Source organism: Pseudoalteromonas sp. J2K-J599, assembly GCF_059295115.2.
This window is the reverse complement of record NZ_CM200272.1, coordinates 1-57671: the sequence shown is the minus strand read 5'-3', so window position 1 is coordinate 57671 and position 57671 is coordinate 1. Positions and strand designations below refer to the sequence as shown.

The 57671-nt window shown below is 39.4% G+C and carries 42 protein-coding genes (1 of these 42 running past the window's edge); 17 read left to right on the top strand and 25 right to left on the bottom strand.

The features are described from left to right. Positions 1-85, bottom strand: partial view of an exonuclease SbcCD subunit D C-terminal domain-containing protein gene (locus tag AC5NT5_RS17070; protein ID WP_494513600.1) — the 5' portion only. The gene continues 1163 nt to the left of window position 1, outside the view; 85 of the gene's 1248 nt are visible here — the first part of the coding sequence; it begins with the start codon at positions 83-85; its stop codon lies beyond the left edge, outside the window. Between the two features lie 78 nt (positions 86-163). Then, a complete protein-coding gene (locus tag AC5NT5_RS17065) occupies positions 164-400 on the bottom strand; it encodes a hypothetical protein (RefSeq protein WP_024600378.1) in 237 nt (78 codons plus the stop codon). Positions 401-980: 580 nt separating this feature from the next. On the opposite strand from AC5NT5_RS17065, the gene AC5NT5_RS17060 reads away from it, so the two are divergent. The 4 genes from AC5NT5_RS17060 (at position 981) to AC5NT5_RS17045 (ending at position 5732) form a co-directional block, all read left to right on the top strand. After that, positions 981-3428 carry a M1 family metallopeptidase gene (locus AC5NT5_RS17060; protein ID WP_494513599.1) on the top strand — a complete coding sequence of 816 codons (2448 nt, stop codon included), beginning with the start codon at positions 981-983 and terminating at the stop codon, positions 3426-3428. Continuing rightward, on the top strand, positions 3428-3922 hold the full coding sequence (locus tag AC5NT5_RS17055) for a DUF6702 family protein (protein WP_341602689.1): 495 nt from the start codon (positions 3428-3430) through the stop codon (positions 3920-3922). Before AC5NT5_RS17060 ends, AC5NT5_RS17055 begins: the two co-directional genes overlap by 1 nt. A 321-nt stretch (positions 3923-4243) precedes the next feature. Then, on the top strand, positions 4244-4861 hold the full coding sequence (locus tag AC5NT5_RS17050; protein WP_165744007.1) for an HAD family hydrolase: 618 nt from the start codon (positions 4244-4246) through the stop codon (positions 4859-4861). 145 nt (positions 4862-5006) lie between these two features. Next, positions 5007-5732: a YebC/PmpR family DNA-binding transcriptional regulator gene (locus AC5NT5_RS17045; RefSeq protein ID WP_165744008.1), complete on the top strand. Its 726-nt coding sequence runs from the start codon at positions 5007-5009 to the stop codon at positions 5730-5732. Positions 5733-5944: 212 nt separating this feature from the next. On the opposite strand, the gene AC5NT5_RS17040 is transcribed toward AC5NT5_RS17045, so the two are convergent. Continuing rightward, positions 5945-8134 carry a malate synthase G gene (locus AC5NT5_RS17040; RefSeq protein WP_494513598.1) on the bottom strand — a complete coding sequence of 730 codons (2190 nt, stop codon included), beginning with the start codon at positions 8132-8134 and terminating at the stop codon, positions 5945-5947. 401 nt (positions 8135-8535) lie between these two features. Between AC5NT5_RS17040 and AC5NT5_RS17035 the strand changes: the two genes are divergently transcribed. After that, positions 8536-10137, top strand: coding sequence for an isocitrate lyase (locus AC5NT5_RS17035; RefSeq protein ID WP_494513597.1), 1602 nt, complete (start codon positions 8536-8538; stop codon positions 10135-10137). A 726-nt stretch (positions 10138-10863) separates the two neighbouring features. Here AC5NT5_RS17035 and AC5NT5_RS17030 read toward each other — a convergent pair. The 3 genes from AC5NT5_RS17030 to AC5NT5_RS17020 form a co-directional block, all read right to left on the bottom strand. Next, on the bottom strand, positions 10864-12882 hold the full coding sequence (locus AC5NT5_RS17030) for a S9 family peptidase (RefSeq protein ID WP_494513596.1): 2019 nt from the start codon (positions 12880-12882) through the stop codon (positions 10864-10866). Positions 12883-13037: 155 nt separating this feature from the next. Next, positions 13038-13772, bottom strand: coding sequence for a 5-oxoprolinase subunit PxpA (locus AC5NT5_RS17025; protein ID WP_182681904.1), 735 nt, complete (start codon positions 13770-13772; stop codon positions 13038-13040). Between the two features lies 1 nt (position 13773). Further along, positions 13774-15585, bottom strand: coding sequence for a glycoside hydrolase family 3 protein (locus AC5NT5_RS17020; protein WP_494513595.1), 1812 nt, complete (start codon positions 15583-15585; stop codon positions 13774-13776). Positions 15586-15904: 319 nt separating this feature from the next. Between AC5NT5_RS17020 and AC5NT5_RS17015 the strand changes: the two genes are divergently transcribed. Then, entirely contained in the window at positions 15905-17473 is a 1569-nt protein-coding gene (locus tag AC5NT5_RS17015; RefSeq protein ID WP_494513594.1) for a sensor domain-containing diguanylate cyclase, read from the top strand. Here AC5NT5_RS17015 and AC5NT5_RS17010 read toward each other — a convergent pair. Beyond that, positions 17470-17994 (bottom strand): serine protease external chaperone, encoded by a 525-nt coding sequence (locus AC5NT5_RS17010; RefSeq protein WP_024596041.1) that lies wholly within the window; start codon positions 17992-17994, stop codon positions 17470-17472. The genes AC5NT5_RS17015 and AC5NT5_RS17010 overlap by 4 nt on opposite strands. Before the next feature lie 149 nt (positions 17995-18143). On the opposite strand from AC5NT5_RS17010, the gene AC5NT5_RS17005 reads away from it, so the two are divergent. Beyond that, positions 18144-22166, top strand: a complete 4023-nt coding sequence (locus AC5NT5_RS17005; protein WP_494513593.1) for a rhombosortase-dependent M36 family metallopeptidase — start codon at positions 18144-18146, stop codon at positions 22164-22166. Positions 22167-22750: 584 nt separating this feature from the next. On the opposite strand, the gene AC5NT5_RS17000 is transcribed toward AC5NT5_RS17005, so the two are convergent. Beyond that, complete coding sequence (locus AC5NT5_RS17000) at positions 22751-24832, bottom strand: TonB-dependent hemoglobin/transferrin/lactoferrin family receptor (protein WP_494513592.1); 2082 nt, start codon at positions 24830-24832, stop codon at positions 22751-22753. 139 nt (positions 24833-24971) lie between these two features. Here AC5NT5_RS17000 and AC5NT5_RS16995 point away from each other — a divergent pair, with 139 nt between their 5' ends. The 4 genes from AC5NT5_RS16995 to AC5NT5_RS16980 are packed head-to-tail and all read left to right on the top strand — an operon-like array spanning position 24972 to position 28331. Then, a complete protein-coding gene (locus AC5NT5_RS16995; RefSeq protein ID WP_494513591.1) occupies positions 24972-25781 on the top strand; it encodes a heme/hemin ABC transporter substrate-binding protein in 810 nt (269 codons plus the stop codon). Then, a complete protein-coding gene (locus AC5NT5_RS16990) occupies positions 25778-26830 on the top strand; it encodes a FecCD family ABC transporter permease (protein WP_494513590.1) in 1053 nt (350 codons plus the stop codon). The genes AC5NT5_RS16995 and AC5NT5_RS16990 overlap by 4 nt, the downstream gene beginning before the upstream one ends. Further along, positions 26827-27615, top strand: a complete 789-nt coding sequence (locus AC5NT5_RS16985; protein WP_494513589.1) for a heme ABC transporter ATP-binding protein — start codon at positions 26827-26829, stop codon at positions 27613-27615. Before AC5NT5_RS16990 ends, AC5NT5_RS16985 begins: the two co-directional genes overlap by 4 nt. Beyond that, complete coding sequence (locus tag AC5NT5_RS16980; protein ID WP_494513588.1) at positions 27612-28331, top strand: HugZ family pyridoxamine 5'-phosphate oxidase; 720 nt, start codon at positions 27612-27614, stop codon at positions 28329-28331. Before AC5NT5_RS16985 ends, AC5NT5_RS16980 begins: the two co-directional genes overlap by 4 nt. Positions 28332-28397: 66 nt before the next feature. On the opposite strand, the gene AC5NT5_RS16975 is transcribed toward AC5NT5_RS16980, so the two are convergent. Further along, entirely contained in the window at positions 28398-29330 is a 933-nt protein-coding gene (locus AC5NT5_RS16975; RefSeq protein ID WP_494513587.1) for a ChaN family lipoprotein, read from the bottom strand. A 282-nt stretch (positions 29331-29612) separates the two neighbouring features. Here AC5NT5_RS16975 and AC5NT5_RS16970 point away from each other — a divergent pair, with 282 nt between their 5' ends. Both AC5NT5_RS16970 and AC5NT5_RS16965 read left to right on the top strand, forming a co-directional pair. Then, the gene (locus AC5NT5_RS16970; RefSeq protein ID WP_182753146.1) at positions 29613-30413 is read left to right on the top strand and encodes a TIR domain-containing protein; all 801 of its coding nucleotides are present in this window, start codon (positions 29613-29615) and stop codon (positions 30411-30413) included. 56 nt (positions 30414-30469) lie between these two features. Next, entirely contained in the window at positions 30470-30850 is a 381-nt protein-coding gene (locus AC5NT5_RS16965) for a hypothetical protein (RefSeq protein ID WP_494513586.1), read from the top strand. A 242-nt stretch (positions 30851-31092) separates the two neighbouring features. Here the strand turns inward: AC5NT5_RS16965 and AC5NT5_RS16960 are convergent, their stop codons facing one another. After that, entirely contained in the window at positions 31093-31593 is a 501-nt protein-coding gene (locus AC5NT5_RS16960; RefSeq protein WP_002959229.1) for a lactoylglutathione lyase family protein, read from the bottom strand. Positions 31594-31707: 114 nt separating this feature from the next. Here AC5NT5_RS16960 and AC5NT5_RS16955 point away from each other — a divergent pair, with 114 nt between their 5' ends. Next, positions 31708-32574, top strand: coding sequence for a LysR family transcriptional regulator (locus tag AC5NT5_RS16955; RefSeq protein WP_494513585.1), 867 nt, complete (start codon positions 31708-31710; stop codon positions 32572-32574). 37 nt (positions 32575-32611) lie between these two features. Here the strand turns inward: AC5NT5_RS16955 and AC5NT5_RS16950 are convergent, their stop codons facing one another. The 8 genes from AC5NT5_RS16950 to AC5NT5_RS16915 form a co-directional block, all read right to left on the bottom strand. After that, positions 32612-33691 (bottom strand): heparan-alpha-glucosaminide N-acetyltransferase domain-containing protein, encoded by a 1080-nt coding sequence (locus AC5NT5_RS16950; protein WP_494513584.1) that lies wholly within the window; start codon positions 33689-33691, stop codon positions 32612-32614. After that, complete coding sequence (locus AC5NT5_RS16945) at positions 33675-34313, bottom strand: hypothetical protein (RefSeq protein WP_494513583.1); 639 nt, start codon at positions 34311-34313, stop codon at positions 33675-33677. Before AC5NT5_RS16945 ends, AC5NT5_RS16950 begins: the two co-directional genes overlap by 17 nt. Further along, a complete protein-coding gene (locus AC5NT5_RS16940) occupies positions 34306-36654 on the bottom strand; it encodes a GNAT family N-acetyltransferase (protein WP_494513582.1) in 2349 nt (782 codons plus the stop codon). The genes AC5NT5_RS16945 and AC5NT5_RS16940 overlap by 8 nt, the downstream gene beginning before the upstream one ends. 25 nt (positions 36655-36679) lie before the next feature. After that, a complete protein-coding gene (locus AC5NT5_RS16935; RefSeq protein WP_494513581.1) occupies positions 36680-37858 on the bottom strand; it encodes an MFS transporter in 1179 nt (392 codons plus the stop codon). After that, positions 37855-39174: a lysine N(6)-hydroxylase/L-ornithine N(5)-oxygenase family protein gene (locus AC5NT5_RS16930; protein WP_494513580.1), complete on the bottom strand. Its 1320-nt coding sequence runs from the start codon at positions 39172-39174 to the stop codon at positions 37855-37857. The genes AC5NT5_RS16935 and AC5NT5_RS16930 overlap by 4 nt, the downstream gene beginning before the upstream one ends. Continuing rightward, complete coding sequence (locus AC5NT5_RS16925; RefSeq protein ID WP_494513579.1) at positions 39174-40712, bottom strand: pyridoxal phosphate-dependent decarboxylase family protein; 1539 nt, start codon at positions 40710-40712, stop codon at positions 39174-39176. Before AC5NT5_RS16925 ends, AC5NT5_RS16930 begins: the two co-directional genes overlap by 1 nt. Before the next feature lie 346 nt (positions 40713-41058). Beyond that, positions 41059-41736 (bottom strand): haloacid dehalogenase type II, encoded by a 678-nt coding sequence (locus tag AC5NT5_RS16920; protein WP_494513578.1) that lies wholly within the window; start codon positions 41734-41736, stop codon positions 41059-41061. 80 nt (positions 41737-41816) lie between these two features. Next, positions 41817-42593 carry a DODA-type extradiol aromatic ring-opening family dioxygenase gene (locus AC5NT5_RS16915; RefSeq protein WP_494513577.1) on the bottom strand — a complete coding sequence of 259 codons (777 nt, stop codon included), beginning with the start codon at positions 42591-42593 and terminating at the stop codon, positions 41817-41819. A gap of 105 nt (positions 42594-42698) precedes the next feature. Here AC5NT5_RS16915 and AC5NT5_RS16910 point away from each other — a divergent pair, with 105 nt between their 5' ends. Then, a complete protein-coding gene (locus tag AC5NT5_RS16910) occupies positions 42699-43601 on the top strand; it encodes a LysR family transcriptional regulator (RefSeq protein WP_494513576.1) in 903 nt (300 codons plus the stop codon). Positions 43602-43637: 36 nt separating this feature from the next. On the opposite strand, the gene AC5NT5_RS16905 is transcribed toward AC5NT5_RS16910, so the two are convergent. Next, positions 43638-44519: a LysR family transcriptional regulator gene (locus AC5NT5_RS16905; RefSeq protein WP_182672991.1), complete on the bottom strand. Its 882-nt coding sequence runs from the start codon at positions 44517-44519 to the stop codon at positions 43638-43640. Between the two features lie 90 nt (positions 44520-44609). Here AC5NT5_RS16905 and AC5NT5_RS16900 point away from each other — a divergent pair, with 90 nt between their 5' ends. Beyond that, positions 44610-45029: a PACE efflux transporter gene (locus tag AC5NT5_RS16900; RefSeq protein WP_182672990.1), complete on the top strand. Its 420-nt coding sequence runs from the start codon at positions 44610-44612 to the stop codon at positions 45027-45029. A gap of 468 nt (positions 45030-45497) precedes the next feature. On the opposite strand, the gene AC5NT5_RS16895 is transcribed toward AC5NT5_RS16900, so the two are convergent. From AC5NT5_RS16895 to AC5NT5_RS16870, 6 genes are all read right to left on the bottom strand, one after another. After that, positions 45498-46664, bottom strand: a complete 1167-nt coding sequence (locus tag AC5NT5_RS16895) for an aldo/keto reductase (RefSeq protein WP_494513575.1) — start codon at positions 46662-46664, stop codon at positions 45498-45500. A gap of 628 nt (positions 46665-47292) precedes the next feature. Further along, on the bottom strand, positions 47293-47484 hold the full coding sequence (locus tag AC5NT5_RS16890; protein ID WP_024596528.1) for a DUF3185 family protein: 192 nt from the start codon (positions 47482-47484) through the stop codon (positions 47293-47295). Positions 47485-47535: 51 nt separating this feature from the next. Then, complete coding sequence (locus AC5NT5_RS16885; RefSeq protein WP_494513574.1) at positions 47536-49002, bottom strand: DNA recombination protein RmuC; 1467 nt, start codon at positions 49000-49002, stop codon at positions 47536-47538. Between the two features lie 876 nt (positions 49003-49878). Then, positions 49879-53025, bottom strand: a complete 3147-nt coding sequence (locus AC5NT5_RS16880; protein ID WP_182768666.1) for a DEAD/DEAH box helicase — start codon at positions 53023-53025, stop codon at positions 49879-49881. A gap of 406 nt (positions 53026-53431) precedes the next feature. Beyond that, positions 53432-54394: a transcriptional regulator gene (locus AC5NT5_RS16875; protein ID WP_494513573.1), complete on the bottom strand. Its 963-nt coding sequence runs from the start codon at positions 54392-54394 to the stop codon at positions 53432-53434. A 15-nt stretch (positions 54395-54409) separates the two neighbouring features. Beyond that, positions 54410-55648: an AAA family ATPase gene (locus AC5NT5_RS16870; RefSeq protein ID WP_494513572.1), complete on the bottom strand. Its 1239-nt coding sequence runs from the start codon at positions 55646-55648 to the stop codon at positions 54410-54412. A 773-nt stretch (positions 55649-56421) separates the two neighbouring features. Between AC5NT5_RS16870 and AC5NT5_RS16865 the strand changes: the two genes are divergently transcribed. Then, the gene (locus tag AC5NT5_RS16865) at positions 56422-57636 is read left to right on the top strand and encodes a hypothetical protein (RefSeq protein WP_024596523.1); all 1215 of its coding nucleotides are present in this window, start codon (positions 56422-56424) and stop codon (positions 57634-57636) included. Positions 57637-57671: the final 35 nt, after the last annotated feature.

Genomic DNA, 57671 nt, shown 5'->3' with positions numbered 1-57671 from the left:
TAAAAAAAGCTTGATGTTCAACACGGCGGTCGTGTTCGTAGAATTGTTGGCCAAGGTGCCAATCTGAGGTGTGGAGGACTTTCATGTCGCGCTCTTAATTAAACCGTAAGAGCGCCAATATACCCAAGGCAGTTAAAGATGCAAGCCTAAGCCGTGCATTACCTTAGGTTAAACTGTACCAAGCTGAAAAAACAACCGGTAATGCTAAAAGTGCCATTAATAATGGAATTTTTAACGTTTTAGTTTGCTTTGCGTGTAGCGCCTTTAATGCATTGGTTTCGTTGCACGCTGCTACTTTATCGATATAAAAATAACCCGAATCGAGATACTGCTTACAGTTATTCTCACTTGCTGGAACCGCAATTAGTTCTTGTTGTTTTTTTAGGATGTAAAAATCCATAAGCCCACCGCATTTCTTGCTAGTAATCGATATTAATTTGAGGATAAATGTGACGAATTTATTTGCCTCAAATAAAAAGGTTGGCGATTTTAAATATAAACTACACTAAAGATCAACCTAAAATTACACTATTTATCATTTATCGTAAAAATAGCGCATATTAAGGAAGTTCGGCAATATTTGAGCCAATAATTCAGCTGTTTTCACTGTGTTTTTGTTCAGTAGAGGGGGCTTTTAGCCCATTTTTCTTGTTGCAAATTAGAAATATTTATACGTAGTATTATTGGTTTACCTGATAATGCTAAAGCAATACTTTTTTAGCAAAGTAACTAAAGTTAATGTGTTTTTTTCAAGCTCTATAGCTTTGTATCTATTTGCTCAAAACCATTATTAAAACCCGCTTTTGTAAACCCCCTTTACAATATTTATTTAGTCGTATTTTGTTACAAAATAATTGTACTTTTTAATCTAAAAAACTAAGTGAATATCACCCTAAAAATACGGTACTTGGTCGCTAATTTATTGAAGCTAACTGGCATATTTGTCAAAGTATGCTCACAAAATTATATTAGGACTAACAATGAAAAAAATAGGTCTTACGCTAAGTGCTTTTGTATTGCCTTTGGCAATATCTAGTGCGGCTATGGCGTCTTCAGTTGAGCAAACAAAAGGTACTTTTGTTGATAAATTTCGTCAATTAGACGAAGCGCTTCCTACACCCAATGTTTATCGTAGTGCCGCTGGCGAACCAGGTGAAAAATACTGGCAGCAACGTGTAAACTACGATATTGATGTAAAGCTAGATGAAAAAAAGCACCGTATTACCGGTAGCCAAAGCATTGAATATAAAAATAACTCTCCGCATACACTTAAATATTTATGGTTACAGTTAGATCAAAATATTTTTAAAAGTGATTCTATTGCCGAAACAACTAAAACGTTTAAAAGCACTTTAGAAAGCCTACCAGCTCAAAAGCCTGCTAAATTAAGTTTAGGTGACTTACGCCGTCAGCAATTTATGAGCGACAACGAACTGGGTTATACAATCAGTGGCGTAAAGGATGACGATGGTAAAGAGCTACGCGTAACTGTAGTTGATACTTTAATGCGCATTGATTTAAACGAGCCATTAAAACCTGGTAAAGAAGTAGAATTTAGCATGAACTTTGCCTTCAACATTGTTGAAGAAGATGCTGTAGGTGCACGTTCTGGTTACGAGCACTTTGAAGAAGATGGCAACGACATATTCTTAATTGCTCAGTGGTTCCCTCGCTTAGCGGCTTATACCGATTACGAAGCATGGACAAACAAGCCATTTTTAGGCTCTGGTGAGTTTACGCTTGAGTTTGGTGATTACGATGTTGAGATTACTGTTCCGGCAGATCACATTGTATCGGCAACAGGTAAACTTGATAACGCGAGTAAAGTACTTACAAGTACTCAGCGCAAACGTTTAAAGCAAGCTGAAACATCTAAGCGTCCTGTGTTTATTGTTAACGCAGAAGAAGCGCTAGAAAACGAAAAAGAAGGCACCGACAAAACTAAAACGTGGCACTTTAAAGCAGAAAATGTTCGTGACTTTGCTTGGGCGTCGTCTCGTAAGTTTATGTGGGATGCAAAAGGTTATCAACAAGGTGGTGACGTTCAGCCTTTAGTTATGGCAATGTCGTTCTTCCCTAAAGAAGGTGGTGACTTATGGAAAAAGTACTCAACTGAAGCGGTAGTACACACAATGGAAGTGTACTCTAAGTATTCTTTTGATTACCCATACCCAACCGCACAGTCGGTTAATGGACCAGTTGGTGGTATGGAATACCCAATGATCACCTTTAACGGCCCGCGTACTAAGTTGCAAGATGATGGTACTCGTACTTATTCTCAGGCTGAAAAGCGCTTTTTACTTGGCGTAGTTATTCATGAAGTGGGTCATATTTACTTTCCGATGATTGTGAACTCAGATGAGCGCCAATGGACGTGGATGGATGAAGGCTTAAACAGCTTTTTAGATGGTGTTGCTGGTCGTGAATGGGATCCTACTATTCCTTGGGGTGTTGAGCCTCGCGATATAGTGAGCTATATGAAGTCAGAAGTCCAAGTACCAATTATGACTCAGTCAGACAGCGTATTACGTTTAGGCCCAAATGCTTATACTAAGCCTGCCGCAGCACTTAATATTTTACGTGAAGTAATTTTAGGCCGTGACTTATTCGACTTTGCATTTAAAGAGTATGCTCAGCGCTGGAAATACAAGCGCCCTACCCCAGCTGATTTTTTCCGTACAATGGAAGAAGCCTCTGGTGTTGATTTAGATTGGTTTTGGCGTGGCTGGTTTTACACCACAGATCATGTTGATATCTCTTTAGATAAAGTGTATCAACTTCGTTTAGACACTAAAAACCCTGATATTGATTACAGCCGTTTACGTGATATTGAGGCAGACAAGCCTACGTCCTTATTTGTTGAGCGTAACCGCGCCGAAGGTAAAAAAACATGGGTTGAGCAAAATCCTGATGTTACCGATTTTTATGACGAAAACGACCGCTTTACTGTAACCAATAAAGAACGTAACTCGTACAATAAGTTTTTAAAAGGCTTAGAGCCGTGGGAGCGTAAAACGCTTGAACGTGCTTTAGAAGAAGATAAAAACTACTACGTTATGGAATTTTCAAACCTTGGTGGTTTGGTAATGCCTATATTGCTTGAGCTAACATATGAAGATGGCACAACCGAAGAGCGTTATATCCCTGCTGAAATTTGGCGTCGTAATTATAAAAATGTTCAAAAGCTAATTGTGACCGATAAAAACAAACCGCTTGTATCAGTTACTGTAGATCCAGGCTGGGAAACAGCTGACGTAGATGTTGAAAACAATAACTACCCTCGTCGTATTATTCCTTCACGTATTGAAGTGTTTAAAAAGGAAAAGAGTAAAGCTAAAGTAAGTCGCGATATCATGCAAGATATTAAAACTGAGCTTAAAACTGATGAGAAGAAAGACGAAAAAGATGACGGTGGGGAGCCGCAATAATGCGCTTTTTGCTTATTATTGTTTGCCTTTTAGTTGCTGCGCCAAGTATGGCGCATCAACTAAAGTCGTCAGTTACAACTGTGCTTTTTAATAAACGAACGCATAATGTTGAGTTAATGCATCGCTTTTATTTACATGATACCGAACACGCCGTAGGAACATTATTTGAAGGCAAAATCGATATTATTAGTAATAAAGCCGACCAACAGCGTTTTGCTAAATATGTTGAATCGCACGTTGCTCTACAAACGCTAAGTGGTGAGCCTTTACCACTTAGCTTTGTAGGGGCGCAAGTAGATGGTAAGTTTTTTTGGGTTTACCAAGAAGCACCAATTCCTGAAAACATTGAAGGAATTAAAATGAGCAATGGCGCACTTCGTGATTTATGGCCATCTCAGGTAAATATGGTAAACGTTGAGGGCAAAGGTAAGATTAAAACCTTAAACTTTGCACAAGATGATACTTGGCTCGAAGCCCGCTTTGAGTCAAATTAATAGTTAAAACTTCCCCAACCAACGCGCACTGCAGTTAATGTGCGCGTTTTCTTCAAACGTTTAAACTGCGTTCATTTTTGATCTGGTATAAGTAAATTTACGTAAAAATTGGTAGTTCAATTTGTATATTTACCATTTTTTGCGCATGCTACAATTACCAATTATATTTACTGTATTATCAATAGATTGATAGCAGTGCAAATAAATAATTTAAATATAGTTAGTTTCATTTATCCCTTTAGCTGTAACTAGCTAGGGCATAAGCAGTAGAGAATTTTATGTTTAAATTTTATTTAGTAATAACTAAATTCAGGGAATGATATGACGACTCAGATTGAGGCTATTTTTGGAGTGATTTTTGATTTGGATGGAACATTGGTTTCATCAGAATTAGACTTTGCATTAATAAAGGCCCAAATAGGTTGCCCTTGCGAGCAAGACTTACTTGATTACATTGCTAAGTTGCCCTCACCGTATATGCGTGAAGAGGCAATGAATATAGTTCACCAACACGAATTAATAGACGCACAACATGCCAGTATATTACCTGGGGTGAGTGAAGCTATTAATGCTTTAAAGTCTAAAAATATACCGATGGCAATTGTCACTCGCAATTTTGATAAAGCGGCTGCAATTAAATTACAAAATAACCCACTTCCTATTAGTACAGTTTTAACAAGAAGCGATGCTCCTGCAAAACCAGATCCTAGTGCTTTGAATGCTATTGCTACACTTTGGAACATTAATGCTAGAAATTTACTTTATGTAGGCGATTACCTTTACGATATTCAAGCTGCGCATAATGCAAATATGCGCGCATGTTTATACGCTCCAGAGTTGACGCCAGCCTACGCCGATCAGGCAGATTACGTTTTGCATGACTTTGCGGAATTAGTAACATTAGTTGAGAGTTATTCTGAAAAAATAGAGTTATGTTAAATAGCGTGCCATTTGATTTATTCTGACATAAGTTTGTAGTTATAAAAGTTTTTATTAATCAAGTTTTGCCCATTGCGGAGCTAGCCCAATACGTTTTGAATTGGTAAAATACCGCAAAACGTAACGTATTCATTAGGGGCACAAAATGGGCAGAGCATTTGTAGTTCGTCAAAGTTCTATGATCAAAACAGCCAATGCAAAAACAAAAGTAAACTCAAAGTACGGCAAAGAGATTTACGTTGCAGCAAAAAGTGGTGATCCCGATCCCGAAGTAAACCAAACACTTCGCCGTCTAATCGAAAAAGCTAAAAAAGACCAAGTACCCGCACACGTTATCGAAAAAGCAATTGAAAAAGCAGCCGGTGGCACAGGAGAAGATTACTCTGTTGCCCGTTATGAAGGCTATGGCCCTGGTAACTGCATGGTTATTGTTGACTGTTTAACTGATAATCCAAACCGTACTATCAAAGATGTACGTTTACCATTTACTAAAACAGACTCAAAAATTGGTACTCCTGGCTGTGTAGCGCATATGTTTGATCATTATGCGGTACTTGGCTTTGCAGGCGATGACGATGAAGTCGTATTAGAAGCATTAATGATGGCTGATGTTGATGTAAGCGATGTTGAAGCCGAGGACGGTAAAATATCGGTATTTGCACCGCCAACAGAATACTTTAAAGCTAAAACTGCCCTTGAAGACGCATTTGAAGGCATTAACTTTGAAGTAGATGAAATTACGTTTATTCCTCAAGTTAATATTGAAATTGAAGACGAAGAAGTTATTGCTAACTTTGATAAGTTTATAAATATGCTTGAAGATTGTGACGATGTACAAAATATTTATCACAATGCCATTGTAAAAAATTAAATGTAAACGGTTAAAAGCTTTAAAAAGCGTGTTTTGTGTATGCAAAACACGCTTTTTTACGTTTGAATAAATGTTAGATATTCATGTGTATTATGCTTATTTGAATATATATTTTTAAAATGCCTTAAAAGTGCTGTTATTCTAATTTTAGGCGATAAAAAAACCAGCTTAAAAGCTGGTTTAGTACTTAATTTTAACTTTGATTAAGCAGGTTAAAGCGTATTCGACTTTTGTGCTTTATATTTTATACGGTAGCTATGTAGTAGTGGTTCAGTGTAACCACTAGGTTGCGTTACGCCCTCTAAAACCAGTGCAAGTGCAGCTTGATAGGCAATGCTGTTATTAAGGGTTTCTTCATTTGTTGCCATGGGTGTATACGCAGTGTCATGCTCGTTTTGTCCATCAACCACTTTGGCCATTTTAGCCATTGTTGATTTTATTTGCGCTTGTGAGCACACGCCATTTAGCAACCAATTAGCCATATGCTGGCTTGAAATACGCAGTGTGGCTCTGTCTTCCATTAAACCGATATGGTTAATGTCGGGTACTTTTGAGCAGCCTACGCCTTGATCAATCCAACGTACAACGTAACCTAAAATACCTTGTGCGTTATTTTCTAGCTCACTTTGAATATCTTCTTTTGAAAGCGTTTTAGGGTCTGTCATTAGCGGCGGTGTAAGCAGGTCATTAAGGCTAGCAATAGTACGTTTGGCAATACTTTGCTGCTCAGTAAATACGTATATATCGTGATAATGCATTGCATGCAGGGTAGCGGCTGTAGGGGAGGGCACCCATGCTGTATTAGCGCCTGATTTAGGGTGAGCTTGTTTTTGCTCCATCATTAATGCCATTTTATCTGGCATTGGCCACATGCCTTTACCTATTTGGGCCTTATGGCTTAAGCCACAAGCAAGGCCAATATCGACATTGCGATCCTCATAAGCTTGTATCCACGGTTGCTGTTTAATCTGTGCTTTTGGAAGCACAACACCCGCTTGCATAGAGGTATGAATTTCATCGCCTGTGCGGTCTAAAAACCCAGTATTTATAAATACAACACGCTCTTTAGCTGCATAAATACAGGCTTTTAGGTTTACAGAAGTACGGCGTTCCTCATCCATAATCCCCATTTTAAGGGTGTTTTTAGGTAAGCTTAACGCTTCCTCTACTAAGCTAAATAAAGTGTTAGTAAACGCCACCTCTTCAGGGCCATGCATTTTTGGTTTTACTATATTAATACTTTGCGCGCTTGAGTTTTTTATACCTGTTTTTTTATTTAGGTCGTGCAGGGCAGCGGTGGCTGTAAACATCGCATCCATAATGCCTTCAAATACCGGTTGATTAAACACATCGGTAATAGCAGGGTTCGTCATTAAATGGCCAACGTTTCTTACAAACATCATGCTTCGGCCTTTTAAAGTAACGGTGCCGCCGTCAAGAGCAGTGTATGTTTTATCACTTTGCAGGGTACGCTCAACAGTTTTATCGCCTTTTTTAAACGATTCAACTAAGTTACCTTGCATCAACCCAAGCCAATTTTTATAAACTTGTACTTTGTCTTCTGCATCTACCGCAGCTACTGAATCTTCACAATCCATAATGGTGGTAAGCGCGGCCTCTAGCACTACATCTTTTAAGCCTGCTTTATCTGCTTGGCCAATAATGTGGTGGTGATCGATATGTAACTCTATATGTAGGTCATTATTTTTTAATAACACTACAGTTGGGTTTTGTGCTTCTCCTTGATAACCAATAAGCTGAGATGGGTTAGCTAATGTGGTTTGAGAGCTGTCACGCAAGGTAATTAAAAGTGCGCCATCTACTACTGAGTAATTCGTGCTTTCTATATGGGAGCCATTGGTCAGCGGCAATGCTTTATCTAAAAACTGGCGAGCGTAGGCCATTACCTTAAAACCACGAACAGGGTTGTAGGTATTACCTTTTTCAGCCCCGTCATCTTCGCTTAACACATCAGTACCATATAAGGCGTCGTATAACGAGCCCCAGCGAGCGTTAGCGGCATTAAGAGCAAAGCGTGCATTACTTACAGGCACAACCAACTGAGGGCCTGCTGTAAGGGCCACTTCGGGCTCTACATTTTGGGTTTCAATTTCAAAGTTGGCAGGCTCTTTAACTAAATAGCCAATATCTTGCAAAAAGGCTTGGTATTTAGCGCTATCCCAGGTTTTATTAGCAAGATGGTAGTCGTCTATTTGCTGTTGAAGCAGCTCTCGCTTTTCAAGCAGTGCCTTATTTATAGGGGTAAGTGTTTGAACGATATGTGCAAAACTTTGCCAAAATTGTGACTCACTTAAGTGAGTGCCAGGGAGTAATTGATTTTTAACGAAATCAGCGAGTTGTGTGTCTACGCTGAGTCCTGAATGTGTGAGAGTGTGGGACATAGTTGCCTTCCTTTAAACGGTCGCGATGTTGTTGTGTGCTTGTGCGTAAGGCAACAATAACTCAAAAAGGCAATGTTGAGTGCTTTTTAGCCATTCACAAAATGTATAGCCACAATAACAACTATAAATTTACTAAATCTAGAAAAGGAGCCTAATGTTGAATTAAGCGCTACGGAACACACTCCTAGCCACTCTCACAACATTAAAATAATTTATACCAATCTGCTTATATATGGGGTCTATTTAACGTTAAGAAAATTACGCTAGAGCTAGGCAAAAATTTTTGTATCTAGTTATTCTAAATAAAAAATTTTTAACGACGTTATAGTGCAATTTAATTCGTTAAATTGATCAAAGATTTATGCAGGTTGGTATTACACACTCGTTCGAAGGATTTTATTATGACAACATATCAACGCGAAACAGACACACTCTCTACTCTTTGCCAATCACAAGGCAGCGCGTGGGGTGCTATTAACCCTGAATACGCAAGCCGTATGCGTTTACAAAACCGTTTTCGTACAGGGATTGAAATTGCGCAATACACAGCAGACGTAATGCGTGAAGATATGGCTGCATATGACGCCGACACAAGCCAGTACACGCAATCTTTAGGCTGTTGGCATGGCTTTACTGCCCAACAAATGATGATGGCTATTAAGCGCCATCAAAAAACAACTAAACGCAGCTATGTATACTTAAGTGGCTGGATGGTTGCAGCGCTTCGCTCTGCATTTGGTCCGCTGCCAGATCAAAGCATGCATGAAAAAACATCGGTACCTGCGCTAATTGAAGAAATTTACACGTTTTTAAAGCAAGCTGATGCACGTGAACTAGATCACTTGTTTAACGACCTAGATGAAGCAAAAGCGAACGGCGGCGATGTTCAAGCTGTTATTGATAAAATAGACAACTTTGAAACCCATGTTGTGCCAATTATTGCTGATATTGATGCCGGTTTTGGTAACGAAGAAGCAACTTACTTACTGGCTAAAAAAATGATTGAAGCCGGTGCGTGTGCCATTCAAATAGAAAACCAAGTATCTGACGCCAAACAATGTGGTCACCAAGCGGGTAAAGTGACCGTTCCACACGAAGACTTTTTAGCAAAAATTAACGCAGTACGTTACGCCTTTTTAGAGCTAGGTATTGATAACGGCATTATTGTGGCACGTACAGATTCATTAGGCGCCAGCCTTACTCAAAAAGTACCTGTGTCGCAAACACCAGGTGACTTAGCAAGCCAATACAATGCATTTTTAGAAACTACGCCAATTAACGGTGTTGATGATTTAAATGAAGGCGATACGGCAATGAAAATTAATGGCCAGTTATGTAAACCAACTCGCCTAGATAACGGTTTATACCAGTTCCGCGAAGGCACTGAAAAAGACCGCGTAGTATTAGATTGTATTACTAGCTTGCAGTCGGGCGCTGATTTACTGTGGATTGAAACAGAAAAACCACATGTTAAACAAATTGCAGAACTGGTAAATCGTGTAAAAGAACACGTGCCAAATGCAAAACTGGTATACAACAACTCGCCTTCGTTTAACTGGACGCTTAAGTTTCGTGAGCAAGTGTACCAAGAGTGGGAAGAAGCAGGCCGTGACCTTAGTGCTTACCCAAGCCTTGGCGATAATAAAGGCCTTATGGCACCAGAAATGGATGCAACAGAACTTGCACAAGCAGCCGATTTACTAGTGCAAAACTTCCAGCGCGATGGCGCACGTGAAGCAGGTATTTTCCATCACTTAATTACTCTGCCTACGTACCATACGGCTGCGCTAAGCACTGATATTTTATCAGAAGGTTACTTTGGCGATATGGGTATGCTGGCTTACGTGCGTGATGTACAACGCCAAGAAATTCGCCGTGAGCAAGCTTCTGTTAAACACCAAGACCTAGCAGGGTCTAACATGGGCGATACACACAAAGAATACTTCTCTGGTGATAACGCGCTAAAAGCCGGTGGTGAAGATAACACCATGAACCAGTTTTAATTCCTAACTAGATAGTGTTACTCAAGGGCCAATAGGCCCTTTTTTATTGTTTTAATTTTTATTTAGATCAGATTTTAACTAACCTGAGCTCTGGTTAAGAGATTTACTAACGTATTGAATCATGGTGATATTTAAATTTTTTCTCTAGCCAGAGATTTTCAGTCAAAACAAGGCGAATTTACGCGTCAATAGCTAGCCTATTGCAAGTAAATTCAACGCAGTTAGGGCTGAAAATAGCTGCTCGAGATAGATTTATTATCCAGAGTTCAGGTTAACCAAATCATGTTGGATCACTATTTAACTACCTGAGTGAATTTACAGATCAGAGTTTAACTAACCTTTCATAAAACGGCATATTTGGGGTTATTTTGCTGTAAAAAGCGTTTACAACAACTTTAAAAGGCAGGTAAGTGACTGATTTTTGCTTTAATAGACAAACTTAGCGAATTTATAAACCGATTTTTTACTAACTTCTCCGTGCGATAAAACAAAATTTTACTAACTGAGAGGCTATAAACAGTGACTCAAACCGATTTTTTACCAACTCAAGTTACAAAAAATGCTATAAACCGAAATTTTACTAACTGAAGTTTTAGCTAAGTCCGATATTTAACTGTCACAGAAGTGTAAAGGGGGTTTACAGTTTGAATACTACGGCGATAAATACAAAAGCCACTTATTTAAAGTGGCTTTTATTTGAGCTATAAATGTTATACTAATTTTAGGTTATTTAGTGTGTTTATCAAACCACCATTGAATATAAGCAACTTTGGTCATTAAGTTTGATGGGCGAGCTGTAATACCATGCGATGCATCAGGAATTCGCACCATTGCAGTATCAACGCCTTGTAGTTTTAATGCTTGATAAAACTGTTCAGTTTCTGAAATTGGTGTACGGTAGTCAGATTCACCAGTGAGCAACATAGTAGGAGTTTTAACGTTTCCAACATAGCTGATAGGCGAGCGTTTCATGTAGTGCTCAATGTGATCCCATGGTTTACCTGGGAACCAATAATCAGCAAAAAACGGGTAAAAATCTGCTGTTAGTACAAAACTGATCCAATTGATAACAGGCTTAGCAACTACAGCTGCAGCAAAGCGATCTGTATGACCCACAATCCATGCAGTTAATACACCGCCACCAGAGCCACCGGTTACAAACAATTTAGACTCGTCAATAAAGCCTTTCGCTATTAGCGCATCAACACCTGTCATTAAGTCGTCAAAATCGTTACTTGGGTAATTGTGATGAATAGTTTGTGCAAACTCTTTACCGTATGAATCACTACCACGTGGGTTCATGTATAAAACGACATTACCTTTGGCTGCAAACAGTTGAATTTCAGCGCTAAAGTGCGGGCCATAATTAGCGACAGGACCGCCGTGTATTTCTAGTATTAGCGGATATTTTTTACTGCTATCAAATTCAGGAGGGTAAGCAACCCAACCTTGGATTGGTAGCTCATCGTGACTTGATTTAATCCAAATTTCTTCCACTTTAGCCAAAGCTTTGTCGCCCAGTGCATCTGCATTAAGGGTAGTTAAACGCTGCGCTTTACCGCGTTTAATTGTTGCTATATCAGCAGGGCGCTGAGTATCGGCAAGGGTAAAGGCTACTTCGCCATCTTCACTTACATCAAAGTCGCCACCAGAATAAGGGCGTCCAAAGGCAACGCTGCCAATTTGGGTTGTTATTATTTTACGCTTGCCACTGCGTGGTTGATAGGCGAGGGCGGTTTGACCTTTATCGGCGTAACTAAAGTACACACCTTTTGAATTGGCACTCCATTTTATTTGACCTACGCTTCTATCAAAATTTGGCGTTAAGCTAGTTGTGTTACCTGTTTTTAAATCACGAATGTAAAGTTGAGCATTTTCGTAGTTAGTGCGTTTATCATCGTAACCTGTGTACGCTAAGTAACGACCATCGGGCGATACTTTAGGCTGCTCATCAGGACCATTTCGATCAGTAATTTCAGTTATATTTTGCGAGGCCAAATCGAGTTTATAAATTTCACTATTTGTGGGTTTTAGCTGGTTGTTTGTGTGCCTGTTCGCAGAAAAATAAAGTGATTTACCGTCTTTACTAAAACTTACATCGCCCGCGTTATCAAATTCATCATCAGTGAGTTGGTTAGCATTACCTCCGTTAGCATCTATGGAAAATAATTGGCTAAAACCTTTTTGTGTGTAACCGCCACCATCTGAACGGTAATAAACATCATCAATAAATTTGGCGGGCTCTGCCCAGGTTGCGCCTTTTGGTTTACCTGGTAAGCTCACTGGCGCTGAATTAGCGCTTGGGACAAACATGCTAAATATTAATTGGTTAGAATCAGGGCTCCATGTAATCGAACGTGGACCACTCGTTAAGTTACTAATTTTTGCCATAGCACCTGTTTTAAGCCATTTAATATATATTTGGCTGCTGCCATCGCGGGTTGATATAAACGCAAGGCGTTGACCATCAGGAGAGAGTGCTGGCGAATAATCCATATGCACGCCAGAGGTTAGCGGCTGCATTTGTTTGGTTTTGTAATCAACAGACCAAATATTACCAACTTTGCGATCTGTTTTTATATCCATTCGGTTACGCACAAAATAAACAGTTTTACCGTCTTCGGTTATATCTATTTGATTAGCATATTCTAAATTAAACACGTCTTGCAGTTGTAGTGTATTTGTTTCAGCGTAGGCTAAATTGCTACAGCCTAAAATGAGGCTAAGTGTTAAAAGCTTTTTCATTTTTATCCCTGTTGTTACTTTTTTTAATTTGCTAAGTAGTTATATGTTAGGGATTATTAAATTAACAGTAGGATGCGATGAAGCTCTTATTTAAATCTATGAGTTAAAGCTGTAAAGGGGGTTTACAGCTTCTATTTGTGGTTGTGTAAAAGTGTTTAGTTAGCTGAGTTACACAGGGCTTTTATGTCTTTTATAAGCGCTATGCCATCAGCGTTGTCGCCATGTACGCATAAGCTATGGGCGTTGAGCGTTAGTTTTTTTCCAGTTTGTGTTGTCACGCTGCCATCGGATAAAAGCTGAGTTACTTGTTTTAGTAATGCAGCTTTGTTGTGAACGCTACCCTCAAGTGTTCGTGACACTAAATGCCCGTCGTCGGTGTACTGCCTATCGGCAAATGCCTCAAGTATTAGATCAACTCCTGAATCTTTAGCTATTTGAATGTGCTTATTGGCATTTTTAGTCGCTAAAATCATTAGCTTTAAATCTATTGGGTAGCTGGCGATTGCATTTATAACGGTTTGTAATATTTGATCATTTGCCATCATGTCGTTATAAAGTGCGCCGTGGGGTTTTACATAGCTAAGTGTTAAACCTTGTACTTTTGCCATCCCCTCAATAGCGGCTATTTGATAGTGCAGGCAATTTGTAAGCTCTTTTTCGCTAAGTACCATTGAGCGTCTACCAAAGCCCTGCTTGTCTGGGTAGCTTGGGTGAGCACCAATTTGTACGTTATGTTGTTTGGCAAGTACAAGAGTGTTTGCCATTACGTCGGCGTCACCTGCATGAAACCCACACGCAATGTTAGCCATATCAATATGCGGCATAACGTCATCGTCTAGCCCCATTTTCCACGCGCCAAAGCTTTCGCCTAAGTCACAATTGAGCTTCATATTAGTGTACCTTTTGCGGTTTTATTGTGACAGGTAATACGCCGTTAGCCGGTGCTTCTCCTAGTAACACTTTTGCAAGTGCGGTAAAAGCAGGACCAGACACAATATCGTTTTTATCTACATCAATATTATATGCATACGATGCAAGTACGGCATTTGCATAATCGCCAAATTTAGCAATGTCATAAGGTGCTCTTAGGCTTATAAATACAGTGCTTTTATTACTCTGCTTTGCCACTTTTAATAATGACTCAAGTGCTTTTGGCTGCTCTGCATTATTAAGTGCAAAATTTGAATCATCTATTAAATCATCCATACCGCCAATTTCGACCGCACTTTGATTAGGCGTTGCATTACCGGCGATAACTACATCAGCAGCCTGTATTTGTGCTTTTGCATGTGCTGGATTAAACCCTTGTAAACTACTACAGCTATAGTTAAGTTTTTGCTGGCTGATAGCTTCAATTGCTTGCTGCATTGCCATACATTTACGCGTGTCGGGCATAATAATATGAATATTACTTCCTGCTTTTAAATTAAGCGGCAAAGTACTGTTATTATTTTTAACCTGCGTTATTGCCTCTACAGCAAGCTGCGCTTCTATTTCGCGATGTGCTGCACTGCCAATTGTTTGCTTTGCATTTATGAGCGCGGTAATAGGGTCAAAATTAGTGCTTAATCTAAATTTATTTTTAAGTGTAATTATACGCTGTGCCGATTGTGCTATTTCTTGCTCATCAAGTTGATTTGATTTAACCGCTGCAACAAGATCTTTAATAAGATCATCGAGTTTATTTAAATCATCTGGTGTTCTAATTTCAATAGGCATTAGGGCAATGTCAGCTCCAGCGGCAAATGTATTTATTACCGCTTGAGTTGGCGTGAAGAAGTTACTAATACCAGCCATATCAAGCGCATCAGTTACTACAACTCCTTGGTAATTAAGCTCGCCACGTAAAATGTCAGTAATGATTGCGCGCGACATTGTTGCCGGTTTTATCATCGTTTTGCCATTAACACTTATAAACGTTGTGCTATCGAGCGCTGGGTATTGAATATGCGCCGTCATTATCATACCTGGGTTTTGCTTGGCGATAATGTGTTTAAACGGTGCTAGGTCTTGCTCGTAAATAACTTCTTTTGCATGGTTTACTTTAGGCAAACCTGTATGGCTATCTACGTTTGTATCGCCGTGACCCGGAAAGTGCTTTAACGAGGTAATAACGCCATTGCTTTCAAATCCTGCAACCTGTGCGGCGCCCAATTTACTCACTAATGCAGGGTTTTCACCAAACGAGCGTACGTTAATAACTGGGTTGTCGGGATTCATGTTTACATCAACCGTGGGCGCGTAGTTTACATTTATACCCAGCGAATTTAGCTCTTTAGCGATAACAGTTGCTGTTTTTGTCGCAAAGCTTGTACCGTGTTTTTTGTAGGTTGCGCCAATCGACATATTACCGGTAAATGAGGTGGCAACATCGCGTGGTAAACGCGCTACACGTCCGCCTTCTTGATCTATTGATATAAATAGCGGCAGCTTACTACTAGACTTACTTGCTGCCGACTGCAATTGGCTATTAAGCGTAATTGTTTGCTCTATCGATTGAGTGTTTTCAGAAAATAAAATTACCCCACCAATATCGTATTTTGCAATAGCGGTAGCGAGTTCATTAGGTAACTCGGTCATTGGAGTTCGGCATTTATTACTTACTCCTTGCTGGCAGAAGTAACGAAAGTCGAGTATTAGCTTTTGCCCAAGTTGTTGTTCAAGAGAAAGCACGGGTTTAGCAAGCGAGGATTGTAATGGCATTAAGCACCCAGATAAAAAAACTATAGACGATACAATACACTTATTTAGCAAAACACACTCCAAAGCTAAAAAGTAGATAAGTGTAAGCAGCTTAACTACTTTTTGAGGTAACTGCAAAAGAAGGATTTTTTGCAGAGGAACCAATAACGTATTGTAAAAGTTAAAGAAAATTTATAATTTTGCTATTAGCGAAAAGTTATATTTAGTTATATTTTTTGTGGCTTTGTTAATATTAGATAATAAATTTTCAAGAGGGTATAATTGCGGGCTTTATATACAATTATAGGTTCGGGTACTGAATACCTGTACTTAGGATGGCATGCGTTTGCGAAAAAAATTATTAACGGCCTTAAATCTTCGATTTCTTATTTTGCTTTTAGCGATTACGGCTTCCATTAGTACTTTAGTAAGTAGCTTTTATTCTACCTACCAAGTACAAAAAGAGCAGTTAACAGCTTACACGCTAAAAAGTAACTATGCTTATGCCAATAAACTGGCATCAGCAACAGATAATTTTTTAGAATCCGCAATGCAACAACTGGCCTATTCAGCTAAAAAAATAGAGCAAAGAGTTGATGATGAAGATTTATTAAACCAAGAATCGGCCCGCTTACACTTACAAACGAATAGCTTTAACTCAGTTGTAATTAATAAGCATAGTGTTGTTGTCGCAACCTCTCCTAAATTTCCGCAACTTATTGGTGAATCAATCCACTCACCCGGCGCTGTACAAGCGCTACAAGAAAAAAGACCATTAATCAGCGCGCCTTATATGTCGGCTGCTGGGAACTTTATTGTTTTTATTTCTCATCCTTTGTTTGATCAAAGTGGAGATTACCTTGGTTATATTGGTGGCTCCCTTTATCTAAAGGAGCGTAATATTTTAAATAGCTTGTTAGAGCAGCATTATTATGAGGGTGGAACATATATTTATGTGGTCGATGCCAGTAGGCGAATTCTCTATCACCCAGATCAGGCACTAATAGGGACAGTCGTCACAAATAATTCAATCACTAATAATATGATTACAGGCCAAAGCGGTACTTCTATTGTTAAAAATAGCCAAGAGATAGAAATGCTAGCAGGCTTTTCCTCCGTGCCTAAAGCAAAATGGGTAATTGTCGCTCAGCGCCCTGTAAGAGCAACGCTTTCGTCACTTGATTTACTCATAACTGAAGTAATAAAACGTACATTACCGATGGCTGTTATTACGTTTCTTTTAATCGGTTTTTTTGCTCACTTTATTTCCAGGCCTTTAAAACAACTAGCAGACAAAGCAAATACACTTGACGATCCAACAAGTATTGAAGAGCTAAAAAGTGTTAAATCTTGGTACTTTGAAAGCCAAAGACTAAAAATTGCAATGCTCAATGGAGTTAATACTTTGCAAATGCAGATAGGTCAGCTTCGTCATGATGCGCAAACAGATCCCCTAACTGATACTCATAACCGTAGGAGTTTAAACGGTTTATTAAACCAATTGATGTTTAAGCAAACTCCATTTGCTATTTTAGAGATAGACATCGATTTCTTTAAGCGAGTTAACGATACCTTTGGCCATGATAAAGGAGATGAAGCTCTTAAATCGCTTACTGATATTATCAAAAAATTATCTCGAAAAGACGATATCGTAGCACGTATAGGTGGTGAAGAATTTGTACTTGTCTTGCCTAATGAAAACAGCCAAAGTGCGCTCAAAATAGCAGAGCGACTACGTAAAACTGTTGAGTCTACAAATATGGAAACTATCGGCTTTATAACAATTTCTATTGGTATTGCAACTTGGCCTGATCACAGCAACGACATAGACCAAGTTTACAAATGTGCAGACAAAGCACTTTACCATGCGAAAGAAAATGGCCGAAATCAGTGCATTGTTGCTGATTAATAGTGTGTTTCGATAGGTGAATAGTTAATTGCAATTTCTACATTGCTCACTGAGCTATAGCTGTTTAGAGCACTAGACAATTGTGCAATATCAACATCCTTTTCAACAAGTAATGTGTAATTGTGAGCTGTTGACTTGACTAACTCATAATTATTTTTTAACTCATCAGGCACAGAATCGGTATTTAATGTAATTGTAAGAGTACCTGTTACTACCCCTTTTTGTTTTAAGTTCTGATTATAAATAACGTCGCCTTTAAATAACTGCTCAGAGTTAAAGATAAGTTTATCACCCGATGAATTTATGCTTTTAGATGCATTTTTAATAACACCTTGACTACTTTCTTTTTTAGGGAAAATAGTGTCACTTTTCTGGTTCTTAGATGATTCTTTTATAATGATTTCTGCTGTTTTAGGTTGTGCCTGAGAGTTGTTAACCTCTGTTTTTTCACTGTTATTACATGCAGATAGTAATAAAACTGCAATTATTGGCACTGCACTTGTAAAAATTATTTTTTGCATTCGTTTACCTTTGTTTACTTTTCTTTAAATTTAAAGCTATTCAGCCTTATTCAAGTCTGTATATTAACAACTTAACTAGGCGTTTACATAAAATAATCAATTTAAAAACATTAAGTGTTTAAACATAATAAACACAAACAGGTGGATACATGTCTCAATTTAAGTTAACAACTATTGCCATGGTTGTAGCATCAACATTAGCAGCAGGTGAGCTAACGGCCGCTGAACAAACTCGATTTTATGATGTAAGTGCTACAAATGCAGTTACTCAGGGTACTTCTTTAGCTGCTGTTCAGCAGAGAACCTTAGCGGAACGCGCCACTGTATCGGGTCAAAAATCTATTTACGATGCACAAATGGGTAAAGCAACATTTTTATGGCAAGCAATAGGTCAGCGTAAGCCTGACATGGATTTAATCGCACCTGATAACCGTAATCAATATGCTGCTGACTTTTATATTGAAACTTTAACAGGTATTAGTAATCGTAAAGCAACAGCATCTTCTGCTGTTATGGTTGATTTATCAGAGCAAAAACGCGGTTCTATTAGTGCAAAATACAAACAACAAGTAAACGGTGTTGAAGTTTTTAACCGCGAATACAACTTGTTAATGGATAAAGAGTACAACCTAGTAGCAAGTTCGGGTTATTTTGCTGATACGTCGTCATCTAAAAATAAACTTGCTGCGTTAACTGGTTTTGTAAGCTCTGAGCAAAGTATAAGAAAAGCATTTAGTGAATTAGCAAATATTGATGTCTCACTTCGTAAAATTGGTAACGAAGGTGGATATGCAAAATATGAGGCTAAATCATTAGATGATTCTAAGATTGTTTTAGGTACACCACGTGCAAAAGAAGTGTTTTTTGAAGTTGCAGGCGAGCTTAAATCAGCTTACTACATTGAAGTAGAAGTAGCAGAAGCAGGCTCTTTAGAAAGTGACTACTTTAGCTACGTAGTAGATTCAAATAACAGCAAAGTATATTTTGCGAAAGATTTGAAATCTCATGCAGCTGACTTTAATTACCGTGTTTACGCTAACCAAGATGGCTACCCAATGGAAAGCCCGCACGGTGATGTAATTCCTGCAGATGGCCCAGGACAAGTAGACGAGACTGAGATTTTAGACGCGCCAATGGTATCTCTATCTTACTACAGCAAACTAAGCACAATGGACCCATGGTTAGCTGATGACGCAACAACAACATCAGGTAATAACGTATTTGCTTACGCAGATGTGGTTGCACCTCAAGACTTTAGTGAAGGTGACTTTACCGCTGAAACAACAGCAGATTTCACATTTGACTACCCTTATCGAGTAGATGAAGTCGCAAATAGCTACGCAAACCGTAAAGCGGCTATTGTTAACTTGTTTTACATGAATAACTTTTTACATGATTTTTTCTATGACCATGGCTTTGATGAAACGTCAAATGTAGCGCAGGTATCTAACTTTGGTCGTGGCGGCGTAGAAGGTGACCCGATTGAAGCACAGGCTCAAGATAACTCAGGTCGTAATAACGCAAATATGTCTACGCCAGCTGATGGTGCTAGCCCACGTATGCAAATGTACTTGTACAACAGTAAAGATGCCACTGTTGGTGTAGATTTTGGTATTACAGTAACTTCACATGACTCTTTAGGCCTTTTAGCTTCAACAAAAGAATCTGGCTTTGGTAAATACCAATTCAGTGATGTGGCTGCAGAAGTTGTTCGTTTAGATGATGGAAATACAGTAGATTCAACAAGTATTAATGATGGTTGTGAGCCTGCTATAAATGCTGCTGAACTAGCAGGGAAAATTGCAATTGTAGACCGTGGATCATGCTCATTTACAATTAAAGTAAAAAATGCACAAGATGCAGGTGCAATAGCAACTATCGTTGTTAATAATGACCCAGATACGTCAGAACCGGCACCAATGGGCGGTGAAGACGATACTGTAACCATTCCAAATATGGGTTTAAATTACGCTGATGGTAATGCAATGTATGACCTAATTGATGCTGGTGAAGTTGTTACTGTAGACATGTTTACCAAAGCAACATTAAAAGATGGTACGTTTGATAATGGTATTATTGCTCATGAATGGGGTCACTACATTAGTAACCGCTTAGTCGGTAATTCATCAGGCCTTATTAACTTCCAAGGCCGCGCAATGGGCGAAGGCTGGGGCGATTTCCACTCATTAATGTTTATCGCTAAAGAAAGCGATATAAATATTACAGGTAACGATAAGTTCCAAAAAGCATATGGTAGCGGCACATTTGTAGAAGACTTCTACTTCGGTATTCGTCGTCTTCCTTATTCAACTGATACAGATGTAAATGCATTGTCGTTCCGCCATATTACTGAAAATGCTGGTGCTGATATTGGTATATCACCAACAAGCGTGGCTTCTCCTCATGCTGCCGGCGAAATTTGGGCAACTGTATTATGGGAAAACTACGTAGCGCTTATCAACGAGCATGGCTTTAATGAAGCACAAACTCGAATGGCAGATTACTTAGTTGCAGGTTACAAATTAACACCTATAGCACCAACCTACACTGAAGCACGTGATGCTATTTTAGCTGCTGCCTATGCAGTAGACCCTGCTGATTACAAGTTAATGGTAGGTGCATTTGCTAAACGTGGTATGGGTCTTGGCGCAGTATCGCCAGATCGTTTCAGTAATGACCTTACTGGTGTGGTTGAATCAGATAAAACACAGCTTTCTAGCTATGCATTTGCAAGTGCTGACTTAAACAACATGTACAATGGTACAGAGCTTGGTTTTTGTACTAACGACAATATTTTAGATAAAGGCGAAACGAGTACGGTTAGCGTAACAATTACTAACCGTGGTAGTGAAATACTTAGTGGTACAACAGCGCAACTGACAGTTATAAGCGATCATGATGTAACATTTGAAAATGATGGTTTACTTACTTTTGGTGAAGTTCAACCGTACGAAGCAATAACTAGTAACGATATTAAAGTTACTTTGAACGAAGCGGGTACAGCTGAAACACTAGAAATTGAAGTCACATTCCCTGAAATTGAAACGGACGATGATATCGTTGAAGCACTTGATCAAACACTTACGTTTGAAGTAAATATGGGCTTTAAGTCAGAAATGCCTGTTGGAGCTGTAGTTTCAGATGATATGGAAGTAGCAAGTTCATCACTATTAGATTTAAAAGAAAACGTAATGTTTGGCGGTGACTTAGCTGTTGGCACTCAGGTTATGGATAATAGTGGTAATATTGCCTTCTTTGAACAAGGTGGGTTTGAGCTAGGCACACAGGCAATGCGCCTTGTAAATAATGGCTTCCAATCAGATGTAGCAATAGAGAGTAAGCCATTCGAAGTTGGTTACTCAGGCGACTTTGAAATCTCGTTTTGGCATTTCTATAGTATTGAGCAAAACTGGGATGGTGGTGTTGTAGAAGTTAGTGTTAATGGCGGTGACTGGGTTGATGCCACTGAAATTGGCGGCACATTTGATGTTGGCTATGACGCTGTTCTAATCGAAAACGATTCTCAAGAGCTTCAAGAACGTGAAACATACACAGGTAATAACGTACAAGATAGTGGCGCGTATGGTAATTATGAAACTATCAATTTTGGTGATGCTCTAAACGGCAACTTAGTAAAAGTACGCTTTAGAATCTCATCAGATGGCGCAGTTGATGATTTAGGTTGGTGGATTGATAACCTAACTATGTCTAACGTTTTATCTCCTGTATTTTCTGAGCTTGTCGCGGGTGATTCACTAGCATGTGATAACGCAGCTCCACTTGTTTTAATCGAAAGTGTATCAGCGGAAATTACTGAATCTGCTACAGGAACAATTACAGCAACAGCGTCAGATCGCAATGGTCAAACACTAACTTATGCTTGGACTCAGGTTAGCGGTAGTGCTGCTACGCTCACAGGTACTGATACAGCAACTTTGAGCTTCACACCTGCAGCTATTACTGCAGATGAAGAGCTTGTTTTTGAAGTTGCCGTAAGTGATGGTGTAACAACTGTGACTCAACAAAGTACTGTAATGGTAAAAAATGAAGCGGTAGCAACTGTGCCTGTAACAGAATCAAAATCTAGCGGTGGTGGTAGTTTTGGCTTTATAGCTTTATTACTTACTCCATTAGTATGGTTTAATAGACGTCGCAAAAACGTTAGTAAATAAGTTTAAATAACATCCGTCAACTCTAAGCACATGACGGTTTTAATGAAAGGCCAGTAGCGTTCGCATCTGGCCTTTTTTATACACTTAGTTTGATGTTTTTAGTCCTGAGTACAGTAAATACATAGACCAAGTTTACAAATGTGCTGGTAAAGCACTTTACCATGCAAAAGAACATGGCCGTAATCAGTGCATTGTTGCTGATATTAGCTAAGCATAGCTTAGCTAAGTAATATTTTGCATTGAACTTAAATTGATAAATTCTCTATAAAGAGTGCATGAGTTTATTAAGCCAGCCATCAGCTTTTGATGGTTTGTAAATCATTACTATGTCTTCGCTGTAGTGACTGTTAACCCCCTTTACAGTAAATTTTTTAAGCCCTAAATCATCAATCACAAAGTTTGGTAAATATGCCAACGCCAAGCCACTTTGTATCACCTCTATTAATGCACTTCCAATTAGAATCTAGGCAACTCGCTTTACTAAAAAATTAATATGGGTGTCATTTATAAATATCAAAAAATAAACTCAACAAACGCTGCAGCTTCATGCAGCGTTTGTTGCTATTTAATTTTCTAGGAGCTAATTAAAACTCATAGCTTATTTTGGCTGAAAAGTTACGCCCAGGTTGGGTGTATTGGCTAAAATCAGCAGCTTGTGATTGACCTGCAATCAACTCAAAAGGTACATATTCTTTATCGAGCAAGTTAAGTACACCTACATTTAGCTGCCACGCTTGCCATTCGTAGTTTGCGTATAAATCAACAACGCCGTAGCCATGTCCTTGCGTAGTTTTATTACCGTTTGTATCAAGTACTACATCCGATTGCGATTTAGCCAAACGCAACGCGGCGGTCCAGTTAATATTACCCTGTTCTGTACTTAACAATACTGAGCCATTTAACGGGCTAATGCTGGTAAGTGGCTGATCGGTTTCTTTATTTTCACCATCAACGTAAGCCACGTTTGCCTCTAGTAGTATATTTTCAGCTACATACATGGCAATTCCTGCTTCAACACCGCTTATTTGTGTTTCGCTAATATTTTGGTACTGATACAGCGTTTTGTTTACGCCAGGAATGTACGTTGGCTCAACACCTACTACGGCGGTTTCTATAAAGTCATCGTATGCTGCATAAAAAGCACTTAAATTTACGCTAATATCGCTGCTGGCGTATCTTAGCCCAAGCTCAAACGAATCACTGCTTTCAGGGTCTAAATCGGCGTTTGGTAATATTTGATAAAACGGTTCAACGCCGTGGCTTTGATAGGCTTGGTCGTGTGGTGGTATTTTAAAGCCTCGTACGTATTGCCCGTACAACGACAAGTTATCATCCACTTGGTATATAGCACCTAGCTTAGGCGAAAAAGCAGATTCGGTAATATCACCAAGCTGCGCATCGGCGTATAGCTCATCATTTTTAGCCTCTAGGGTGTAGTAATCATATCGCATACCTGCAATAACCGACCACGCGCTGTTATTAAACGAAATACTGTCTTGTACATAAGCGCCAATTAAAGAGGTATCAGCCCCCGGGAATGCTTTTTGTTTTTGGTCTGTAAAATCAACAGTGCCATCGGCTAAAATACGGGTTTTAAAACGTGGGCGGGTGGTGTCGTATAAGTCTATATCAATCCCGTATACCACTTCATGATCGGCATTCCCTGCGTTAAACCCTTTATTAAATACCGCTTTTAAACCTAAAATATTTTGCTCAAAACGATAGTCGTTATAATCGGTGTAGGTGCTTGCGCCACTAATTTGATCGCTTTGTTGCTCGTAACTACTGTAAGACACTTGCCCATACCATTTATCAAACGCGGCGGTTGCTACTTCTGAATGGTAATCGAGCGCCAGTGACCAACTCGTGTCATCTTCTTCGGTTTCTTGAACAGCGGGGGTTATTACTTGCTCAGTCGTTTGATTAAAGTAATCAAGGGTGTATTTAAGTGTGCGTTTTTCATCAAGCTGTTGCTCAAATTTAACTAATAAAGCATCCGACTTAGCATCATAACCGGGTAAGTTTTCGTCATAGTTTTGTACTTCTTCGCTATCACGGTGGCTATACACGGCGCTTACTGCAAAGTCGCCTAAGTCTTTTGCCGCAGTAATATCGGCGGCAACTTGATTACTTTGACCTTGATACCCAAGCGCCATTTTTACAAAGCTGCTGTTATTTTTTAAATAATCACTAGGATCTTTAGTGGTTATAACCACAATGCCACCAAGTGCATCAGAGCCATATAATGACGATGCAGCACCTTTGGCTACTTCTACTTGTTTTACACCTGCTACGTCAAAATAATTACGGCCAACTAAATAGCCCCCTCCACCTGCATAACCATCGTTGGTGCGTCGGCCATCTTTTATAAATACAACCCGGTTACCACCAACACCACGTACTGTAAGTGTTTGCGCGCCTGCGCCACTGCCTGTCGTTGCAATGCTTGGGTCGTACTTAAACATGGTTTGTAAATCTACAGCTAGCTGACGCTCTATGTCTTGCTCGGTAATAACAGTAACTGAGCCTGTTACATCTTTAAGTTTTTGCTCAAAGCGCGAACCACTTACAACAATATGATCGTCAATTATGTTTTCGGCAATGGCAGTGCCCGAGCCAAGTAGTAAGGTTGCTATAGCAGTAACTCTAAACGCAGAGGGATTCATTTCAACTCCAAATGATAATAGTTATTATTTATGGCGAAGATGTTACAACTAAGTCAAAATAAGATCAATTAATTATGATAATCATTTTCATTTAGATTTAACTGGTTATAATAGCCAAAAAATAAAACCGGAGTGTGTAATGAAATACCTATTTATATTGTTTGCTTTAATGGCCCAATCTGCACTTGCACAAGAGCGCGTTATTAGCGCTGGCGGCACCCTTACTGAAATAATTTATGCGCTAGGCAAACAAAATACCCTTGTAGCTGTTGATCAATCGAGCATGTACCCGCACCAAGCCACGCAATTACCGCAAGTGGGCTATTATCGCGATTTAGCTGCAGAAGGCGTACTTTCAATGCGTCCAACCAGCTTGTTAGCGCTTGAAGGCGCAGGGCGAAGCCAAGCACTTAAGCAAATTGAGGCAACAGGAGTTAAGCTAATTCATTATAAAAAGCCGACCTCAGTTAACGAGTTACTTGAGCTAATAAAACGCTTAGGTGACGATTTAAACGCTAAGCAAAAAGCACAAACACTTATTACGCACATTACAAGATCGTTACCTGAAAAAGCAAAAGCGCAAACACACAGCGCGCTATTTTTACTCTCAGCTAATGAGCGCGGGCTTGTTGCCGCCGGGCAAGAAACCGTCCCTAATTTATTATTTAGCTATGCAGGCATTACTAATATAGGCGCTACGCATTCAGGCTTTAAAGCAGTAAATAGTGAAGTACTGGCTATAAATCAGCCCGACTTTTTAGTAGCCCCAGCCCACGTTGTACAAAGCCTTCGCGGTAAGCAGGCTTTTTGTGAGCAACCTACACTACACTTATTAAAAGCGGCGCAAACCTGTAACTTACTTGTAATGGATAGCCTACTTTCGCTTGGCATGTCGCCGCGTATAGCCACAGCAATTAATGAGCTTGACGAGTATAAAACCCGCTTATGAACACCCTAACATTGAGCCGTTTTAAGCCTGTAACACTTAGCCAAACCCATAAATGGATGCTATTAGCCTCTGTGTGTATTTTTGCTTTGGCGCTACTTAGCATAGGGTACGGGCCAGCAGGGTGGGATTGGCGTTTAGCCATTGCTTGGCTTGCGCCCGAGCTCTTTAATCAGTTTGATACGCTGCAAATTAATGTCGTAATGCAAATACGTTTGCCACGCTTTGTGCTTGCAGTGCTTGTAGGGTTGGTGCTTGCCCAAACTGGCGCGTCAACGCAAGCGCTGTGCCGCAACCCATTGGCCGACCCATCTATTATAGGCATTAGTGCGGGTGCGGCTATGGTTGCTGTGGCGTTTATAGCACTTAGCGCGAAGTTTAATTTTAACGCGCAGTTGTATTTACCTTATGCGTCGTTTTTAGGGGCGCTTGGTGTGACCTCGCTGGTATATTTTATTGCCAAGCAGCAAGGGCAAATTAATATCACCACACTTATATTGGTGGGGGTTGCTATTAACGCATTAGCCTTTGCGGTTATTGGGCTACTGAGCTTTTTTGCCGATGACAGTGCATTACGATTAATAAATTACTGGACCATGGGCTCATTAGGCGGAGCAAGCTGGAGCACGATTATTCAAGCTGCGCCGTTACTGTTTATCAGCCTAATTGGCCTGTGGCGGTTAAAAGAGCCCATGAACTTACTCCTTATTGGCGAGCCACAAGCTCAGTACCTAGGGGTAGACACCAACAAGCTCAAACTATATGTAATTATACTTGTTGCACTAGGAGTAGGGGCGGTTGTGGCACTTACCGGCTTAATAGGGTTTGTTGGATTGGTAGTCCCGCATATTGCCCGCTTAATGGTGGGGCCGCATTTACGTAATATGCTGCCGCTTTGTATGCTAACTGGCGTAGTGGTATTGCTACTTTCTGACTGGCTAGCACGCATTGTGATCATGCCATCAGAGCTACCCATTGGCATTATTACTGCATTATTGGGTGCGCCATTGTTTATTTATTTAATAGTGAAAAATAAGCGAGGTTGGTCATGATCACGTTTAACAACCTAAGCGTTGGCTTTGATAATCATAGCGTTTTAAACGCTATTGATGGCAGCGCTAAACAAGGGCAACTTGTAGCACTACTTGGTGAAAATGGCGCAGGTAAATCTACCTTGCTGCATACCTTAGCAGGTATGCATGCCTTTACAGGCAGTGTACTTTTTAATGCTAAGCCGCTGGCCTCTCACGCTAAAAAGCGCCTTGCCACACAGCGCGCAGTGATGATGCAAGCTAACCACGTAGGGTTTGATTTTACTGTATTTGAGCTTATTGCAATGGGCCGTTACCAGTATGTAGAGTCATTAAAAATGCAAAGCGAAAAAGTAAATAAATACGCCGCTATTATGGATTTAAGCCATTATTTAACTCGCCGCGTAAGTGCGCTTTCGGGCGGAGAGCAACAACGCGTGCATATGGCGCGTACTTTAGCGCAGCTAAACGCTTTTACACAATCAGCCGAGCCAAAACTAATGCTGCTCGACGAACCTACATCAGCACTTGATATGCACCATCAACATGCTTTGCTCAGCTGCGTCAAAGCGTTTGTAGGGCAGGGTAACAGCGCCATTATTGCAATACACGATCTAAATTTGGCCAGCCTTTATGCAACCGACGCTATTTTACTGCACAACAAAAAAGTGCTGCAAAGTGGGCCTATAAACACCGTATTAACTGAACAAAATTTACAACAAATGTACGCCATGAAACTGCACGTAAACCCTCATCCTTATAACGATGCACCCATGGTTTTTTCTCAACGTCAGGAGTTTTTATGAGAGAGCAAGCATTAAACGATGCACGCACCTTGGTTTACAAAACCAATGCCGGTGTTATGTCGACTATTTCTAATAATTTACGCGGCTACCCATTTGGCTCAGTAACCCCCTATATGTGCGACGAACAAGGCCGTGTTTACTTTTTTATTAGCGATATAGCCCAGCACACTAAAAATCTAAAGCACGACTCTCGTATGAGCCTAACTGTATATGATGCCGCCGACTACGGCGATCAAAACGAGCACGGCCGCGTAACACTCGTAGGCGATGGCTCTATTGTGCCAAGTGAGCAAGCACACACTTTACTTGATAACTATATTGCCCTATACCCAGAAGCTGCTAGCTATCGCAATGCGCACGACTTTCAGTTATGGCAATTAGACGTAGTGCGAGTGCGTTACATTGGCGGGTTTGGCAAAATATTTTGGCTTGAACAAATCGAGTGGCAGGGCGAGGCAAAAAACTGGGATGAAAGCCAACAGCAAAGCATGATTAACCATATGAATGAAGATCACCAAGATGCTATGTCGCTCATATTAATGCAGCACTACGGCGTAGCCGATAACACCCCAATAATGAGCGGCCTATTACCCACTGGTTTTTATATACAAAACCAAAAGCGTAATTACTTTATTAACTTTAAAACCCAGTGCAACAGACCGTTAGAGGTACGTAAAGCGCTGGTTGAGCTAACCAACCAAGCCCGAAATAACTAAACTAAATACATGACGACATAGTTAACCTGAGCCCTGGTTAAGAGATTCACTAACTATGTCGTTATTTTATAAGCAAGCTGTTTGCTCGCCTCGCTTGCCTAACGCTTTAAAAGCGGCTTGCTGATGTTCTTTTTGTACATAACGGGTTGGCAAAGGGTTAACCTGCAACTGATACCCACTTTGATTAGCTTGCACATTCGTTACCGGCGATATCCACACAACATTTAGCTCTGGCGCTAAACGCTTAATAACGCGCGCTATACCTTCGCCATTTTTTACATGAAAATCGCCCGCTATATGCATTACTTGCGCATCTTTATGATTATTTAAATAGTTAACGATAGACTCCCCCATGGTTTCATCCCAGGTAACTTGCGCAGCATAATAATTCTCGTTTTGACTCGGCAAGCCGTGGTGCATTGAGGTCATAAAACGTTGTTTATAATCACTGGGGGACGTATCAATAGCGGCTGCAATATAGCTCTGCTGTGTTTCATCAAGTTTATTTAGGTAGCTTATGCCTTGCCTGCCAATACAGGTGACTATATTTTTAGGGGCATTGGCAGCGATTACATCGCTATTGTTCGCTTTAGCCAGCTCTACCAACGCACGGTAATCACTTTTGTAGTTAGGCCACGCTTGGGTGTTATCAATTAAGTATTGCTCACCAATTTCACCTTTAACATACTGGTTTAAAATAGGCTGATCGGCGCGGCTAAACTGCTCAAGCGACAGGGCAGTGCGTTTATTGACTCTACTTAATTGCTCAAATAACTCAGCCTGAAATAAATGCACACCCGGGTGCGTATGCCATTCACCTACTAAAACCACATCGGCATTTAATAGCGTGGGCTCTAATAATACAGAGCTAACAGGCTTTGCTTGTGCATTATAAAGCGCAGTGTAATAAAGCGATGAGCTTTTATCAGGCGGCACAGTTGTTGTGCTACAACCACTCAAACTCGTAACTAACGCCAGAGTTAACATAGACTTTTTCATACACACCTTTCAAAACTCGTTAATACAAATAATTATCAATATCATATACTTGTAATACCTATTAAGCCAGCCAACCTGCTGCTTACTTACATAATCAAGGAAATGAGCGAAGTACGCATTTATATGCCTTAACTTTGCTTGTAGATATTAAATAGCTTTTGATAGCAATATCTTAGGTAATTTGTTAAAACTGTGTAAAGTAGAAAATGAGCGTGACAACCGCAGGAATATACGCAAAATTGTTGTGCTTTTAAGTTCTAGATTGAATTATAGGAGATCTAATTGAGTATTGAATTTTTAGAAACGGATTTCGATAAGGTTAGCTACCTTTTGAATTTGCTCACTGCAAGAGCAACTGGACTTGCATCTGACTCAGGTGAATTTGAAGCATTACGCTCTGAATTGCTGAGTAGTTCTAATCTAGCACCAATGCTTCCTCAGTGGTTACGACAGCACCGTAATTTAGATTCATTTTGGGGGTTTATTCAGCCAAAATTTAGTAGTTACGCCGAAAGACGTACGTATTTATCTGGTGAGTTCACACCAATATTAGATCAATTGGAGTTCGGGCAACCAACTCAGGGAATAATGCCAACTACTACAAATACACCAGTGCCTCCAGCTAAAGAAGTTCCTCGTAACAAACGGAAAGTGTTTATTGTTCATGGACATAACAACGAAGTAAAACAAGAAGTAAGTCGCTTTGTCGAGCAACTTGGTTTAGAAGCTATTATCCTGCATGAGCAAGCTAACGCAGGAATGACAATTATTGAAAAAATTGAACATTATTCAAATGATGCTGATTTTGCTCTTGTTTTATATACTCCATGTGATTTAGGGAGAGCTATAACAGAGCCAAACCCTCCAAAAAATAGAGCACGACAAAATGTAGTGTTTGAACATGGTTACCTTATTGCGAAGCTTGGTCGAGAAAATGTCTGCCCTTTAGTTAAAGGGGCTCTTGAAACTCCAAATGATATAAGTGGTGTTTTGTATGTCACTATTGATGATCCTGGTGCATGGAAAAACCAAGTAGCAAAAGAGTTAGTTCAATGTGGCTACACTTTAAAATCATTTTTCTAATAAGTATCAAAGACTAACGCTTACACAGCCGCTAGGCACTGGAGAAGGTTTAATAGATGGAACCAAATTATTCAGAATATTCTATTGCTGAATTGCAAGAAGCTATCAAGTCTATTGATAGGGCTTTGTACCCTGAACGCTTTGAGCTATTAAAAGCCGAACTATTAAATAGAGAAGAGGAAGAGCATAATGCTTCTCAATTAGTAAGTCTTTCATCAAAGGACTTACTTATTAAGCTCAGCAATGCATTTTTTGTAATTCCGTTGATGATCTATATAGGAATAGATGCACTTAATAGCGGTGAAATACTCCTTAAAGGAGGAGCTATATCAAAAAATGAAAACTTTATATTATTTACATTAAGCGTAATATTTTGTTTTTTAATCTCAGCGGTACTGACATGTAGCTTGTTTGTGGATAAGAGAAAAATTTCCTGATATATGTGTTATGTCGTTCATAAATTTACTAGGACACAGTTCGATTGGTAGTGCTTTTCTGGAGGTTGATAATATTTTCAACTCAGGGCAAAACATGCTGCACAAGCTAAGCAAAAACAAGTTATAGAGAATAAGAAGACGGTGAAGTGTATTTAAAAACTCTTTAACTGAAACAACAAGGCCGTAGTAATAAATACTGCGGCCTTTGTTTTTAGCTAAATGCTTTTTTAAGCTAAGTGCTTTTAGTAAGCCCCTGCGCTGTAAATAAGCTCGTAGCTGTGGCTGTAAATCTCAAGGATGTTACCAAACGGGTCTTCCATGTAGATCATGCGGTACGGCTTTTCACCCGGGTAGTAATAACGAGGGGCTTCCATACGTTTTTTACCGCCAGCTTCTACAATACGCTCAGCTAAACCTTCTACATCAGGGTCTTGAACACAAAAATGAAATATACCTGTTTTCCAGTATTCAAAATTGTCTTTTGGGTTTTCTTGGTTTTTAAATTCGAAAATTTCGACGCCAATACGATCCCCTGTAGATAGGTGCGCTATTTTGAATTTTTCCCACTTTTCGCCAAATACTTCTGTGCACATTTCGCCAATTGGGCTTTTGTCTTCGGTAATTAAAGTCGGTTCCATTATGGTGTACCAACCCATAACTTTAGTGTAAAACTCGACTGCTTTTTCAACGTCGGGAACCGAAATACCAATGTGCGAAAAACTACGTGGATATGTATGACTCATAATGCTTCCTCTTTAAGTTGTGACTTATCTTGTGACTAGTTGATAGAGTTAGTTTACGAATTGAACAATATTAAGTAAAATTATCATTAATCATCATTTTGAGTACGTTTTGTAATGATAAATCCAACATGGTTAAATACGTTTTGTACTTTGGTTGAGGTAAATCATTTTACTCAAACCGCCGAGCGCCTTTTTATGACCCAATCTGGTGTAAGCCAGCACATTAAAAAGCTAGAGCAGCAAGTAAACTGTGCGCTATTGGAGCGCCACGGCAAACAATTTACCCTTACCGTACGTGGGCAAAATTTGTATCAACAAGGCAGCTTGTTATTAAAGGAATGGCAATTTTTAGAACAACAATTAAAAGATGACTCGCCTTACAGCGGCTTGGTAAAAATACAATCGCCTGGTAGTTGTGGGCTACAATTTTATAGCCAATTATTAGCGCTGCAGGCAAAGCATACCGAGCTTAATATTGATTATCGCTTTGCACCCAATACAAGTGTAGAGCAAGCTGTGGCAAACCACAGTGCCGACATAGGCTTTTTAACTCAAGCTCCGACGCTTAGCGAAGTTACCAGCCACAAAATTGGTAAAGAAGCCTTATTACTTGTCACCCCCGCACATATTAAAAACCCAACGTGGGAGGTCTTATGTGAGCTTGGCTTTATTGGCCACCCTGATGCAAAACACCACGCACAGCTCTTACTAAGCGAAAACTACAGTGAGTTTGAACATGTTGATCAAATTAAACGCACGGGGTTTTCTAACCAGATAAGTTTAATACTGGAGCCAGTAAGTTTAGGGCTAGGTTTTACCGTTTTACCTGCGTATGCCGTTAGCGCATTTAATAAACCTGCGCTTATTAAAACGCACCACTTAGCTAATCCGATTAGCGAAAATATTTATGTGTGCCATCACCGAAATAGGCCAATGACAAAGCGCATGAATACAGTAATTGAAGCAATAAAGGCAGGCTAGGGCGCCTGTAACTGCGCCCGTAAAGCCCCTTTACAGTTTATGCTGCACGTTTAGGTTTTTGCTTAAAACCATGTAGGGTGAGCTTTATTTGCAAATACATTTTGTGTACTGCAAAAGTGAGTAAACTCATAAGCGCCATTAGGCACAACGTTGGTACAAGCGACTGCGTATGATAACCAAACACACCCATAAGCCAGCAAATTAGCACCCATTGAATAACATACAAAGCAGTTACATGTTTGCTCGCATACAAAAGAGCGCGGGTAATAGGGCCATTAAATTTATTAGCGATGGTGTATTCTATAAAAGCTAAAGCACATAAATTTATACCAACTAAATAAATAATACCGCCGCCATTTAAATGGAAAAAATTACCAAACTGCCCCTTAAAATCAGCAATAAGCCACGCTGTACCAATAATCAATAATGCAGCACCTAACTTTGCACACACACTAAATAAGTATGCTGCATTATGCTGGCTATTTATATACAAACGACCAAGCACGTAGCCGGTTAATATAGCGCTTATCCACGGAAATACCGGAAAATAAACTTGGTAGTTATTAGCAAAAAACAAATCACTAATATACGGCGAAAGCGCAAACTGTTGCCCCCTTACAAACTGGCTTATAAGTGCAATAGCAATGGCTAAGCATGCAATCCATGCGGTTTTCCAACGGGCAATATTAAGCGCCCCAAATAGCACTAAGCTAACCCCGGCAAGTTGTAAAATATCACCTGTAAGCACCATAAATTGTAATTGCCCCGCACTGAGCGGACTTTGCCAGCCGTACGCATTTATAAATGCCTCGGGCATGGTGTTAAATACCTCAATGGGTAGCCAAAACTTTGCCGCATTCATTAGATACGCAAGTAGTAAAAGCTGTATGCCACGCTTAATTAATAACATGGGTGTTTGCCTACGCGAAAGTGCCATAGATAACCCCATTGCCACCAAAAACGAGGCTGTGCCTTTGCCAAGTATATGAATAACAGCGCCAAATAAGCTTTCACTTTGAAGCTCTGTGCTCGAGTACATCCATAAAGTGTGGACTAAAATCATAATAAAAACGCTCGCACCTCGGGCAAGGTCAATCGTTTTAAGGCGTGTGTTCATTGGTTTTAATATCCTTTTTTGGGCAGGTTTGGCATTTGCTATAACCTGCTAAATAATAACGACAGCACGTTAAGCGATCGGCCGTTAATTTAAATGGAGTGTTTAAATTAAAGTGATTGCTGATTAAATTGTGTAGCTGTTGATGGCAATGTGTAGTGTGATCAGCGCTTGCTAAATTTAAGCTATGAGCGCGCTTAAATGCGCTGTTAAGCGTGTCGGTTAACAACCGGCCTTGCTCTTTTTTACCCAGCGCATAATCGTTATTTATCCACTTACCTACACTGCTTACAAATTCAATAAGTGCATTATTTTGCTCAGCTTTACTTAATAAAGGCGCGCCTGTAAGGCTAAACCCTCGGCTATACGCGCCGCTCATTTTTAACTGTAACTGCATTGGATTGTGCGCATTGTGTTTGCACGTATGCCAATAACAATAGGCATAAATAGCTTGCCAACAAAGCTGCAAATATAAATGCCGGCTAATAAATTGCGTAGGCGCATGGGGGTAATGCGCCTTGCAATGAACCGCTAATTTGCGCACTAAATCTAAGCTTGGATGAGCCGCAGCAACCGGCTCATTTGGGCAAAACAAAAAGTGCGAAAGGGTGTGAGGCTTAGCCATACAGCTTTGCCGATACCGGGTTATTTAAACTTCCGGCAAACTTTAAGCTGCCTGCGGGGTCGGTTAAATCAACCATTTGTTTATTATTGCCAAGCTGTAAGCGGTTTAAGCAAGAGTGTGCAAATTCATCACTAAAAAAGTCATACTCTTTAAAGCGCTCATTTAAGGCCGGGTTTGCTTGTTGATACGCGTTTACACTTTGCGCAACGCCGTGCCAAAAATCGTGTTCGGTAATGCGCGCTTCTCTTACTAAAATAGCGACTAGGTATCTAAAAAAGCAGTCGAATACATCGGTAAATATACTTAGTAATTCAAGCTCTTTAGGCATAGCAATATGAATACGCGACACTTCCTCAGGCAAAGACTCAGTGCTATTAAGCAGCGCGACTTCTTCGCCTATGTCTTTCATGTAAGCGCCTACGGGTACTGAATTTTTAAGTTTTAAAATGAGGTTTTCGCCGTGGGGCATAAACACTAATTTATGGGCATAAAAACAATGCACTAACGGGATAAGATAGGCGTTAAAATAGCTTTGCAGCCAAGCATGTGTGCTTAAACCGCTTTGATCTATTAATACACCTGCCATACTTTTACCGTTGTTATCTAGGTGCAGCAATGCGGCCATGGTGGTGAGCTGCTCATTATTTTGTAAATTATGGTTTGGGTTTTCGCGCCATAAACACGCAAACATTTTACGGTACGGCGTATCACCGAGTGCGCTTTGCTCAAAGGTGTGATGCGCATACCCTAACGTGGCGTACTCTCTAAGTGCAGTAAAATTGCACGCGCTAAGTGTTGGGTCGTGGTTTACTTTATTAAACACCCAATCATTTATGGCCGGGGTTACCGCCATATAAGCGCGCGAAAGCCCACGCATAAAGCCCATATTTAAAATAGACAGCGCCACTTTTAAATACGGTTTATGCGGGTGCGAGCAGTTATATAATGTACGAATAGATTGCTGCGCTTGATATAAATCGTCGCCTTCACCTAAATACACTAAGCGGTTATTGGCAAACTCATTGGCAAATACCACACTTAATTTATGTTGGTACTGCCAAGGGTGGGCCGGCATAAATAGGTAGTCGTCAGGGTTTAGGTTTTGCGCTTTTAGCGCTTTGTTAAACGCATCACGGGTGGTTAAATCAAGCTCGCCACTAATATGGCTTGAGTAGTCACTAAAGTATTCACTGTGAGCAAAATCACATACTGTTTTGTGCGCCGCTAACCACAGCACTTTAAACGGTTTACCCACTTCTGGCGCATAGCGTAAAAAGTCGTTTTTGCTAAAGCCAATTCGACCATTATTAGCCACAAACGCAGGGTGGCCTTCGCTCATTGCAGCTTCTATTTGTTGCAGCCCTAATTTCGCAAGTTCGGCTGCGCTAAGCGTGTTGTTTTCGCGTTTATAACAGGCACTGGCAAGGGTGGCGTTAAGCTCTTCAAGGTAGGTGGCTAAACGCTCGCCAGTTAAACCCAGTGCAGGGCCTTGCACACTAAAAAAGTGCAGTACATCAAGCGCTACTTGCTCATTGTTAAGGTTATAAAAACATAAGCTTGGCTCGTCTATATCTATGTGGTTAAGCGCCATAGCGCGGCCATTAAATAAAAAGTAACCCCCTTCAATATTGACTTTAAAACCTTGCGGGGTTTGCTCTGCAACCAATAAGCGCTCGTGTACAAGCTCGCTAATGGCTTTACATTGTAAGTGCCTGTTTGTCCACTGCCAGTGATCAAACTTTACATAGTCAGAACTTATATGCGCTTGGGTTTTGTGATGTAAATTTACATGCGTTTCAAATGCGGCTTTATTACAAAACCCAAGGTAGGCGTTTTTATCACCAAGGGTTATTTGCTTAGTATGCACAAAGCCTAAACGCTTATTTAAGGTATGAATTTTACTATTGGCAATATCGGGCTCTACCACTACCCGCGCATTATCGTTATGGGTAAAAATACTGTGCAATACGCACTGCATTATTTCAAAGCTAAAATGGCGTTTGGGCTGTGTATTTGGGGCAAGTAAAATATGCATGCCGGTATCGTTTGGGATTACCTCATAGGCAGCTGCGAGAAGTTTGTCGTGCTTTGGGCTGTAAAGCTCAACAAGGGCAAGTAGCTCATTATTTTGCTCAATAACATAGGCATGATGATGCGGGTTGTTTATTATATCTTGGTAGGCGCTGCACATTTGCTCGGGTGTGTGTTTACTCATACCCCAAAAATGGGCATAAGGCAGGGTAAGCCACTGACAAATAATAGGCATGTCGCTTTGCTGTAGTAACCGCATAGTCACATTACCTGTGTGTTGTAACGTGGTTACAAAAGATGAAAAATACATAAAAACTCCTAAATCTTTTTAATTATTAAGTGGCTGTGTGTGCAGTGCGGCCAACAAATTTTACCCGCCATAGCAAAATAGCGCCAAGGCTTGCAAAACCAATAGCAGCAAAGTAAAAAGGCACGGTGGTATTAAAATATTCCACACTCATACCCACCAATAACGACGCTAAAATAACGCCAATATTTTGCGCAACATGCACTTTGGCAAAATCACTGCCGTAGTGAGCAGGCTCACTTTTAGCAAATAACATAACCTCTAATAAAACCATTACTTGAAACAGCGCTATACCGTATAAAACGCGAGAGCCGACAACTAACCACACCGACTCTTGCGCCTGTAAATAAAGCCCAATAGCGCCAAAAATAAGCGCGCACAATAATGTGCTTGTGCGGCTAAGCGTAGGAACAGGTAAGTGCTGCCTAAAGTGGTTAAACAACAGCATTAGTAGGGCTGAAAAAGCAGGAATGGCGTACACAAGCGCACTTACAAACGCACTGCTTTGCGCGCTCATTCCTTGCCAATGGGTCGTAAAAAATGGCCTAATTAAAAACGCGCTAAAATAAACCACCACGCTTATAAAGCAAAATTGCCATATTAAGTACGGTGTGCGAGTACGCGGTTTTTCGCTTTCAATAGCGTGCTGATAAATACCTAGCTTTAAGCTCACCATTAAATAGGCACATAGCAACACTTGTATTACATCGCCCGCAGCACTTAATAACAGTGCATAACGCGGTTCGTTTAGACTAAAAAAGTAACCACCCACTAACGCGCCACCAATAGCCCCAAAGTGCATAAGTACCGAAAACAAGCCAATAATAGAAAGGTGCTTACTTTGCTGCTCTAAACGCAGTGCAAACGGGTAAATAAGCAAGTAACTGGCTTTAAGCACCAACATAAGCTGGTAATAAAACCAAAATTCCCACACATTAGTTGCAAAATAACAAAGCAAACCAAAGCAGGCGGCAATCACTTGCGTTACAAGCCAAAGAGCCAGTTCGTGATATTTTTTGGCAACCTTTGCCCACAGGGGCAGCGCGAGCATAACGGTAATACAACAGTTAGCTACAAACACACCAATTAGTGTGGGGTTACTTACAGAAAATTCGCTGGCAAAAAATTGCGGATAAAACGGCAGTAATAAGGTGTCGCACACCACCGAAATAACCGTAAGCAAAATAAGTGCTAAACGTAAACTCATGCGGCGTTACTCTTTTGCTGTGAATGGGTCTCTACATCACTTAAATCAAAACACTGAAAAGCAATTTTTTGCTCAACCTGATACGGCGCATAACCGAGTATTTCGCGCAAAATTATACTGTTGCGATAACACGCCATGCCTAAATCGGGGGTTACAAAACCATGGGTGTGCTGCTCTGCATTTTGTACAAATATACGTTTTTGGTTGCTATCTACCGCATACTCGCGGCTAACTAAATAGCGGCCTTGTTCATCTTCTGGGAGCTGCTGCGCAATAGGGTTTAAAAAAGCGGGGCGCTTGTATTTAAAGCCAGTGGCACAAATTAAGTAATCGGTTTTTATTTCAAAGGCTTCATTTAGCTCTTGATGATAAAACTCAGTGACTAAGCGCCCAGCACTTTTACGTGTATTAGTAAGCTTGCTGTTAGTTTTAAATGTGGTAGAAATAGGCCCATCTAAGCTTTGCGCGTAAAGGGTGTCAAAAATGTCATTAATTAAATCGCCATTTATGCCTTTAAATAAGTTTTTTTGATTTTGGTTAAGCCAATCTCGTTGCTCAGTTTTTAAGTTATAAAAGTAATCAACATATTCAGGTGAGGTCATCTCAAGGGTGAGTTTAGTGTATTCCAGCGGAAAATAACGCGGCGATCGCGCAATCCAATCTAGTTGCAAACCTAGTGGCACGGCTTGTTGTAATAAGGTGTGATAAATTTCAGCAGCACTTTGTCCTGCTCCCACAACTGTTACGCGCTTAGCAGATTTTAGCTCATCAAGGCGATGGCAAAAGTCGCTACTGTGCATTACGTTATTAGAATTACTTTGCACTGCACAATCAGGAATATATGGGGCAGGGCCGGTGCCAAGCACTATGTGGCGCGTAACATAGTGTTGCTCCCCATTTGGGGTATTACAGGTAACGGTATAGCACTGAGTTTGCTGGCAAAATTCAACCTTAGTTACACTTTGCTCAAAGCTTACGTTACTCAACTGCGAGCACACCCATTGGCAATATAGGTTGTATTCTTTACGCAGTAAAAAAAAGCTCTCGCGAATATAAAATGGGTATAAGCGATTATTAAGCTTGGCATAATTTAAAAAACTGTACTGGCTAGTAGGATCTGCAAGGGTCACCAAGTCAGACATAAACGGCGTTTGCAAAGTAACACCTTCTAGCATCATGCCTGGGTGCCAATCAAATTGGCTACGTTGCTCTAAAAATAAGCTTTTAACGCCTTCTAGTGGTTCACTTAAACACGCTAACGATAAATTAAACGGGCCAAGGCCAATGGCTATAAAGTCATAAGGTTGGTTGCTCATTATTGTTGCTCCTTATACGTTTGCCACGCAATAGTGCTAATTTGCTCAAGCACTGCGCGCACATCGCTCAATTGGCACTGGGCATTAAGTAACGTAAATTTAAGATAATGACGGCCGTTAATTTTGGTGCGCGCAATCATGGCATCACCGGTTTTTAAAAATGTTTGGCGTACGTGCAGGTTTAGGGTGTCGAGTAAATCGGGATTATGTTTTAGCGCCTCTGGCGCAAAGCGAAATACCAGCGCGCTAAGCTCTGGGTAATTTATAACGTCAAAATCAGGGTGCTCGTTAAGCACTATATGGGTTTGACGAGCAAGGCCAATTACTTTATCAAACGCTCGGCCAAGTGGCGCCTCGCCCATAGTACGCAGTGTTAACCAAAGTTTTAAGGCATCAAAACGGCGTGTGGTTTGTAAGCTTTTATCAACTAAATTTGGCGTGCCATTGCTGGCCTCAGCAAGCGGGTTTAGATAGTCGGCGTAAAGGGTTATATGGCTAAAATGGCGTTTGTCACTTAATAAAAAAGCACTGCAGCTAACCGGCTGCATAAATGATTTATGGTAATCAATGGTAATTGAATCTACTTTTTCTATGCCGTTTAAAGCACTTCGGTGATGCTCGCTTACTAGTAACCCGCCGCCGTATGCGCCATCAACATGGCACCAAAGCTGCTCTTTTTTAGCAAGTTTTGCTATCTCTTCAATCGGGTCAATTGAGCCGAAATCGGTTGTACCTGCGGTAATTACCACAGCGATAGGTAAATCGCCCTTAGCTTTAGAATCCGCAATTGCGTGGTTAAGTGCGTCCATATCCATTTGCATTTTATTGTTTGTAGCCACGGGCACTACCGCGTTATAACCAAGGCCCAGTAATGCCGCTGCCTTTTGAATACTAAAATGCGCCACCTCAGAGCAATAAATACGAAATCGCGAGGCTACATCCGGCAAACCTTGCAGTTTTACTTCATGATTTGGTGCATAACGGCTTACAGCAACTTCGCGTGCAACTAGCATCGCCATTAAGTTCGATTGTGTACCACCACTAGTAAAAACGCCATCGGCAGTGCTCGGTAGCTTTGCTTTTTCACAGCTCCAATCAATTAGTTTTTGTTCAATAAGGGTCGCGCCAGCGCTTTGATCCCAGGTATCTACCGAGGTATTAATTGCGCCAATTATGTGTTCAGCCACAACCGCAGGGTATGTAACAGGGCAATTTAAATGCGCCATATAACGCGGGTGATGAAAATATACAGCGTGATCTAAATACACACTTTTAAGCTCGTTTAATACCGCAGGAAAATCAGCAAGAGGTTTGGCTAAATCTACATCATTAACAGTGGCGGCAAGCGTATTAACCGACACACCAGAAAACGGCTTTTGCGCTTTAGCCATGGCTTGTTGTACAGCCGAAAGCCCCTGCAGCGACGCTATTTGATAATTAATAAACTGATCGAGATTAAATTGCGGCGGTAGGCCATTTTGCTCAAATAAAGATTGGTTTTGGATAGGGCTGAGCTGTGCAGTTTGTAATTGTGACATATTTCGCTCCTTGGTGCTTATTTGGGTTCAAGGATCTTAATGGTAATAATTTGCATTATCAATAATGATTAAGGACTAAATATAGGGTTATTATCGTACTTAAGGGAAAGTAATTAGTTATAAGGAATTACTTTTAAAACTACCGAAGTATATAAAATGAGTTATGCAAATATTTAAAGCGCATACTATTTAATTAGGTTTTTAATAATGCGATATTTAAAAAAGTGAGGAGAGGTAAGTTACAACAGGCATATTATAAGTGGCTAACAAATTTAAAAAGTGGACCCCATTTACAGCTAGGTTTACACCTAAAACTGTAAACGGGATATAAAAGTAAAAGTACGGCTTAGTTAACGCTTTCTAATTTTGCTTTTAAATCGAGTAAATCGGTTGCGATTCTATTTGGCTGTATTTCCCACGGATCAAAAATAGATTCTTTAGATCGTTGAATCCACGCCGCGCGCATACCGTGCGATATAGCACCGGTTACATCAAACGGGTTACTTGATACAAGCCACGTGTTTGCTCCTGTTGAATTAGTTTCGCGTAAAAAGTGGCTATAAACGCCTGGGTTTGGTTTAAAGGTTTTAACGTCGTCGGCACTTACTACCCCTTCAAAAAGCTCACTAATGCCAGCGGTTTCTAATAAAGTATGAACTGCGTCGGCAGCGCCGTTTGAAAATGCAAACAAACGGTAATCCTTCGCTTTTAATTGCTCAAGGCCTGCTTTTACATCATCGAACGCAGGAAGCGTTTTATAAAGCTCTAGCAGTTGCTCCTTTTGCTCTTCACTTAGCTCGGTTTTGTGCGCTAAGCAGGCGTAATCGAGTGCGTGTTTTGTACATAGCGAGAAAGGAATATAATTTTGCATTAATCCACGTCTAAATGAATACTCTAATTGCTTTTCGCGCCATGTATTTGAAAATGCTTGGGCGTTATCGCCAATCATGTCGTCGAGTAAGGACAGTACGCCGTGAGTATTTATTAGCGTACCGTATACGTCAAATGCAAGTGTAGTTGCCATGTTTGCTCCGCAATAAAATAAATTAAGTTGGTTTTAAAGTACTTGCTTACAGCTTAACTTGATTTGAACGAACGCTCAAATTAATAAAACTTGTATGCATCAAGCGCTAAAATATCCATTTCTATACCTTCATGTATTTTTTCGGCTTTACCGTCACCACTACCAAGCGCTGCAAAAAGAGGTAAAAAGTGCTCCTGGGTAGGGTGATTAAATAAAGCATGGGGTGCTTCATCTAAATAGTTAAGTAACGCTTGGGTGTTTTGCGCTATTAATTTTTGCTCAACCCAATGGATAAACTCATTAACCATTTGAACACGGTTAGGTGTAGCAGGGCTTTTAAATATTTCACGTAGATTGTGACTAATACCGCCTGAGCCAATAATTAATACGTTATCGCTGCGCAATGGTGCAAGTAACTGCCCGTACTTATACATCGCCTGCGCGCCCAAACGCGTGTTAATAGACACCTGAACAATGGGAATATTAGCTGCTGGATACATTAAGCGCAGCGGGATCCACACACCATGATCCCACCCTTGATCTGCACTTTGCACCGTTTTAATACCCGCTTTGTAAAAGTACTCACTAATAGTATTAGCTAGCTTAGGGTCTCCTGGTGCTGGGTATTGAATTTCATACAGGGGCTTGGGGAAGTTATAAAAGTCGTGAATAGTATGCGGCGCATCTCCTGATGTAATAACTATATCGTGCGCTTCATCAAAGTGGGCAGAAAACACCACAATAGCTCGTGGTTTACTAAGCGTTTGACCTATTGATGCAAGAAAATCTGACGTAGCCGATTGCTGTACAGCCATCATTGGCGAACCGTGAGATATAAATAAAGCAGGCTGAGTCATACTAAAACCTTAAACAAATAGACGTGTTATAAACACTATATAAGTTTCTAATTTGACGATAAATATGATACTTATTTATACATTATCAACAAAGTATTGTTAAAGATGGATAAACTCACCACCATGAAGACCTTTTTAGCCGTCGTGCAAGAAGGATCATTTTCAAAAGCGGCCGATAAACTCGATATTTCGCCGCAGTTAGTCAGCAAATATATTTCTGCGCTGGAAGATAATCTACGCACGCGTTTATTACACCGTACAACGCGAAAAGTAAGTGTTACAGAGGCTGGAAATCAATATTATCAGCGTTGTCAGCAAGTGATTATTGATATTGAAGACATGGAAAACTCACTAAACAACTTAAGCGAAAGTGTATCGGGTGTGCTTAGTATTAGTACGCCTATGTCGTTTGGTACTAAGCATTTAGCAGGTTTGTTGGTTGATTTTCAAAAGCAGTATCCAAATTTAAAGTTAGATTTACGGCTCACCGACCAATATGTAGATATAGTAGAGCAGGGTATTGATATTGCTCTACGTATTGGCGTATTAAAAAACTCAACGCTCATAGCTAAAAAAATTGCCCCTATACGTTTAGCTGTATTTGCGTCACCCGACTATTTAGAACGCCATGGCACGCCACAAACGCTTTTAGATTTACAGTCACATAATTATTTACGCTATTCCCACAGCGAACCCACAAAGCGATTATTTGGGGTTAATGAGTTAAAAAGCGAGCTAAAGCTTGAAAGTAACTTTGTGGCTAACAATGGTGATTTGCTACTAAATACAGCCATTGCGGGTGGTGGTATTGCTATGCAGCCCACATTTATAGCAGGGGAAGCACTGGCTCAAAGTAAAGTAGTGCGCATTTTAAATGACTACGAACCCGAGCCAATGGGGCTTTACATGGTGTATGCAAACAGACAGTTTTTACCCAGTAAAGTACGTGCGTTTGTTGATTTTGCAAGTGGCTATTATGGCGATACACCTTACTGGGATTTAGCGTAATAAAAAGTAAACCGCCTAACAGGCATTATATAAAAGCTAAGTTTTTAAAAAATTCCGTAGTAAATTTCTTAGTACTTTAAACACCTCTTGATTACTGTGTTGCTGATGCTGTAATACATCAACATTAGCCAACCAACCCATTTCTTCAAACTCAAGAGGAAGTTTAACCAGCTCACCACTTTGTACTGCATCTACAGCTACATGGTTTGGTAATAAGCACCACCCGTTACCTTGTATTGCTAGCTCGAGTAATACAAAGTAATTATCGGCATACCAAATCTCTGGGCTAATTTTTAGCTGAAAGCTACTTGTTTGCGTATTGCGAGAACGAAGAAGAAGTTGTCGATGTAGCCGAAGGCCATCCATATTTTCACATCTGATCCCCGCTAAAGGGTGCGATTTAGCAACATATAAATCAAATTTTACCGATCCAATACATTCATAGTCCAAGTAGCTCGGTATATTTAATTCACTAAAAATAATACCCGTTATAGGCTTTTCGCTGTTTAGCATGTCAATTATGTCATGGCTGGATGCACTTAAAAACTCAAGCGATACGTAAGGATACTTACTTTGCAGCTTGCTAATAATACTTGCGATAGTTTTAAACGGGATCCCTTCGTCAAGTGCGATAGTGATTTCGGTTGGTGTTTTTTCGTTTAGTGCTAATGCAGAGTTTGTTAATCGCTGGTGTTGATTAAGCACGGCCTTAGCCTGGGGTAGTAACTGTTTACCGGCTTCGGTTAATTGTGGATAGCGCCCTGTGCGCTCAAATAATGTCGCATTACAGTCTATTTCTAAATTAATAATATGCTGGCTTATTACCGACTGCGCTTTACTTAAACCGCGCGCAGCAGCTGAAAACGATCCAGCTTCAACGGTAGCCACAAATGCTTGAAGCTGCTCAATACTAAACATATCGCTTTTCCCGATACTAAGTAACTAACACATATCTTTATAATGAATGAAAATACAGCCATCGTCATCAACTTAAGAAGTTATTTATATATGAACACAGCAGAACGTATTTTTCAGGCGCTAATATTTGAGATGATAGCATTATCTTTTGTTGTACCTGCATCATCTTATTTTGGTGGGTTTGCAACAGGAAAAATGGCAATAGTAGGTGTTGGTTTATCAATCTTCGCCATGCTTTGGAATTACATTTACAACATAGTGTTTGATAAAATAGTTGGGCATAACCGAATAGAGCGAGGTTTGGTAACCCGCATTACGCATGCATGTGGCTTTGAGCTGGGTATGTTAGTAATAACGCTGCCAATACTTGCTTGGTATTTAAATATTACATGGCTAGCCGCTACAGCATTAGAAGCTGGCTTTTTAGTGTTTATACTCATATACACGTATATTTTTAATGTGTTGTACGATAAGTACCAACCTTACAAAAAATGGGTTAATAAATCATAATGTGCTTGATGTTTTTAAGTTTATAAAAGCGAAGTTGTGAGGTATTGAGATCGTTTTGACAAAAGCGCAATGGCAATAAATAACGGTAAATGTGGCTTTTAATTAAACCAATTAGCACTGCTCAATTGACTAAGTAGTGCTAATTTACTATTTGCACAATTTACCGGCTAACTGTAATGGGGGTTTACAGTAACTTTTTGCTTTATATATTTAGCCCTTTCAATATATTCCATACGCTCTCACCACTAGGATGAAGTGCAGCATGATACCGATATGTGTTATATGTAATATTTTACTGCTTGAGGTAGTGTAATCGGTAGATTTTTCCTGCCTATTAGCTCTGCGCCTTGTGTCTATTATTTATCGAGACACAAGATGTATAGCTTGCTCACGCGAGAAGCGTTGCTTAAAAATAAACCATATATTAGCTATGAATAAGTGTGCCAAGCAAATGGCACACCTATTGTGTTATGCCGGTATGGGGGCGTTTTGGGCAATAAGCTGTTTAGATTTCAACTCACTCCAAAATTCGCTTGGTATGGTAACTTTCATTGAGGCTACATTAGCTTTAATTTGCTCCTCCGTGCGTGCCCCAGGAATAATTGAGGATACCGTTGAAGGCGCTTCTGCAAACTGCAGTGCAGCTGTTTTAATATCAATCCCATGTTTAGATGCAATGTCGCTTATTGCATTAAACTTTTGCTGCATAGGCCCTGGAATTTTAGGAGAATAATTAAAGCGGTTACGACCGGCTAAAAAACCACCATTAAGCGGCGCACCAATGACTGCTGAAATACCTCGTTTATCAAGCATAGGAAAGGTTTTATCAAGTGCCTGCTTGTGATCTAAAATTGAATATTGCAGCGCTAGTAAGCAAATATCTGGGTCTGACATATCAAGCGCTTTATAAACAGCATGAGGTGTATTTACTCCAAAACCCCAGCCTTTAATTATTCCTTCATCACGCATTTTAGTCAGCTCAGGAATAGCACCTTTAGCCGCTTGATCAAAATACTTAAGCCAGTCATCTCCCATATCGCTGTTTTGTGGTGATAAATCGTGAATATAGACAATATCGAGTGAGGCGACACCAATACGATGCAAAGTATCTTCTATTGAACGGCGCGTGCCTGAGGCTGAATAATCATACTTATAATGAAACGGTGAGTGATCAGCCCAATGCCAACTATTTTCTAAAGGCTCTGCTGAAGGGGTAAGAAGGCGACCTACTTTTGAGGATAAAACATAATCTTCACGCTTTTTGTTTCGAAGTAAATCACCGAAGCGCCTTTCGCTTAAACTCAAACCGTAAAAAGGTGATGTATCAAAATGACGAATACCAGAATCCCATGCTGCATTTAGCATTGTTAAAATTTCTGTATCGCTTGATATAGTATTAAAGCCATTCCCGGCGGCAAGGCCGCCCAAGCCCATTCTTGATTCCGGCCGGTAATGCTTAGCGTTAGTAACATCGTTTGTGGGTAGAGCAGCGCTTTTATTTATTGATCCTTTAGTTTGCATAACACTGCCGTTAGACATTTTTACCTTTAGTTGCTCAGCCAAAGCTGAAGCACTAAAAATAGAGCCTAAACTTAAAGCAGCCCCTGCTTTAATAAAATTTCTGCGAGATACCATGTGACTATTCTCCTTGAGTAGGTTAAATATCTACGCTCTAAGCTAGTATAAATAACAACCAAACTCAAGCAAGGAGAATACAATAAATGACAATACTATCAATAAGATATATAAATTAACAAACACTGAACAGACGTTTGAATTAACATTTAAAACTGATTATTTTCTTTACTCGTATGGTCCTTTTAAATGCACAAAACAGTGCACTTTAATAGCTTGATAAAAAAGCATACTTCCAAATTGGTGCACGCTTTAATACTCATTTATACAACATAAAATGGTTACATTTATTAGATATGTACAAATTAGTAGACAAAACCGTAATAAATTTAAGATGCACAAATAATCTCACTAGCAAAGCAATTGCAGCAACACTTAGCTAATTTAACCGAGCGTAGTTGAAATAATTGGGGTAAATATTACAAAAACGTTTATTATTAAAGGCTTGCCTTGCAATACACGGCGTATTTTACTCTTTCACAATGCAATTGCTGGCAAGCCCTGTAAGAGTTTTATCTTGCCAAGTAACACTGTGCAGTGCAGCAAATTGCAACTAAATTCAACGTAGTTAGCGCTGAAAATAGCTGCTTAAATAGCTGTTTAAATAGATCTATTATTCAAGTTCAGGTTACTTGAGCTTTTTAATACCAATTAACACACAGATGGCACCGCCAATAATACCCGCCCATGCTTCTATTGGCGTGTCGCCACTAAATGCACGGCTAAGCTGCGAAGCCGCCGCATCATACACGTCGTATCCCCACATAATTAAAGCGATACCTATAACGATTAAAACAATTCCTACAATCTTATTATTCATAAATACCCTTAAGGTTTAACTTACATAAACTAAATAAAAAATAAATCAGGGTTAATCTAACTCTAATTGGGCACGTTCTACGCTCTCACTGGGTAGCTCTTTTTGTACCGACACACCTAGCTCTTTAAACTCTGATGCTTGTTTAATTAAATTACCTTTACCACGGTATAGCTGCGAAAATGCTTTATCATAACTTTCTTTCGCTTTATCAAGCTGCTTACCTACGCCTTCCATACTCAATAAAAAACCATTGAGCTTGTTATAAAAACGTTCCGCTCGACTTGCCAGCTCTTTTGAATATTTGGTTTGCTCTTCAAAACGCCAAAGCTGTTTAACAATATTTAAACTAGTAAGCAGGGTGGTGGGTGTAGCTACCAGTATATTTTTTTCGATTGCTTGTTGGTAAATATCGCTTTGATATTTGAGTGCTTCTACAAAAGCTGATTCTATTGGTACAAACATAACCACTACTTCTGGCGAGTTAATACCTGGTAAGCGGTCGTACGATTTACTCGCAAGTTCATTAATACGCGCTGTAACGGCGTTTACATGCTCTTTAATTGCTTGATTAGCATCTAGATCATTTTCAGCGTTCACGTAGCGTGTATAGGCATTTAATGAAGTTTTAGCATCAATAACTAAGTGGCGACCCTGTGGTAAGTACACAACTACATCAGGGCGCAAGCGGCCATCTTCAGTGTTAAACGACACTTCGCGCTTATAATCAACGCCTGCACGTAAGCCAGCACTATCTAATACGTTTTCGAGCATAAGCTCGCCCCAATTACCTTGGGTTTTCTTTTGCCCTTGTAGGGCGTTACTGAGCTTGTCGGCTTGATCTGTTATAGCTTGGCTTTTAGCTTGCAAATGCAGTAGCTCGGTTTTAAGTGCAGTCCGTTGTTTTATGTCTTCAACGTGCATTGATTCCATTTTTTCTCTAAAGCCTTTTAGCTCGCCTTGAACTGGTTTTAATAATTGCTCAATGCTTTCTTGATTTAAGGTTTTAAAGCTTTGTGATTTTTCTTCTAGAATTTTATTGGCTAGGTTTTCAAACTCTTTTTTAAGCGTATTTTTACTTTGCTCAATTTGCGCGAGTTGCTCGCTAAAGTTTTGCTGTTTTTGCTCAAGGGTAGTGCGCATATTATTATATTCAACATCGCGCTGATTATATTGCTCACGAAGCGCTGCCAGCTCGCCTTCGGCTTTACGCCAAAAGTGATTGTATTGAATGCTTTGTTTTTCTTGTTCGCTAAAACGCGTTTTAAAATGCTGGGCTTCATCGCGCTGCTCTTGGTGAGTATGTTCTAGCAGTTCATGATCTTCTAGCAAGGCGCTGTATTGCAAATCTTTATTATCAAATTGGTTTTGTAACAGGGAAAGCTGTTGCTGCTGTTCGCTTATTTGTAGATGTAGCTTTTTGCGAAGCCGTGTTGATACAGCGCTGTAAAATAGGGCGCCTAACGCAACACCAGCACCGGCGCTTAGCCAATCAATATTAGTGAGTACTTGAGTGAGCATAAAATAAACTTATAAAATTTAGAGACATGCCATCATAACCAATAACCATCAACAGAAGTAGGGGAGCAAAGAAATTACAGACATAAAAAAACCAGCTTAAAATAAGCTGGTCAAATATTACTAAGTTAAGTAATCAAAGGGATAATCAACATGTGCCCGAGCAAGCTGCAACTTAAATACATAATCACCAAAATAACTAATATTATTAGGTGAGGCTATATAACAACAGACATTAGAGTAGACCGGATAACAAAATAATTAATTCAAATTAATTTGCGGAAGATCATTTATTTTTATTCGGGTTGATTTAAACAAATCAAATTATGGGCATAAAAAAAGCCAGTTCAAAATGAACTGGCTCAATCATTACTAAAATTAGTAACTAAATAGGGGGAATCAACATGAAAACTTGTATTAACTGCAATTAATCAACAAGCATAATAGTAGACGCGTCTTTTTTAATTAAGTTCAAAAAAATAAAAAACTTTTAAAATAAGTGCTGAACGCTAAATTTTAGATATAAAAAAAGCCAACTCAAAATGGGCTGGCTCAATCATTACTAAAATTAGTAACTAAATAGGGAATCAACATGAAAACTTGTATTAACTGCAATTAATCAACAAGCATAATAGTAGACGCGTCTTTTTGAATTAAGTTCATAAAAAAATAAAAACTTTTAAAATAAGTGCTGCACGCTAAATTTTAGACATAAAAAAAGCCAACTCAAAATGGGCTGGCTCAATCATTACTAAAATTAGTAACTAAATGGGAAATCAACATGATGCTTGTGTTAACTGCAATTAATCAACAAGCATAATGATAGACGTCCGCTTTTTAATTAAGTTCATAAAAAGATCAAAACTTTTTAGATCTTTTTTAGTTTTTAATTAATGACAACATTTGCTGCTCATCAAACTTTGTAAAGCTCATTGATTTATCGGTAAATAATGCATCAACAAGGGCTTGCTTGTCTTGCTGCATTTTAAATACTTTTTGCTCTATTGAGTTACTCATTATGAGCTTATAAACAAATACAGGATTAGTTTGACCAATACGGTAGGCTCTATCAGTCGCTTGCTTTTCTACTGCGGGATTCCACCATGGATCAAAATGAATAACAGTATCTGCTTGTGTTAAGTTAAGGCCTGTTCCACCGGCTTTTAAACTAATTAAAAACACGGAAGTTTTCCCACTGGTAAACTCGTCGATTACTTTATCTCGTTGACGCGTTTGCCCTGTAAGCATACTAAAGTTAATGTTTATTTCTTCAAGGCGTTGGGCTATTAAATCGAGTGCCGATGTAAACTGACTAAATATAATAATCTTACGACCTAGGCTTAGCATAAGCGGTAAGTGTGTTGTTAACCATTCAAGCTTAGCGGAGCCTGCTTGAGTATCTGGATCTATTAATTTAGGGTGGCAACAAATTTGCCTTAACTTTAAAAGCGCCTCTAAAAATGCAAGCTTACTTTTTTGTGCGCCTTGTTCGGCAAATAAGTCTATTAGCTTCTCTTCTAATGAACGTGTAATGCCTTGGTACATTTCTTTTTGCTTAGGCTCAAACTCAAACTCTTTTGTTAGCTCTGTTTTTTCAGGTAACTCTTGCGCTACTTGTGCTTTAGTGCGGCGCATTATAAAGGGCATAATTAACGCTTTTAACTGCTCAGCCCTCTGCATATCAGCTTCACGCTCAATAGGTGTTTGAAAGTGCTGCTTAAAGTGGGCTTGAGACCCAAGTAACGATGGCATAGCAAAATCGAGTAACGATTTAAGCTCAAGTAAATTATTCTCGATTGGAGTACCACTTAAACAAAGTTTAAAGTCGGCATTTAAGCGTTTAACTAATCGTGAGACCTGTGCGGTATCGTTTTTAATGTATTGTGCTTCATCGAGGATTATATTTTCAAAATATAATGGTGAATAATATGCAATATCACGCTTTAAAAGCGGGTATGTAGTAAGAATGCATTGCGCTTGTGCTAAGTGTTGTAAAGGATCGTTACGGTTTGATCCAAAAATAGTGGTTACTTTTAAACTTTTAGCAAACTTAGTGATTTCGTTTTTCCAATTACTCACCAAGCTAGTTGGGCACACTATAAGTGTAGGGCCTGCTTGAGGGCGGTTAAATGTACTCGCTAAAAATGCAATAACTTGGAGTGTTTTACCCAACCCCATGTCGTCAGCTAAAATACCACCTAATTGATGACGTTTTAAAAAGCTAAGCCAATCAACGCCTTGCTGTTGGTACTCACGAAGTGTTACAGAGTCATTTAAGCCATGTAATGAAACCTTAGGCATTGCCTTATCGGTATTATTTAACTCTTGTAAATATAGCTCAAGTGAATCGTCGTGAAGCTCTACGTTAATAGCTGTGTGCTTTACTAGTTCAGGTAAATACGAAAGCGGAATATTAAATTCGTCACGTGTTTTTACAAATTCAAAGCGTTCTTTAAATTCGTTTAATAAGTTAATGGCAGACTTATTAATAACCCCAAATTGACGACCAAGCGGGTAGTAATAAAACAGTTCACTTTGGCGATTCAATGACTGATAAAGCGAATCAGCATTAGTAAACAACAGCGCTGCTTTTGCGTCACACAACAATACTTTGCAGTGCATTTGATGCCCTGCTGCACGGTGTACATGTAAACTCACTTCACATTGTGGATTAGGGCTTGTTACTTTACTTACACTGACTTGCCAACCACGCTGCTTAAAGCCAGGAAATACTTCGTATATTAGCCAATGCAAATGGATAGGAGATTGCTTTGTAAATACAAGCTCACTTTGTAAACCCCCTTTACAAAATTCAAACCCTAGATTGATTAGCTCGTTAGTTACGGTGTTTTCAAATGCGCTATTTATAGTACTTGCTGGGGCAGAACCAGCTAAATAGTTTTTATTTTTATACTTAAATAGCAGCGAAAGTGATAAACCTTGCTCGCCCATTGTTACTTTTAAAACAGCATTACTAGATAGCTTAGGTAACGTTGGCTGCAAGTTAGTAGGGTGCGGTATAACACCTGCACCAAAGTTATCTGCAAGTTGTTTGTATATTCTGTCAAAATTAGCGTCATGCAAAGCAGGCATAGTTTGTAAATGTGCTATTTCGTCTGCACTCAATGGTGTACGAAGACGACCCGCTTTTAAATGATCTAAATCGAGATAAGTAGGCGGTGTTGTTTTTAATAAAGCCCAGTTTTGGGTTTGCTCGAGCTTAATAACTAATTGTGATAGATCTTTATCTTGCTCCCAACTAAAACTCAATGCTTGGCCAGATTGCGCTTTAATTGGCACGCGAGAGCGCTGAAAAAACAAGCGCTCAGTAGCTATCAATTGTTGTAGGGCACTAAAGCCCCATTGGCCTTTTAGCTCAATACTTCCTACTGCATTTTGTGAACGTATCCAACTAAATAATCTAAAATCACTTTCGAGTAAATCATTTGGCGTTACGAAACTATTTAACTGTTGCTCAGTGAGGTTTCGGCCTAACGTGTAATTCTTTTTAGTCTCAAAATTAGCTATTTTAGGTGTTAAAAATACTTTGTTATTTTCAATATCTAATACAAATAATAATACTTGCGACGGTGTATGTTGATCACCACTTTTAAGAGCGCTTAATTCACTAAACCAATCATTAATGAAGTAATCTTCACCGTATTCACCAGAGTGCTCTATTTTAAGCTTAAACAAAATAGCAGCTAAATGTCGGCATTTGGTTTTTGCATTACACGTACAGTGTGTATCAACAGAATAACCAGTTGGTACTTTACTGATCTCAATACGTTGGTTAAATGATGATCCGTTATCCACTTGCACGGTAGAGTCTACAACAGAAAAATTAGGGGTATGCTCTAGCCAGGTGATTTGACCTTTCTTGTAGTACTCTTTGCCTTTATCTAAGACATTTTCGCGAAAAAGTTTTTTAATAAAGCGTTCAGAAAGAGGAAACTGGGTAGCCTGCTCATTTTTAATTTCTTCAAAAATAGCCATTAAATCATTTTTTGATAAGTTAGCAGACATGTCACTCTAAGCATTAAATTTTAAAAATAATTCTGCCAGTATATGCCTTATGTGCTCTGAGCTAAAGCACTATTAACAAGATATAAACTGGTTGGAGCTGATAGCTTAGTAAAAAATCGGTTTATAGGTAAAAATGAGTATAAAATTTCGCAAAATATTAGGCACTACATACAAATATAAAGATTAAACGACACGTTATAGATCACAATTTTACTAACAATAATAATAAACCAAGAGCAAATAGCTAAAAGGGGGCGATTAGTTAGTAAAAAAGTGATCTTGAAGAGGAAATATGATTATTTAAGGTAGGATTAGGCTAGTAAAGATCAGATTTTAACTAACAAAACAATCTGTCAGATCAGTATTTTACTAAGTATATATGTCTGACAGATCATTATTTAACTAACTAATTAAAAGCACTTAATAGCTTAGTTAATTGTTCTAAGCGTTTGTCTGTCATCACTTTATTGTCGATTTTGATAGACACATCACCACTTTTTAAATTGCGTTGCACCGATACAAACTTATTTTCAAGTACAGCTTCACGCTTAACAGCAGCTTGAGGCTCAGCAGTTAGGCATTTGGTGATTGCCATTGCACGCTTGTCGTCACTTGTAATGGCGTTTAGCTCTTCATCACTAGCTAGGTCACTAACAAGTTGATTAAACGCCTCTTGGTCTCTGTCCTTTGCGCTCATGAGCTTTTTAGCCACTTCGCGACCCACGTGATTCGCAGTAGGGTAGAGTGCAATAACTTCAGCAGGTATTTGTTCATACGCTTTAACAGCATCTGCAATGGCGGTGTGTGATACACCTTCAATTGCAGCAATCTCTCTGTAAGATCCTTTTTTACCTTGTTCAATAAGCTCATTTTTAGTTTGCTGGTAAGCTTGTCCTAGCTCCCATAAACTTGGAGCGATATATTGATCTGAAGATATAGCTAAAATTTTAGCGTCTTGCTCAGTAAAGTCGCTTGAACTAAGTACTAAATAATCGGCGTTACCTAAAATACAGGCCATACGACGGCGAGAACCCGCTAAGACTAAGCTTTTATCACCCTGATCCCAAAGTAACGCAGGGTGCAGATTACGGCCATCCTCTGCAATGGCAGGTAAAATATCCGATACTGACTTTTCGTTAAGAAGTGCTTGTACACGGCGGTTTTTACCGTATACACCAGTTGTAGATTCAATGTCAGCGTGTGCGATCACTTTGCAAACAAGTGTAATTTGGCGCTCAGGATCGCTCGGTGCTGGCATGCGAATTACATCACCAGCATTTGCTTGTTCAAGTAATGCGTCAAGGCTACTACTTCCTACAGCTGTTGCAAAAGGATCTAAGCGGGTGTCATTTTTACGTTTTTTAGCCATTTTTATTAAACATCCTTACTTAGGGGTATTGAGTGTTGATTGAGTTGACTGCCAATTTGAACGAATAAGCATTTCTAGCTCATCGACCACATCTTTAATATTTTCTTGAGCGCGCATTAGTGATTCACGGCTTGCTAAGCTGTCTGACGCTTTTTGATCAAAAATAGTATTGAAAGACGAAGAGCTAGCAGTAATCGCCGAGCTGTGGTTGATTGGGTAACTCATAACTTGGCGACCGAATGCACTACGAACATCTTTAACAATATCGCGCTGTGAGTGATTACCTTTTACATAGTTGGTCACTAAAAACTGCATAAAGTCCCATCCCTCATGGCCAAGTGCCGCAACGGTATGGTAAATCTCGCCTAGTCGTTTTAAATATTTATTATTAGCATCAAAGTCTACAGCTTCTGGATGAACAGGGATAAGCATCGCAGTAGAAGCCATTAATGCATTATAAAACATAAAGTTAAGAGTTGGAGCTGTATCTATTAATATAATATCAAACTCGTCTTTAACAGGGTTAATTACTTTTTCAAGTAACTTATGGTAATGACGAGTTTGCTCATAATTTGAGGTGTCTTTGAGTAATGTTGCAGTTTCGTGCTCAAAATAAAAATCGTCCATACCTGATGGTAGTACACGAATATTTGGGATATGCGTTGGTAAAAATGAGTCTGAAACAAATTCAGGCCATGTTTCGCCCTCATCTAAATCTATACAATCACGCATTAAATCACCAACAGTAATTGGGTCGTGCTCGCTTGAAGGAAAAAAGCTTGAAGAAGAGCCTTGAGGATCTAAATCAATTATACCAATGCGATAGCGCTTAATATTTGTAGTTGCCAGGGCTGCTGCAATATTAACCATGCTGGTTGTTTTGCCACAGCCACCTTTGAGAGAATTAATGACAATAACTTGCAGTTTGTCATCATCAGTACGATGATCTGGTTTAATATCCATAATATCAGCCATAGCAAAAATGTTTACTAATGTGTAAGCATAATGACCATTGGCGCCGCGTTTTATATTTAAATCATCAAAGTCACCGTTGTCATGACGTCTTTTTAAAGTACGATTATTACAACCTAATAAATCGGCAGCTGCTTTTTGCGTATAAGTTCTTAATTCTTTTTCTTCTGATTTAAGATGAGCACGATAGTGCTGAATACGACCTTCTAATGATTTTTCAGCTACTTCGGCAGTTGCTTTTAAAAGCCGGTAGGTACTTAGCGCGTTATTATTGATAGACATACTTTCTTCCTCAAAGTTAGGCAGTTAGTATAATGTCCATTCAAATTGCTGTAAACAACTATTTAAGACGACATGCATTTTAAAAAGAAGACATTTAAAAATACTTTTACACTTTTAATATTGCTTAGTATAAATAAAGAAGTTTAAAGGTGGTTAAATATATAAGGTAGTAAAGGTTAAGGACCTTAAATTAACACATAACATTATGATTAATATAAACAATATAAAAAAAAGCAGATCAGCGTTATACTTGGTTAAGATCAGATCTTTATCTACCTGCAGATCACCTTTTTACTAAGCCTTATTTTTTAAATTAAGTTATGCACAGGTTGCGCATAAGGTTATGAACAAAAAGAGCCCTTGAGATCAATTTTTTACTAAGTAAATTATAAAGTTATGCACTAACCTTAGCGTCAATAGGTTCGTTTAATTAGTATAGATCTGATCTGTACTTGGTACAGATCAGATCTATGCTAACTCGATAAGCCTTTATCCACAGGGATATTAAATTTCGTATGAATTTGTCGTACTAAATTTTAAAATAAAGCCATTGTGATGGACAAAATAACAGCTGAGTTAGTAAAAAACAGATTTGTGATGACCCAGTTAGTAAAAATATGATCTGAAATCGCAAGTTATATACATTACTTAGTATAATAGTGATCTAAACGTTTTATTTAAAGTCAGATCACTTTTATACTAACTTAAACATTTAACTTTTGTTGTTTAATGTGTTGTTATTAGATGTCGCAATAAAAATGGAAATAAGAACAATGAGCCGAAAGGTCAACATCTCGGTAGATAATTTGCCCGATACACTCAGGGGCCAAATCCACGGGGTGGAAAGTGCAATAGATAACGAAAGTTTAGCACTATTTACAGACAACAAAGACGTGCGAATTTCTATTGAAAATGCAGCTCATGGTTTACGTGCATATTCAAACACGTTTAATCATTATGATTTGTGGGGACGCTTTGTACGCTCGGGCTATAAAAAATTGCCACTTGAAGAAGCGCCTAAAAAAACAATCATTACGCGTAAAATATCAGAGAAAGTAGATGGTATTTTATACGATGGTGAGATAAAAATTACGCCTGCTGTCGTCAGTACTCGTAAAGATGGTGAAGATATTGAGTATCTTGTTTGGCCATCAGACAGAGAAGAAAAAGTAGAACGAGCACTTATTCGTTTAGCTTCTAAAGGCAAAATAGTTAAAATTAATTTTAAGTCCGGTATTCAATACGCAGTTGTTTTTTCTATGAACGAATTAGCGCAAGAGCTCAAAGCGGTAGGGCAGTCAATGCCATATCCTGCAATTAAAGAGTCACTTGAAGCATTGCAAGGTTCTAAACTTTCATTTAAATATTCAGCAACCGATACTAAAAACTCCGATATAGATGATTCGTTTTACGAGTCAAATATGAACTTTTTATCGTCACTTCACTTTAGTGGTAAAAAGGGTCAAGGTGGCAATGTAAAGTGTGTGGCCTGTTTAAATGCGTTTGTTCATAACATGATTGATAACCTTGAATACAAAGGATATTACTTTAACAGTGCACAAGAATTAAAACGGGGATTGTCGCGTTGGATGATGCTTCGTTTGTACCACCTTTGGCGTTATGCAGCTCCAGGTAAAACGTATCATTTTAGATTACTTTCTATTATGGAAAAATATGGATCTATTTATTCAACTGATGATATTACGGAAAATAAATTAAAAGCGCTTCGTCGTGATATGACCACCACAATGAAAGATTTGATTGAAAAAGGTGCTATATCAGAATACAGCATTACAAACGTCAAAGATGACAAAACTGGTAACATTATTGATTACACATACGAAATGCACCCCTCTGATCAGTTTTGCGATGAAATACTTACATTGAACAAACACAACAAACGCATTGAGATTCAAGGCGGTAAACGTATTGTTGAAAATGCAGTGTTAATTGATGAAGATAAGATAGAAGAGATAGTAGAAAAGTAATAAACGTTATTTTAAATACTGTACATATTTACTAA

Excerpts from the sequence above, each read along its gene's own strand:
- AC5NT5_RS17065 (WP_024600378.1), bottom strand. The coding sequence starts at position 400 with ATGGATTTTTACATCCTAAAAAAACAACAAGAACTAATTGCGGTTCCA.
- AC5NT5_RS17060 (WP_494513599.1), top strand. The coding sequence starts at position 981 with ATGAAAAAAATAGGTCTTACGCTAAGTGCTTTTGTATTGCCTTTGGCA.
- AC5NT5_RS17055 (WP_341602689.1), top strand. The coding sequence starts at position 3,428 with ATGCGCTTTTTGCTTATTATTGTTTGCCTTTTAGTTGCTGCGCCAAGT.
- AC5NT5_RS17050 (WP_165744007.1), top strand. The coding sequence starts at position 4,244 with ATGACGACTCAGATTGAGGCTATTTTTGGAGTGATTTTTGATTTGGAT.
- AC5NT5_RS17045 (WP_165744008.1), top strand. The coding sequence starts at position 5,007 with ATGGGCAGAGCATTTGTAGTTCGTCAAAGTTCTATGATCAAAACAGCC.
- AC5NT5_RS17040 (WP_494513598.1), bottom strand. The coding sequence starts at position 8,134 with ATGTCCCACACTCTCACACATTCAGGACTCAGCGTAGACACACAACTC.
- AC5NT5_RS17035 (WP_494513597.1), top strand. The coding sequence starts at position 8,536 with ATGACAACATATCAACGCGAAACAGACACACTCTCTACTCTTTGCCAA.
- AC5NT5_RS17030 (WP_494513596.1), bottom strand. The coding sequence starts at position 12,882 with ATGAAAAAGCTTTTAACACTTAGCCTCATTTTAGGCTGTAGCAATTTA.
- AC5NT5_RS17025 (WP_182681904.1), bottom strand. The coding sequence starts at position 13,772 with ATGAAGCTCAATTGTGACTTAGGCGAAAGCTTTGGCGCGTGGAAAATG.
- AC5NT5_RS17020 (WP_494513595.1), bottom strand. The coding sequence starts at position 15,585 with ATGCCATTACAATCCTCGCTTGCTAAACCCGTGCTTTCTCTTGAACAA.
- AC5NT5_RS17015 (WP_494513594.1), top strand. The coding sequence starts at position 15,905 with ATGCGTTTGCGAAAAAAATTATTAACGGCCTTAAATCTTCGATTTCTT.
- AC5NT5_RS17010 (WP_024596041.1), bottom strand. The coding sequence starts at position 17,994 with ATGCAAAAAATAATTTTTACAAGTGCAGTGCCAATAATTGCAGTTTTA.
- AC5NT5_RS17005 (WP_494513593.1), top strand. The coding sequence starts at position 18,144 with ATGTCTCAATTTAAGTTAACAACTATTGCCATGGTTGTAGCATCAACA.
- AC5NT5_RS17000 (WP_494513592.1), bottom strand. The coding sequence starts at position 24,832 with ATGAATCCCTCTGCGTTTAGAGTTACTGCTATAGCAACCTTACTACTT.
- AC5NT5_RS16995 (WP_494513591.1), top strand. The coding sequence starts at position 24,972 with ATGAAATACCTATTTATATTGTTTGCTTTAATGGCCCAATCTGCACTT.
- AC5NT5_RS16990 (WP_494513590.1), top strand. The coding sequence starts at position 25,778 with ATGAACACCCTAACATTGAGCCGTTTTAAGCCTGTAACACTTAGCCAA.
- AC5NT5_RS16985 (WP_494513589.1), top strand. The coding sequence starts at position 26,827 with ATGATCACGTTTAACAACCTAAGCGTTGGCTTTGATAATCATAGCGTT.
- AC5NT5_RS16980 (WP_494513588.1), top strand. The coding sequence starts at position 27,612 with ATGAGAGAGCAAGCATTAAACGATGCACGCACCTTGGTTTACAAAACC.
- AC5NT5_RS16975 (WP_494513587.1), bottom strand. The coding sequence starts at position 29,330 with ATGAAAAAGTCTATGTTAACTCTGGCGTTAGTTACGAGTTTGAGTGGT.
- AC5NT5_RS16965 (WP_494513586.1), top strand. The coding sequence starts at position 30,470 with ATGGAACCAAATTATTCAGAATATTCTATTGCTGAATTGCAAGAAGCT.
- AC5NT5_RS16960 (WP_002959229.1), bottom strand. The coding sequence starts at position 31,593 with ATGAGTCATACATATCCACGTAGTTTTTCGCACATTGGTATTTCGGTT.
- AC5NT5_RS16955 (WP_494513585.1), top strand. The coding sequence starts at position 31,708 with ATGATAAATCCAACATGGTTAAATACGTTTTGTACTTTGGTTGAGGTA.
- AC5NT5_RS16950 (WP_494513584.1), bottom strand. The coding sequence starts at position 33,691 with ATGAACACACGCCTTAAAACGATTGACCTTGCCCGAGGTGCGAGCGTT.
- AC5NT5_RS16945 (WP_494513583.1), bottom strand. The coding sequence starts at position 34,313 with ATGGCTAAGCCTCACACCCTTTCGCACTTTTTGTTTTGCCCAAATGAG.
- AC5NT5_RS16940 (WP_494513582.1), bottom strand. The coding sequence starts at position 36,654 with ATGTATTTTTCATCTTTTGTAACCACGTTACAACACACAGGTAATGTG.
- AC5NT5_RS16935 (WP_494513581.1), bottom strand. The coding sequence starts at position 37,858 with ATGAGTTTACGTTTAGCACTTATTTTGCTTACGGTTATTTCGGTGGTG.
- AC5NT5_RS16930 (WP_494513580.1), bottom strand. The coding sequence starts at position 39,174 with ATGAGCAACCAACCTTATGACTTTATAGCCATTGGCCTTGGCCCGTTT.
- AC5NT5_RS16925 (WP_494513579.1), bottom strand. The coding sequence starts at position 40,712 with ATGTCACAATTACAAACTGCACAGCTCAGCCCTATCCAAAACCAATCT.
- AC5NT5_RS16920 (WP_494513578.1), bottom strand. The coding sequence starts at position 41,736 with ATGGCAACTACACTTGCATTTGACGTATACGGTACGCTAATAAATACT.
- AC5NT5_RS16915 (WP_494513577.1), bottom strand. The coding sequence starts at position 42,593 with ATGACTCAGCCTGCTTTATTTATATCTCACGGTTCGCCAATGATGGCT.
- AC5NT5_RS16910 (WP_494513576.1), top strand. The coding sequence starts at position 42,699 with ATGGATAAACTCACCACCATGAAGACCTTTTTAGCCGTCGTGCAAGAA.
- AC5NT5_RS16905 (WP_182672991.1), bottom strand. The coding sequence starts at position 44,519 with ATGTTTAGTATTGAGCAGCTTCAAGCATTTGTGGCTACCGTTGAAGCT.
- AC5NT5_RS16900 (WP_182672990.1), top strand. The coding sequence starts at position 44,610 with ATGAACACAGCAGAACGTATTTTTCAGGCGCTAATATTTGAGATGATA.
- AC5NT5_RS16895 (WP_494513575.1), bottom strand. The coding sequence starts at position 46,664 with ATGGTATCTCGCAGAAATTTTATTAAAGCAGGGGCTGCTTTAAGTTTA.
- AC5NT5_RS16890 (WP_024596528.1), bottom strand. The coding sequence starts at position 47,484 with ATGAATAATAAGATTGTAGGAATTGTTTTAATCGTTATAGGTATCGCT.
- AC5NT5_RS16885 (WP_494513574.1), bottom strand. The coding sequence starts at position 49,002 with ATGCTCACTCAAGTACTCACTAATATTGATTGGCTAAGCGCCGGTGCT.
- AC5NT5_RS16880 (WP_182768666.1), bottom strand. The coding sequence starts at position 53,025 with ATGTCTGCTAACTTATCAAAAAATGATTTAATGGCTATTTTTGAAGAA.
- AC5NT5_RS16875 (WP_494513573.1), bottom strand. The coding sequence starts at position 54,394 with ATGGCTAAAAAACGTAAAAATGACACCCGCTTAGATCCTTTTGCAACA.
- AC5NT5_RS16870 (WP_494513572.1), bottom strand. The coding sequence starts at position 55,648 with ATGTCTATCAATAATAACGCGCTAAGTACCTACCGGCTTTTAAAAGCA.
- AC5NT5_RS16865 (WP_024596523.1), top strand. The coding sequence starts at position 56,422 with ATGAGCCGAAAGGTCAACATCTCGGTAGATAATTTGCCCGATACACTC.